Source organism: Marinobacter azerbaijanicus, from assembly GCF_030250645.1.
In the GTDB taxonomy this organism is placed as follows: Bacteria; Pseudomonadota; Gammaproteobacteria; order Pseudomonadales; family Oleiphilaceae; genus Marinobacter; species Marinobacter azerbaijanicus.
The window spans coordinates 519,045-576,086 of record NZ_JASSVS010000003.1 but is presented as its reverse complement, the minus strand read 5'-3'; the positions used below and the strand labels follow the sequence as shown (position 1 = coordinate 576,086).

The following is a 57,042-nucleotide window of genomic DNA, read 5'->3' as shown; positions in this document are numbered from 1 at the left end:
GGGAACTGGTCGGCGCATTCGCCATCCAGTATGCGGTTCCCTGCCGCCACAATGGCATCGCGGGCCTCGTTGTCCAGCAATCCGAGGCTGGCGTTGGCGTCGGCGGCCGCCTGTTTTACCCGCACCACCGCAGCGATGAAGGCCGGCGGCATGGGTAAGCCGCTGACCGGGAAATTCTCAACGGCCCTCTGGGTCTGGGCTCCCCACAAAGCGTCCTGGGGGACGCGCACTTCTCCCAGGCTGTCCTTTTCTGTCCTGAACATAGTCATGACATCCTCCTCGTCAGCCAGCTGCGATCATTTATTAAGTGGCGACTTCAGCCTGACATGGTCGCAAATGCCGGTAACCTGATCAAAATTCAGAATCAGGGTATGAACTGTATTGGTATAGGCATCGTGCAGGTGGAACTTGAACCGGTGCTGCTTTTCCCCCTGCAGGTAGCCATCGTACTCCCTCACCAGTTCACGTACGTCGCCCCCCTCGTCCCTGGACCAGGTCGCGTTATAGGGCCCCAGGATGGCTCCGCCGGACAGGCATACGGTCACTTCGTGATTGGTAAGGGCATTTTCGGGAACGGACATAACTCTCTCCTGACAAAACAGTTATTGACAGTATGAAGTGTAGACGCTCATTCCCGATCAGGGCCAAGGGAGGCCGCAAGACTGGTTACCAGAGCCCTCAGGCGATTAGGCTTTACCGGCTTGTTCAGAATGGGCAGGTACTGGGTACTGATCAGCCGGCGCGTTTCATCGCTGCGGTCGGCGGTAATGACCGCAGCGGGGATATCACGATCGAAGTGACGACGAACGGCATGGATCGCCTCGCACCCTGTCAGGTTCTCATCCAGATGGAAGTCCGCAAGAATTATGTCGACGGCCTGACAGCACTCTATGGCAGTCACTGCGCTGCCTGCCGTCACCACCTGGCAACCCCAACGTTCCAGCACCGCCCGCATGCTCTCCTGCACCGGCTCTTCATTATCAATCACCAGAACGCGAAGACCCTCGAAAGAGGAAGAAACAGGTACCGGCGCCTCCCTGTCCCGATGACCAGCGGATGACTCCCTGACGTTGCTCTGCGGGAGGAAAATACTGAAACAGGAGCCCTTGCCATAAACGGAATCCACCCGAATTTCACAACCCAGCACCCTCGCCATTCGATCAACGATTGCCAGGCCCAGGCCAACCCCCTGCCGACCGCCACCTTTGGGCAGTATCTGATGGAACTCTCTGAAAATATCCTCAAGCTTTGCCTTTTCGATTCCGACACCGGTATCCCAGACTCCGATTTCCAGGTTGGAACCACGCTTGCGGGCAGCAAACAGGACTCCACCCTCGGTGGTGTAACGAAAGGCGTTGCTCAACAGATTCCTGAGGATCCGTGTCAGCATTCGCGGATCGGTGCGGACACTGCCGGCACCGGCACGCAGGCGGAAGTTCAGTTCCGCATTCTCAGCCAGTGGTTCAAATTCCTGAGCCAGCCCCCGCATCAGTTCACCAATGTCGGTATGAACATAGTCAGGCTGCATGGCTTTCTGTTCCAGCTTGGAGATATCCAGCAGATCCGCCAGCAGATCCTCCGCGCTTTCCAGCGAACGTTGCACCCGCTGTACCAGGCGGCTTTCGTTCACCGGCAGGTCGCTGTCGATCAGAGCAGAGACCAGCAGCCGGGCCGCATTCAGAGGCTGAAGCAGGTCATGACTGGCAGCCGCCAGGTATTTGTCCTTGCTTTCATTGGCTTGTCGTGCGGCATCCACAGCCACAACCAGTTCCTGCTCTACTTTCTCCCGCTGCTCTATCTGGTAGCGTAATCCCACATTGGCGTTCTGGAGCTCATCAGTGCGCTCTTCCACCCGGCGCTCCAGATCGGCGTTGAGCTTTCGCAGCTTTTCCCGAGCCAGGTGGCGTTCAGTAATGTCCGCAACAAAGGCTTCCACCACTTCCGGCCCGAGGTCCGGACGCCGAAGCAGCGTAATGGCAACGTGTACGGGGGTATTGTCAGCGCGCCTGAGCCGGGTTTCCCGGGCGCTGAGGCTGCCGTGATCCAGTAATTCCTGACGTATGGCGTCAAACTCTGCGGAACTGCAGAAAAGTTGCTCTCGCAGGCGAATGACACGGGCAATCAGGTCATCGGCATCGTCATAACCGCAGATGCGTGCCATGGCCGGGTTGGCAGCCACGAAACCACCCCTAAGATTGGCCTGGAAGATTCCGTGGAGGGCATTTTCAAACAGCCACTTGTAGCGGTTGCGTTCCTTTTCCAGTTCGTCAATCCGCTCCTGTAACGCCGGATAATAGTTCTTGCGTACCGACTGGCTGCCAAGACCGAGCAGGTCGCCGATGTCGTAGTCGGCATCGCTGGAATCAGAGGGCTTCTTCATAGACGACTTCAACATCACGCCGTGAAGACTTGCGGGGATTGGTGAGGATACAGGGATCCTGCAGCGCAAATCCCGACAGGTAAGGAATGTCGGAGGTGGTCACACCCAGTTTGGCCAGTTTTGCTTCCAGGCCCACTGCGCTCTTGAGCGCAACGATCCGCTCCATCAGGCGCTGCTTGATGACCGGTTTCGACATCCCGCGGGTATCAATATCCATGGCCTCGGCTACCCGCCGGAAACGCTCTTCGGCGGAGGTGTAATTATAGGCTACGACATGCTCCAGCAGCAGCGCATTACAAAGGCCGTGGGGCAGATCGAGGAAGCCCCCCAGGCTGTGGGACATGGCATGGACAGCGCCCAGAATCGCATTGGAAAACGCCAGCCCGGCCTGCATGGACGCCAGCATGATCTGTTCCCGAAGGTGCGCATCGGCGGTATTACGCACCAGCGGTTCCAGGTTGCGGTTGATCAGCCGGATGGCTTCCAGCGCATTGGTGTCGGTGAGCGGCCCGCTGCCGGTGGAAACGAAGGCCTCAATAGCATGCACCAGGGCGTCGACACCGGTACAGGCGGTCAGGTAGGCGTCCATGGTTTCGGTCACTTCCGGATCGATCAGCGCCACATCCGGCACAACCGCCTTGCTGATAATAGAGAATTTGAAACGCCGGTCGGGGTCGGAAATGATCGCAAACTGGGAGACATCCGCGGACGTACCGGCGGTGGTGGGAATCAGGATCATCGGCGGCGACGGCGAGGTGATGGTATCCACCCCCTCAAAATCGAGGATGCTCCGGCCATGGGCGCTGACAATGCCAATGCCCTTGGCGCAGTCCATGGGGCTGCCACCCCCGATGGCAACGATGACATCACACTCGCTGGAGCGATACAGCTCTGCACCGGCCATGACTTCGTCCACTTTGGGATTGGGCGATACGCCGGTAAACACCGTCACTCGAATGCCGGCCGTTACCAGAATGTCCACAATTTCCGTAACCCACCCTGCTTTCTCCACGCCGGGGTCGGACACCAGAAACACATGCCGGGCACCAAAGTTGCTGGCGAAATTGGCCACCGCCTTGCGGGAACCGGCACCAAAGACGATTTCGGGGGAAACAAACTTGCGCAGAGCGGAAATGTCGTAGCTCATGGGCGTTCTCTTCAGCAATACTGTTGTTGTTATATAAAACTCGAGTTTACCTCAAGTGCTGACCACCATCATCGCACTTTTGGCTATGCCGCTGATAGAACGCCAGCAGATTTTCAAGCAGCGCAATCTGATTGTGACGCTGCCGGAAACCGTGCCCTTCCTCTTCAAACCACCATAGTTCAACCTCCTGCCCGTTCTGCTCCAGTACCCGCACCATTGACTCGGTCTGTTCCGGCACTACCACCCGGTCCTGCCCGCCCTGGAAAAAGATCATGGGCCCACGGATACGGTGCGACTGCAGCACCGGCGTTCGTTCCCGCCAGCGCCCGGGAAACTCATCAGGCGGCCCCAGCAGCCAGCCCAGGTAACCGGACTCGAAACGATGCGTCACTTCCCTCAGGCGAGCAGGATCACTGACCCCGAACAGGCTGGCGCCGCCCCGGAACCGCTGGCTTCGAGTCATGGCCAGCAATGCCGTGTAACCACCGGAGCTACGGCCCTGAATAAACAGCCGGCGGGCATCCGCACGGCCGCTGGCCACCAGGTAATCCGCTGCCCGCTCCATGTCTTCCACGTCTGCCTGGCCCCAGTTGCCGGCCAGTACCAGGCGGAAATCCCGGCCAAATCCCGCGCTGCCACGGTAATTGACCTCTGCCACCGCAAACCCGTGATGGCACCAGAACTGGACCTGCGGATTGAACACCGGCCAGGCGGTGGAGGTGGGCCCGCCATGGGCAATCAGGATTAGTGGTGGTGGGGCAGATTCCGGCGAATGTCCTGCTGGCGGATACCAGAAACCGCTTACCTCCTCCGCGACTGTGTCCGATGCAGGAATCCAAAAGGTTTCCGGTGCAACGGTGACCGTATCGAAAGGGGGCTCTCCGCCCGCCAGTGTGATGACATCACCGGTTTTCATGTCCACCTGCACCACCGAGTCCAGGCACGTGGCAGACCGGGCAATGCAATAGAGATGATCTTCGATGACGGCGAGATGACGAATGTCCGCGTGGTCTGTCCGGACTCTGCCGGGCGTGGCACCGGCTGACGGTTTCAGCCACAGCTCTCCTCTTCCGGCAACATAACGCACCCGTGCCCAACCACCGTCTCCCAGAGGCAGATGATGACGCTCTCCCAATTGCCAGGGTGCACTAGCATGGTCCGCAGCCGTGGCATCCAGGCAGGTCCAGCTGGCTCTGCCTTCCGCAAAGGAAACCTGCCAGGGCTGCCACCAGCCCTCATGATCCGACAGTACATGCAGCTGTTCGCCATCAAAAACAGGCTGCTGAACGCTGCCATCTTCAGCCGTAGGCCAACAACGCGCCCGGACCAGCGCTCCGTCTGTATCAACATCCGCCGTCCAGAGAACTGAGGCCACCCAGGGCATGTCTGGCAGGGACCAGGACACCCAGGCAATACGTTTGCCACTGTCGGACAGTGCCGGAGCGCTGTAAAAATCCTCGCTGTCGTGAAGAAACCGGAGGCGGTTCTGGCCCTGGACTGCCACCAGCTGCTGACACCCCCTGCTTTCACGAACCGCCAGGACACGTTGAAGACGATGGTCCCACACCAGCCCGCCAAAGCTGGCGTCCGGGTCTTGCGTTAGCACTTCTAGGCTACCGGTACGGGGGTCAATACGATGAATCTGCTGCCCGGACGCTTCTACTGCAAACAAGTCGTCCGGCGAGGCGCATAGCGCACCACCGCCATACCCATTAACCTGGCTGCGAACCGCAAAATGTGAGGGAGTTACCCATTGAGCGCCATCGGAGGCGGCTCTTCTGAGCCGGTTGTCACCGCTGGCCGGGTCAAACTCCAACCAGAATATGCCCGCCCTGGATGCCGTCAGCGCCCCCCTCTGGATAAACGCAGCGGAGGCCTGCTCCGCAGAAAGCGGCAAGATTGACGACCGAGCTTCTGTCTCAGCCCCTGAAGAACAACCGGGAGTTGTCGGCGTTGCGATAGGTCAGCTCCTCCAGCCCGGCAGTGGCGTGATCCGCTGCCTTGCGGGCGGCAAGGATGCGGTCGTGATGGGGCGACTTGCTGCATACCGGGTCGGCGTTGTCGGCATTTCCGGTCAGCAGGTATGCCTGGCAACGACAACCACCAAAATCCTTGTCTTTTTCATCGCAGGAGCGGCAAGGTTCCGGCATCCAGCTGTCGCCACGGTAATGATTGAAACCGGGGCTGTCGTACCAGATGGAGTGTAGCGAGGATTCCCGCACATTGGGAAATTCGATGGGCAGCAGTCTCGCACTGTGGCAGGGCAAGGCGGTGCCATCCGGCGCCACAGTCAGGAACAGGCTGCCCCAGCCGTTCATACAGGCCTTGGGTCGTTCCTCGTAGTAATCCGGTGTGACGAAGATCAGTTTCATGGCCGAACCGCTGGCCGTCAGGCGTTTGCGGTAACTGTTCACTTCCGCCTCCGCCCTCTCCAGTTGCGACCTGGAGGGCATCAGCCCTTCACGATTCTCGAAGGCCCAGCCGTAATACTGGCAGGTAGCCAGCTCCACGTAATCTGCACCCAGCCGTTCGCAAAGGCTGATGATATCGTCCATCTGGTGGATGTTGTGACGGTGGATCACGAAGTTGAGCACCATGGGGTAGCCCGCTTCCTTCACCGCACGGGCCATCGCCAGTTTCTGGTCGAAGGCCTTGCGTGACCCGGCAACGGCGTTGTTCAGTTCCGGGTCCGAGGCCTGGAAGCTCACCTGGATGTGGTCCAGACCGGCGTCCCGGAAGGCGTTCACCTTGGCTTCGGTGAGTCCCAGCCCTGAGGTAATCAGGTTGGTGTAATACCCCAGTTGTCGGGCCTCGGCAATCAGTTCCGGGAGGTCCTGGCGCACCAGGGGCTCTCCGCCGGAAAAGCCCAGTTGTGCTGCGCCCATCTCGCGGCCCTGGCGAAGTACCTTTACCCACTCCTGCGTGGTCAGTTCCTGCTCGGTCTGGGCAAAATCCAGGGGATTGGAGCAGTAGGGGCACTGCAGCGGGCAGCGGTAGGTCAACTCCGCCAGCAACCATAATGGCGGTCCGATACCGGGGCGATCGCCGCTGGGCATGGCGTGGTAGCCGGTCATGTGAGCATTATCCAGTGTTGTTGTTCGGCATCATTCAGGAACTCGCTGACATCGTTTTCAAGGGAGCCCGCGTCCGGGAACTGTTGCTCCAGGATTGCCACAATATCCGCCACGTTCCTCTGGCCATTCACCTCTTTCAGGACTGCGCCTGCGCTGTCGTTCAGCCGCACCATGCCCTCCGGGTACAGCAGCACATGGGTGTTCTGGGCCGGCTCCCACTGGAAGCGAAAACCCGGGCGGAGACGTGGCACCTGCTTCAGGGACACAGCCATCACAGCCCCCGGTGCCACACCGGCTGATCGGTGACGGTGTGATACGGTGGCGTCCGGTGCTGATAAGCCATAGTCAGGGAATCCAACATCGACCATAAGATATCCAGTTTGAATTGCAGGATTTCCAGGGCACGGGCCTGCTGTGCCGTGGTGGTGAAATGATCCAGTGTGATGCTCAGCCCATGTTCCACATCGCGACGTGCTTCGGACAGCCGCTTGCGAAAATAGGCATACCCATCTGCCTTTATCCAGGGATAGTGCTGGGGCCAGCTGTCGAGCCGGGACTGGTGGATTTCCGGTGCGAACAGCTCGGTCAGCGAAGAGCATGCCGCTTCCTGCCAGGTCGCGCGACGAGCAAAATTCAGATAGGCATCCACGGCAAAGCGGACACCGGGCAGCACATGGCGCTGGTCGATCACTTCCTCGCGGGTTAGCCCCACCGCCTCTGCCAGGCGGAGCCAGGCTTCAATACCACCCTCGTCGTCGCTGTGGCCGTCATGATCCAGCACCCGCTGCAGCCATAACCAGCGCACGGAAGCATCCGGGCAGTTGGCCATGATGGCAGCGTCCTTGCGGGGAATGTTGATCTGATAATAAAAACGGTTGGCCACCCAGCCACGGATCTGTTCCGGCGTGCAGTCGCCGCCGTACATCGCTTTATGGTAGGGGTGGTGAATGTGGTAATACTGACCTTTGGCCCGCAGGGCCTGTTCGAAATCCTTGCGGTTCATGACCGGGGTCGCGATTGCATTCATGAGGGCACTGCCATATCCAGATGCATTCCGTCAAAGGACACTTCAATGTCGTGCCTTGCCAGCAGAGCCCGCTCCGGCGAGTCCTCATTCAGAATGGGGTTGGTGTTATTGATGTGGATAAGAATCTTCCGCTTTGCCGGCATGGTATCGAGCACCTCGATCATGCCACCGGGGCCGCTCTGTGCCAGGTGGCCCATTTCCTGGCCGGTGCGGGTGCCCACTTCACAGCGCAGCATTTCATCGTCGTGCCATACGGTGCCATCCACCAGCAGGGTATCGGCCCTGCGCATCCATTCCAGTATCTGCTCATCGGGCTGACCCAGGCCCGGGGCGTACATCAGGGTTTCGCCGCTGCGGGTGTCTTCGATGAACAGGCCAATATTGTCACCCGGATGCGGGTTGTTACGGCGTGGTGAATACGGCGGCGCGTTGCTCAGCAGCGGTATCGCGGTCAGTCGCAGGGACGGTGCGCAGGGTATGGTGAAGGACTGCTGATCGGTGCAGGGTACTTCGCGCCACTGGGGGCCACCATTCCAGTGTTCCAGCATGCGGAACAGCGGGAAACCACTGCTCAGGTCTTCATGTACCTGAGCGGTACACCACACATCCAGCGGCAACCCTTCACGCAGCATCAGCAGGCCGGTGGTATGGTCCACCTGGCTGTCAATCAGCAATACCGCGCCAATGCCGGTATCCCGCAGGGCCCTGCCCGGCTGCATGGCGTCAAACGACGCCAGTTGGGCACGGATATCCGGCGAGGTGTTGCAGAGAATCCAGCTCACACCGTCTTCGCTGATCGCGATGGATGACTGGGTGCGGGCGACGGCATTCAGTGTGCCTTTACGGAAACCGTCACAATTGGCGCAGTTGCAGTTCCACTGGGGAAAGCCACCGCCGGCTGCGGAACCAAGGATACGAATCTGCATGATGGGAGCTCCGGAAGCAGAATGGCCAGCGCAAAGTGGCTGGCCATCAATTCTCAGCGGTTGGCGAAGTACATGGTGACTTCGAAACCGATCCGCAGGTCTTCATAAGCTGGCTTGGTCCACATGATGCTTACCTCTTGTGATGATTGTTGTGGCATTCAGGATCCGTTAACCGGTTTTCCGGTAACTCACTCTCAATCCTACCCAGTCTCCGGATGGTCAAATATGGTACTTTGGCACTGATTTTTGCCCGATCCGGACGCAGGAAATCATCCTTTCGGACCATCTGTGTGAACTTCGGCAGGAAACAAAAAAAGGCCCTGGGAAGGGCCTGAAAGATGGCAGGAAAACCCCAAAGCCCCGGCCAGTCACCGGGGGAAGAAAATGCACATCCATGTGCTTACTCGCCACGGGACCCGTGTGGATAGGCCCGCGCACAACAGTCACTGCATTTACTGGCTCAGAAGAAGCCCAGCGGATTGATGTCGTAGCTGACCAGCAGGTTCTTGGTCTGCTGGTAGTGGTCCAGCGCCATCTTGTGGTTCTCACGTCCAACGCCGGACTTCTTGTAACCACCAAAGGCTGCATGGGCCGGATACTGGTGGTAGCAGTTAGTCCACACACGGCCCGCCTGGATGGCGCGGCCCATGCGGTAGGCACGGTTGATGTCGCGGGTCCACAGGCCGGCGCCCAGACCGAACTCGGTATCGTTGGCGATGGCCAGGGCTTCTTCCTCGTCCTTGAAGGTGGTTACACCCACCACCGGACCAAAGATTTCTTCCTGGAACACACGCATGTTGTTCTTGCCTTTGAACAGCGTGGGCTGGATATAGAAGCCGTTGTTGTAATCACCTTCCATTTCCTCACGGCCACCGCCGGTCAGCACTTCCGCGCCTTCCTGCTTGCCGATTTCCAGATAGGACATGATCTTGTCGAACTGCTCCTTGCTGGCCTGGGCACCCACCTGCACGTCGGTATCCAGCGGGTTGCCGCGCTTGATGGATTTGGTGCGCTCAATCACCTTGGCCATGAATTCGTCGTACATGTCTTCCTGGATCAGGGCGCGGGACGGACAGGTACAGACTTCACCCTGGTTGAAGAACGCCAGTACCAGGCCTTCCACACACTTGTCGATGAACTCCGGCTCGGCCTTCATCACGTCGGAGAAGTAGATGTTGGGAGACTTGCCACCCAGCTCCACGGTTGACGGAATGATGTTCTCGGCCGCGCACTTGAGGATGTGAGCACCTACCGGGGTGGAGCCGGTAAAGGCAATCTTGGCAATGCGCTTGCTGGTGGCAAGGGCCTGGCCGGCTTCGATGCCATAACCGTTGACGATGTTAACCACGCCCGGCGGCAGCAGGTCACCGATCAGGTCCATCAGAATCAGAATACTGGCAGGGGTCTGCTCAGCCGGCTTCATCACCGTGCAGTTACCTGCGGCGAGGCAGGGCGCCAGCTTCCAGACCGCCATCAGCAGCGGGAAGTTCCAGGGAATGATCTGGCCCACAACGCCCAGAGGCTCATGGTAGTGATAAGCCACGGTGTTGTTGTCAATGGCGCTGGAAGTGTCTTCCTGGGCACGGATACAACCGGCGAAGTAACGGAAGTGGTCCACCGCCAGCGGCAGGTCGGCGTTGATGGTTTCACGCACCGCCTTGCCGTTGTCCCAGGTTTCAGCAACCGCCAGCATCTCGATGTTTTGCTCAATGCGGTCGGCAATTTTCAGCAGAATGTTGGAACGTTCGGTGGTAGAAGTCTTGCCCCAGGCCGGCGCGGCCTTGTGGGCGGCGTCCAGAGCCAGGTCGATATCTTCGGCCGTGGAACGGGGAATCTCACAGATCACATCACCGGTTACCGGGGTGATGTTTTCAAAGTACTGGCCCTTGGCGGGAGCGACCCACTCACCACCAATAAAGTTTTCGTAACGGGGTTTGAAGGAGACGACGGAGCCTTCCTTTCCTGGTTGTGCGTAGATCATGGTCTCGACCTCTTGTTGTGTTTGTCGAAGGGCAACGCGGCCTTTCGCGTTTACCCAATCAATGTAGACCCCCGCGCCGGATAGGTGAATGATTCGATGGAGGTGAAAAACTCGTTCCTTAGTAGTAGATGGCATCAAAGCCGCGCCAGTACTGGTCAAACCTGCCTGAATAAATATTGCACCGTAAAATCCCTCACTGGTGCACAAAAACAGTGCGCATGCCCTGACAGAAAGCAAGCGCGTTTCGCCGTCAAAATAAAAAACCAACAAAACCAGACGGTTAATAATTGGCATAGTCTCTGCAATACCCGTATGACGCAGCGAGAAGTCGGTTACCGAAACCAGCATCAAAGCGCGACAATCTGACAAATAGTTCAACTAGGGTTCCGGCCTGTTCCTTGTAGCGATGCAAAAGCGAGACAAAACAGGCGACTGGTCCGAGAGTTGACGACCTTTTCCAAGGTTACACGGCGGGACAAAAGCCCGGGAGGATCGTTCAGTGACTGACGTCTCTCGTTTCTTTGAACCCCGTACCAGAAGGAAAAGGCGATGCTCGACTCTCTCAATAGCGCAGCCCCCCTATATGACGATCTGATTCCCGGCGGATCCCACTGGTCTTTCATCATGCGCCGCGGCCATGTTCTGCGCCTGATTGACGAAACCGGCGGGGCCAATGTCGGCATGCTGATGTACAACCCCGAGAACCCGCTCGAGCGGTACAACATGCCGGACACCCTGAAAAACCAGCACACCTTCCTGCTGACCAGGGGCCACGTATTGCTTTCGGACATGGGCCGGGTGTTTGCCTCTGTCATCCGCGACGACCTGGGCTGGCATGACACGGTCAGCGGCACCTGCAACGCCGAACTGGTCGAAAAGCGCTGGGGCAAAAAAACGTATCAGCAAGCCCACAACCACTATCACCGCAACGGCTTTACCAGCTTCCTCAACGAGTTGGCCAAATACGGCCTGGGCAAGAAAGACCTGACCGCCAACCTGAACTGGTTCAGCAAGGTGCAGACCGACGACGACGGCAACATGGCCTTCGACGCCAACCACTCGCACGCAGGCGCCACCGTGGACCTGCGTTTCGAGATGGACACCATCGTGGTGCTGCACACCTGCCCGCATCCAATGAATCCGGCCAGCGAGTACCCCAGCCATCCCGTGCGTTACCAGCTGTTCAAGGCGGCCCCCGTGGATGCCGACCCTTGCAAGCTCGCGTCACCGGAGGCCACCCGCGCCTTCGCCAACACTGCCCTTTATCACCTGTTTCAGTAACGGAGGCCGGACATGATCAAGCAAAGCGCATTGAAACCCGACAACGCCGCCTTCCGCGAAACCGTACCGGCAGGCGAGTATTTCCTGAAAGTCGTAAAGGCCGGCCAGACCGTCCGCATCCTGGACCTGGAAGGCAACCAGGCCGCAGACACCCTGTTCTACAACGCCCACAACCCCACCGAGCGTTACAGCGCCGTAGACACCATCCGCGAGCAAGGCAATGTTTACCTGACCGCCGGTTCCAGGCTGATGTCCTCGGAAAACAACGTAATGCTGGAGATCACCGCCGATACCTGTGGCCGTCATGACACCCTGGGTGGCGCCTGCGCGGCGGAGAGCAACACCACCCGTTATGCCCTGGAAAAAAAATGCATGCACGCCTGCCGCGACAGTTGGCTGGTGGCGGTTACCGAGCATGAAGAGCTGGGCATGACCAAACGGGACATTACCCACAACATCAACTTCTTCATGAACGTGCCGGTTACCGCCGACGGCGGCCTGACGTTTGCCGACGGCATTTCCGATGCCGGCAAATACGTGGAGCTGGAAGCGAAGATGGATGTGCTGGTAATGATTTCCAACTGCCCGCAGCTGAACAACCCCTGCAACGGCTGGAACCCCACACCGATCGAGGTGCTGGTATGGAGCTGACCGGTGCCCTCAATAACCCCGACAAAGTCCTGATTGCCAATCGCGGCGCCATTGCCTGCCGGGTGATCCGCACCCTGCGGGAAATGGGCATCACTTCGGTGGTGGTCTACGCCGAGGCGGATGCCGACTCCCTGCATGTGCGACAGGCAGACGAAGCTTACTCGCTGGGTGAAGGCTCGGCCGCAGCCACCTATCTGGACCAGGACAAGCTTTTCGAGATCGTCCGCAAGAGTGGCGCGAGCGCCATCCATCCGGGCTATGGTTTTCTCAGCGAAAACGCCGATTTTGCCCGCCGCTGTGATGCCGAAGGTGTGGTGTTTCTCGGCCCGACGCCGGAACAGATGGAACAGTTCGGCCTCAAGCACACCGCCCGGGCTCTGGCCGAGGAAGCTGGCGTACCACTGCTGCCCGGCACCGGCCTGCTGACGGGTCTGGACGAAGCGATACAGGCAGCTGAGGCAATCGGCTATCCGGTGATGCTGAAAAGCACTGCCGGCGGTGGTGGCATTGGCATGTCCCGCTGTTACAGCGCCGAGGAGCTGGGCAAAACTTTCGAGTCGGTACAGCGCCTGAGCCAGAATAACTTCAGCAACAGCGGCGTGTTCCTGGAAAAATTCGTGGAGCACGCACGCCATATCGAAGTGCAGCTGTTCGGAGACGGCCATGGCCAGGTGGCTGCCCTGGGCGAACGGGACTGTTCCGCCCAGCGCCGTAACCAGAAGGTAATCGAGGAAGCGCCCGCGCCAGGCCTGAGCGACGAGGTCCGCATCCGCATGCACGCCACCGCCCGCCAGCTGGGCGAAAGCATTGCCTACCGCAGTGCCGGCACCGTGGAGTTTATCTACGACCCGGACACCACCGAGTTCTACTTCCTGGAAGTGAATACCCGCTTACAGGTAGAGCACGGTGTGACCGAACAGGTTTACGGTGTGGACCTGGTTCGCTGGATGGTGGAACTTGGGGCCGGCACCCTGCCCGATCTGAAAGGGCTGAGTGGCAACCTCACTGCTTCCGGACATGCCATTCAGGCGCGCATCTATGCCGAGGATCCCAACAAGGATTTCCAGCCCGGAGCCGGCCTGCTCACCAATGTTGCCTGGCCCGAGGACGACGGCCTTCGCATTGACACCTGGATACAGCCGGGCACGGAAGTGTCACCCCTGTATGACCCTATGCTCGCCAAGATCATTGCGCACGAGCCCGATCGGGAGTCGGCCCGGCAGCGGCTGATGCAGGCCCTCGACGACAGCCAGCTGTACGGCATCGAGACCAATCTGAAATACGTGCGCCAAGTGCTGGACGACCCGCGTTTTGTGGAAGGCCGCCTGTTCACCCGCACTCTCAATGAATTTGACTACCAGCCAGCCACTGTGGATGTGCTTAGTGGCGGCACCATGACGACCATCCAGGATTACCCCGGACGGATCGGCTACTGGGAAATTGGTGTGCCGCCATCCGGCCCTTTCGACAGCTACTCGTTCCGGCTCGGTAACCGGCTGCTGGGCAATCCGGAAAAAGCGCCGGGCCTGGAAATCACTCTCAAGGGGCCAGTGCTCAGCTTTAATCGCGCCAGCCAGATTGTGCTCACCGGCGCACCGCTGGACGCCACCCTGAACGATGAGCCGGTGGGCTTCTGGCAGGTGATTGACGTGCCCGCCGGTGCCACCCTGAAGCTCGGCGCCACCACCGGCGACGGCGCACGGGCCTATGTGCTGTTCGGTGGTGGCCTGGACTGCCCGGAATACCTCACCTCCTGCAGCACCTTTACCCTTGGCCAGTTCGGCGGCCACTGTGGCCGCGCTCTGCGAGCCGGAGATGTTCTGGCGCTGAGCGAAGCAAAAACCGTTGCTGCCACTACCCTGCCCAACGAACTGAAACCGACCATTGGCAAAACCTGGAAGCTCCACGTCACCTATGGTCCCCACGGGGCACCGGACTATTTCACCGACCAGGACATCGACACTTTCTTCGCCAGCGAGTGGGAGATTCATTACAACTCCAGCCGCACCGGCGTGCGCCTGATCGGCCCGAAACCGGAATGGGCCCGCAGCAACGGTGGCGAAGCCGGAATGCACCCCTCCAACATTCACGACAATGCCTATGCGGTAGGCACCGTGGATTTCACTGGCGACATGCCGGTAATCCTCGGCCCCGACGGCCCCAGCCTGGGCGGATTCGTCTGCCCGGTCACAGTCATCAGCGCCGACCTCTGGAAACTGGGCCAGCTCAAGGCCGGGGACAAGCTGCAGTTCGTGCCGGTGAGCCAGGATCAGGCGGTTGCCTTGCGGGAAGCCCTGGATGAATCCGTGGCCACCCTGACGGCAGCCACCGCCTACATCACGCCCATCAAACCAGAAACCCCGATTCTCGATTCGCTCAGCAACACCAACCATGAAACCGGCGTGGTGTACCGGGCCGCCGGCGACAACTACGTGCTGGTGGAATACGGTCCCATGGAACTGGATATCCGCCTGCGCTTCCGCGCCCACGCCCTGATGCTCTGGCTGCGTGAGCAAGAGCACCCGGCCATTCTGGAACTGACGCCGGGCATCCGTTCCCTGCAGGTGCATTACGACAGCCAGAAGCTGAACCAGCGGGCCCTGCTGGACCTGCTGATCAGCGCCGAAAAGGAACTGGAAAAGCAGCCGGAATGGGACGTGCCCGCACGCATCGTGCACCTGCCCCTGTCCTGGGATGACGAAGCCTGCCAGACCGCCATTGCCAAATACATGCAGTCGGTGCGCAAGGACGCCCCCTGGTGCCCGAGCAATCTGGAATTCATCCGCCGCATCAACGGGCTGGACAGCATCGACGAGGTGAAAAAGACACTCTTCGAGGCGAGCTACCTGGTGATGGGCCTTGGGGATGTCTATCTGGGCGCTCCGGTGGCCACACCGCTGGACCCTCGTCATCGACTGGTGACCACCAAATACAACCCGGCCCGCACCTGGACTGCGGAAAACTCTGTGGGCATCGGCGGCGCCTACCTGTGCATTTACGGCATGGAAGGGCCCGGCGGCTATCAGTTTGTCGGCCGTACCCTGCAGATGTGGAATCGCTACCGCACCACCGACTTCTTCGAGCCCGGCAAGCCCTGGCTGCTGCGATTCTTCGACCAGGTTCGCTTCTATGAGGTAAGTGCGGACGAACTCAAACAGATCCGCCGGGATTTCCCCAACGGCGACTACCCGATCCGCATCGAGGAGACCCGGTTCAACCTCAAGGACTACGAGCAGTTCCTGGCGGACAACAGCAACGAGATCCAGACGTTCACGTCCAGGCGCAAGCAGGCTTTCGATGAGGAGCTGCAGCGCTGGATCGAGTCCGGCCAGATCAACTTCAGTTCCGAGGCGCCCATAGAGGACACCGGCGAGGATGACATCGCCAACCTGCCCACCGGCCAGCACGCTGTGGAAAGCCATGTGGCAGGTAACCTCTGGGAATGCCTGGTCAAGCCTGGCGACACCATCGAGGCCCAGCGGCCGGTGGCAGTCGTCGAATCCATGAAGATGGAAATCGAACTACTGAGCCCGGTCGCTGGCCGCGTGGTGGACGTGCGACGGGAAGCAGGCCAGGCGGTCTCGCCGGGAACGCCGGTGGTGATCGTGGAAGAGATCAGTCAATGAATGCCAACAACCCCATATCAAAACCGAAATCAAAAACACCAGACCTACCAACACGGGCAACGCCCGAGGAGAGACACCATGAAAACATCTGACCTGAGCAAACATCTGGCGGCCGGCCTGCTGACCGCCTCCCTGTCCATGGGGGCTCTTGCCGAGGAAAAAGATTCCTTCAGCATCGCCTGGACCATCTACGCCGGCTGGGTACCCTGGCAGTATGCCGAAGACTACGGAATCATGAAGAAGTGGGCGGACAAGTACGATATCGAAGTGGATATTGTGCAGGTGAACGACTACATCGAATCCATTAACCAGTACACCGCCGGCCAGTTTGACGGGGTGGTCGCCACCAGCATGGACGGACTGTCGATTCCCGCAGCGTCTGGCGTGGATACCACCGCCCTGATCGTCGGAGACTATTCAAACGCCAACGATGGCCTGGTATCCAAGGATGCGGAATCTATTGCCGATCTGGAAGGCGAGACCGTGCACCTTGTTGAGCTGTCCGTTTCCCATTACCTGCTGGTGCGGGCGCTGGATACCGTTGGCCTGGAAGAGCGTGATATCAGCGTGGTGAACATTTCAGATGCGGATCTGGTATCCGCTTTCCAGACTGACGATGTGCACCACGTCGCTACCTGGAATCCGCTACTGGCGGAAGTGGAAGCCTACCCCGGCGCTACCAAACTGTTCGATTCCAGCCAGATTCCCGGCCACATTAAGGACCTGACCCTGGTGAATTCCGAGACTCTGGAAGACAACCCCAAGCTGGGCAAGGCCCTCGTCGGCGCCTGGTATGAAACCATGAGCATTCTGGCTTCGGACTCTGAGGAGGGCCAGGAAGCCCGGGCTTTTCTGGGTGAGCTGTCCGGTACCGACCAGGCCGGTTATGAGGCTCAGTTGGCGGGCATGAAAATGTTCTGGAAGCCGGAGAACTCAGTTGAGTTCATCCGTAGCGATGAGGCCCGTGAAGCCATGGACAGCGTTCGCCAGTTCTCGTTCGACAAGGGGCTGCTTGGCCAGGGCGCCATGAGCCCGGACTTTGTGGGTATCGAGTTTCCGGATGGTTCGATAATGGGCGACGAGGGCAACGTGAAGCTGCGGTTTAACGACAGCTACATGCAGATGGCGTCGGACGGCGATATCTGAGCCAACGTGACCTATGTCACTGAAAACGTCGGGCACGAACATTCGTGCCCGTTTTCGTTTAGAGTTAGCGGAAGGGTTGGTATGGGGGAGGCTTGCCAAAACTGTGCGGAGCCATGGATGGCGGAGCCCAAGCGTCACATGGACGTGCCGTAAGGAGCGTGTTTTGGAAAGCCTCCCCCATACCAACCCGAAACTCCCAAGCCAGACGGAATAGATGGTCCCTATGCGTCGTACCAAGGAAGATGCTGAGAAGACACGCCAGACGGTTCTGGAAGCTGCGTTAAAGCTGTTTAGCCGGGACGGCTATTCTCTCACCACCCTGAGCCGTATTGCCAAGGAGGCTGGTTGCAGCCGTGGGCCGATTTACTGGCATTTTCAGAACAAAGATGACCTGTACGAAGCGGTGCTCGCCTATTCCCAGGAACCGTTGGAGACACTGGTTACCGAGTGCGCAGGTATGCGGGAGACGCCGATTGAGGCGATGGATCGGTTTATCGAGCAATGGCTGGGACTGCTGGCAAATAACAGGCAATACCGGCAGTCGTTCGAGATTCTGCTGAACAAGACGGAACTGACCGATGCCATGAGCCGCACGCTGAAAAGGGAACGGGCGCTAACGAAGTCTATCATCGAGTTGTTTCAGGATCTGGTTGGGCGGGCTGTGGAGCACGGCTTGATAACGACCAGGGAAGATCCAAACGATCTTGGATTGCTGAGCTATACTTACCTGATGGGTATCACCCAAACATGGTTGTTTGCACCGAAGCTCTTCTCTCTCAAGCAGGAAACGCCGTTTTTCCAGAGGCAATTCTGGGCATTGCTCGGTAAGAACTAACGAAAGAAAGCTCTGCTCGCTTTTTCAGGCAACTCCGAAGTAGCGCTGGCGGGTGGGAGCCCTTTCAGGGGATGTCGAAAACAGGGATGTTTTCGTCAAGCGTACAGGGACGTATTCACAGCGTGCCCCTGAAAGGGCTCCCACCCGCCAGCGCGGTCAGAGTAAAACTGCCAATAACCGATCAGAACATCTTCAGATAGCGATCAACTTCCCACTCAGACACATGGTTCTGGTAGCTTTCCCACTCGCCTTTCTTGTACTCCACAAAGCTGTTGAACATAGCCTCGCCGAACACCTCTTTAGCCAGCGGATCTGCCTCGAAGGCCTCCACCGCCTCGCCCAGGTTACGGGGCAGGTATTCGATGCCACGTTCGGCGATTTCCGCGTCGCTGTAGTTGTACATGTTCTCGTGGTGGGGAGCGCCCGCATCGAGGCCCTCACGGATGCCTTCCAGGCCGGCCGCCAGGATCAGGGCACTGCCGAGGTAGGGGTTGCAGGCGATATCGGCGGCGCGGCACTCAATGCGGCCGCCCATACCGGGGATGCGGATCATATTGGTGCGGTTGTTGGAGCCGTAGCACATGAACACAGGTGCCCAGGTGGAGCCGGACATGCTGCCCTGGCGAACCAGGCGTTTATAGCTGTTGACCGTGGGGGCAATGACGGCGCTGATGGCGGCACCGTGTTTCAGCACACCGGCAGTGAAATGATACGCGATCTTGCTGATACCGCAGTCATGCAGGTCATCGCCGTCAGGCTCGAACAGGTTCTTGCCGGTTTTGATGTCCGCCAAAGACATATTGTAGTGGGCGCCGCTACCGGTGCGGTCACCAAATGGCTTGGGCATGAAGCTGGCAAAGGCGCCATGCTTGCGGGCGATTTCGTTGGCCATCATGCGGAAGAACACCAGGCGGTCGGCCATGGTCAGGCCTTCGGCGTATTTGAAGTCGGTTTCGAACTGCCCGTTGGCATCTTCATGGTCGAACGAGTACACATCCCAGCCCAGTTCATTCATCGCATCCACCAGCTCGTCCACGATGGGCAGGTTGTCCATCAGGGTGCGTGGGTCGTAGCAGGGCTTGCCCAGGCTGTCGCGGTCACTCAGCGGGGCGAAACCGCCATCCTCGGTCTCACGGAACAGGAAGAACTCCGTTTCAATGCCCAGGTTGAAGCGGTAGCCCATGCCCGCAGCCGCATCCAGCTGGCGACGGAAAATATTGCGGGAACAGGCTCCAAATGGTTTTCCGTTGAGGTAAAGGTTTCCAGGAAACCACGCGAGTTTTCGGTTCCAGGGGCAGATGGCGACGCCACCGACATCCGGCATCGCCGCCACTTCGTCGTCGGAGATATCCTGGGGCACGCCGTCCAGGGCAGCCCCCGTGTATAGCTCCGAGCCTTCCATCATCTGGCCGAGGTGGGCAACGGGTACAAACTTGCCTTTGCTGATGCCATGGATATCCACGTAACTGGCGATGGCGTATTTGACACCAGCATCCGCGAGCTTCTGTTTCAGGGCCTGGTTGTCGGTCAGGTCTGTCATTGTGTTTCCCCTCGTTAACCCGGCGAAGCGGGTAATCAATGTAAGTTCTGGCACGTTTCTTTCTACGGCTTTGCCATTCAACTTACATGCCAGCGTGTATATATAATTGATAAAGGGTCGATTCAGAACCTGGACACTACACGGAAAGAGAGGTCAGAAATGACGGTAAAGCAGTGGCTTAAAGATGAGTTCGAGGCAGGCGACCTGCCCCTTTCCAGCGGTGAGACCCTGAATTCGGCCTGCCTGCACTACCACCAGATCGGGGAACTGAACGCACCAAAAGATAACCTGATCCTGTTACCCACGTACTATGGTGGTGCAGCTTCGGGCAACCATCCATGGATTGGCGACGACAGCCCGCTGGACCCTGACAGGTACTGCATCGTCATCCCGTCCCTGCTGGGGGCCGGGGAGTCCTCCTCTCCATCGAATACCCGTGGACACCAGGCCGGCCCCGACTTTCCCGCGGTCAGTCTTTACGACAATGTGATGCTGCAGAAGCGTCTGGTGGATGACGTATTCGGCGGTGCCAGCATTGCCCTGGTAATGGGCTGGTCCATGGGTGGCATGCAGGCGCTGCAATGGGGATGCCTGTTTCCGGACAAGGTTCGCGCGGTTCTCGCTTCATGCTGCACGGCACAATGCTACCCCCACAACCGGGTATTCCTGGAAGGTGTAAAAGCCGCCCTAACCTGCGATCAAAACTTTCAGGGAGGTCATTACCGGAGCCCGCCACAACGAGGGTTAAGGGCGTTTGGTCGGGTATATGCAGGCTGGGCCTATTCCCAGGCGTTCTTCCGCCACGAACTCTGGCGTAGCCTGGGATTTGGTTCCATCGAGGCTCTGTTACGGTACTGGGAAGATGACCACCTGGGCCAGGATGCCAATAACCTGCTGGTGATGCTAAGCACCTGGCAGCGTGGCGACATCAGTGACAACCCGGTGTTCCAGGGCAACTACAATGCCGCACTCGCTTCGCTCACCATGCCGACCCGGATGATGCCTGGCAGTACCGACCTCTACTTCACGGTCGAGGATGCCCTGCAGGATGCCCGCCAAATGCCGGGAGCCACCTTTGACCCTCTCATTTCTGACTGGGGGCATATTGCCGGAGGTGCTGGCAGGGAAACCCGGAGTCACCAGGAGATTCTTGCCGCTGCGCAGTCGCTTCTGGGCAGGAACGAGCCATGACTGTGCACTCACACGCATCATGCACATCAATGGTGCGTCGATTCGCTCCCGATCAGTCCGGATCGCCCCGGTTGTGCCCGTTTTACGAAGCTGGCACGCCATCTGCACTGGTATGGACAGACGGTTTAGAAACCCCGATCCGTTCACGACAACACCGCGAAGCGCGCGGCGAAACAACGAAAAAATGGGTGACTAGGGTTCCGGTCCGGGCGTGACAGCAGCAGCCCGGATGGCTGGTCCGAGAGTTACCGACCTCTGGGAGGTTACACGGCGGGACAAAAGCCCGGGAGACTGAATCGCAAGGGATGCCGTTGCCCGCGATGGACTTGCCGTGTTGTGTGACCAGAGGAGACAACCTATGCGACTGATCAACCGCCACCCCGGGCGCGTATCGGCTACCCTGCTTGGCCTACTGCCCTTCCTGTTGATCATGCTGATCTACAGCCTTGCCTCCCAGGAGCGACTGGCTGAGAATCCCAACGACAAACTGCTTCCCGGCCTCGAACAGATGACCGCCGCGGTCGACCGCATGGCCTTCCAGCAAGACCGGCGCAGCGGCGATTATCTGATGTGGAAGGACACCACCGCCAGCCTGGAACGACTGGGGATCGGGGTTGCTATCGCAGCTTCCCTGGCATTGGTGATCGGTATGCTGAATGGCGCCCTGCCGCTGGTAAGAGCCAACCTTGCACCACTGGTGTCAGCACTTTCCATGGTCCCGCCGCTGGCGATATTACCTATCCTGTTTATCGTATTCGGCCTTGGAGAGCTCTCCAAGGTCATGTTGATCGTCATCGGTACGGCGCCCATCATGATGCGGGATGTGGCTCAGCGGGTGCGGGAGCTTCCAGGCGAACAACTGATCAAGATCCAGACTCTCGGGGCCAATTCCTGGCAGGTCATTACCCGCATGGTGCTGCCCCAGGTAATGCCACGCCTGATCGATTCCGTGCGCCTCAGCCTGGGCCCGGCATGGCTGTTCCTGATCGCCGCGGAAGCCATAGCCTCCACCGAAGGCCTGGGTTACCGGATCTTCCTGGTGCGGCGCTACCTCGCCATGGATGTGATCCTGCCCTATGTCATCTGGATCACCATTCTCGCCATCGTTATCGACCAGTGTCTGCGCCTTGCCAACCGCAGGCTGTTCCCGTGGTACAACGCAGGAGGCCACTGATGAGTTTTATTACGGTTAGTAATCTCTGGAAAGAGTATGGCGACCTGGTGGTACTGGAGAACCTGAACCTTAGCGTGAAACAGGGTGAATTCTGTACTCTCGTTGGCGCTTCAGGTTGCGGTAAGTCCACCTTCCTGAAAATGCTGCTGGGGCAGGAAACCCCCAGTCGTGGTCAGTTACTTCTCGAAGGCGAAGCCTTTCCAGGGGAGCCCGACCGGAACCGGGGCATCGTGTTTCAGCGCTACTCGGTATTCCCACACCTGACCGTGCGCCAGAATGTTCTGATGAGCCTGGAGCTGGAGCAAAAGCCCTGGCTCGGCAAACTGTTTGGCAGTGCCCGGCGCGAAGCTCTGGAGAAGGTAGACACGATGCTGGCTTCGGTTGGCCTGGAAGCGTCCGCCACCAAGTGGCCGCACGAACTTTCTGGCGGCATGCAGCAACGCCTTGCCATTGCCCAGTCCCTGATCATGCGCCCCCGCGTGCTGTTGCTGGACGAACCCTTCGGCGCGCTCGACCCGGGTATCCGCAAGGACATGCACGATCTGCTGCTGAAACTGTGGCAGGAGACGGGAACGACCATTTTCATGGTAACTCACGATTTACAGGAGGGGTTTTATCTGGGCACGCGGCTACTGGTGTTCGACAAGGTTCGTAATGATCCCCATGACCCACAGGCCTTCGGCGCTTCCATCACCTATGATCTGCCCACTGGGCAAAGTGATCGCCAACTGATGGCCCATATCAATGACTCCGTCAGCCAGACGGCTCGCCATCAGGCAGCATGAGCCAATGCTGCTTTACCGGAACGAAAAGGGGCCACCCGAAGGCAGCCCCTTTCAAACCGATGCATTATCGGATATCACCGTGGATCAGTTGCTAGCTACCCGGTCTTTGGGAAGCTTGAACGTCCACACCGTTCCGCCCTGGTTGAAATCACGGACCACTTTTGCCACTTCACCACCCCAGAGAGGCACCGCGCCGCCCCAGCCAGTGGAGATGGACACATACTGCTCACCGTCCATTTCCCAGGTCACCGGCGTACCAACCACACCGGTACCGGTATTGAACTTGTAGAGCTCTTCGCCGGTTTTGGCGTCGAATGCCTTCAGGTAACCTTCCGGCGTGCCGGTAAAGACCAGGTTGCCTGCTGTGGCCAGTACACCCCCCCAAAGCGGAGCCGGGTTGTTGTAACGCCAGACTTCCTCACCGGTCTTCGGGTCCACCGCACGCAGCACACCGATGAACTCATCGTTTGCAGGCTTGATGGTGAAACCGGCACCCAGATACGCAGCGCCTTTCTTGTAGGAAACCGGCTCGTTCCAGATATCCATGGACCACTCATTGGAAGGCACGTAGAACAGGCCGGTGTCTTGGCTGTAAGCCATGGGCATCCAGTTCTTGCCGCCCAGGAACGCCGGGAAGGCAACCACTGTTTCACCCTTTTCACCGTCGGCATCGGCGGGGTTACCCGGGCGACCATTCTCGGTATTGTAGATCGGGCTGCCGTCCTCATTCAGGCCTGTAGCCCAGGTGATCTTGTCAACGAACGGGAAACCGCGGATAAAGTCTCCGTTCTCACGGTTCAGCACATAGAAGAAGCCGTTACGATCGGCAGTGGCAGCGGCCTTGACGGTCTTGCCGTTTTCTTCGTAGTCGAAGGAGATTACCTCGTTGACCCCGTCATAATCCCAGCCATCGTTGGGCGTGGTCTGGAAGTGCCACTTGATGCTGCCATCGTCCGGGTCAATGGCGACGCGTGAGGACGAGAACAGGTTGTCCCCGGGGCGCAGGTGTGAGTTCCACGGGGCCGGGTTGCCAGTGCCGAAGAAGATGGTGTCGGTGTCAGGATCGTAGGTGCCGCCCAACCAGGTTGCCGCGCCACCAGTCTTCCACATATCGCCAGGCCAGGTCTTGCCTGCTTCGCCACCGGAAATGCCGTTTTCGATCTCCTTTCCATCCTTGTAAACGTAACCCATGTGGCCCTCTACCGTCGGACGCATCCACAGCAGGTCGCCCGTGTTCGGGTCGCGGGCTTCGACTTTACCAACAATACCGAATTCGCCACCGGAAACACCGGTGATCAGCTTGCCCTTGACGATCAGCGGGGCTGCAGTCATGGAGTAGCCTGCCTGGTAATCAGCAACTTTTTTGATCCATACCGGCTTGCCAGTGTCCTTGTTCAGGGCCACCAGCTTGGCGTCGAGTGTGCCGAAAATCACCTTGTCGTCGTACAGGGCCGCGCCACGATTAACCACGTCACAGCAGGGCATGATGCCATCCGGCAGGCGGGCGTCGTACTGCCAGATTTCCTCGCCGGTGCGCGCATCAATGGCATAGATACGGGAATAGGAGGCCGTCACATACATGACGCCATCCTTTACCAGTGGCTGGGACTCCTGGCCCCGCTGTTTTTCGCCACCAAAGGAGAACGCCCATGCCGGCTGCAGGTACTGGACATTGCCTGTGTTCAGGGCGTCCATTGGGCTGAAACGCTGGCCTTGGACACCCATGCCGTAGCTTACGATGTCATCAACAGTATCCTGGTCGTTCAGGATGTCTTCATCGGTGACCGCGTGGGCCCCCAGGGATACAGCCAGCGCCAGGGCACTGGCGGTAAACTGTTTACCGAACGGATTCGATCTCATGGTTGCGCTCTCCAAAGTCTCTTGTTGTCAGTGTGTGCAGCGAACCGGGAACTCTTCCCGCCTCTAACCTACATTCTTGGCCTGAGCAGCAATCCCAACAATTAATCGCCAGCACAGGTTTTCTCATCACTTGGTAGTAAGACCCCCCATAAAAAAGCCCGCACATGGCGGGCTCAAAAGGCACTATAGGTTTATTCCCCACTCTCTTCGGGGCCGAGAATTTCGTCGTAGTACCCGGGGCGACTGTAGGAAAGCCCATGGTTGGCATAGAGCTCGACCATCTCTCCGGATCGGACCATGCCATCCACAATCGCTCCGATGGCATAGCCGAGTGCCCGGTGTGTGTGGCGCACGGCCAGGCCCACGTCCCACACCTGCTTTGTCATCCCGGGGAAGCCATTCCCCGCCTTGGTGAAACCATTACCTTCATGGGCCTCCAGTTGGTGCTCGATTTCCGCCCGCATACCCATCACGCCGGCAATCTCATCCTGCTCCATAGCCTGGAATGCCTCTCCGACGTTCCTGTAATGATGCACCTGATTCCTCAGCCGCCCACCAAAGGCGGATGTCAGATAGGTGGCAGGAAGCGTGTCGATCTCCACACCGATCGGGTGATACTGAAACACCGCAACCGTTTCAACGCCGTCCAGTCGGCTCTTGTCAAAGGCAATCTGCCAGCGCTCCTGCTGGTAGGGGCCGAAGAAAACCACCTGCTCGTTGATCATTTCACCGGTGGAATCCCTCATGTACTTGAAGGTGCTGTCGTAAGGCACCCGCATCATGATGTCCGCTATGCGGGTTTTCGCCAGATAATGTCCCTTCCAGATATGATTACGCAGATCGTCACCCAGGTTTTCATCCGGGATAATCCAGTAGGGCCGAAACTCCACGCCCAGCCCTTCAGCAATGCGGCGCCCCAGGTCTGCGTCCACCCCTCTGGCCTCGCCATCCGCCTCATAGGAGTATGGCGGGAAGTCTTTATACATGCCGACATTCAGATAGCCTGAGTCCTGCACGATGTCCAGCGTCCGGTCCGGAATCAGGGTGCGGGATTGCTGGGCCTGGGCCTGGCTGGTAACTGCAACAAGCAGTACGAACATCAAGCCGTGAAAAACTGACTTCATAAAATCACCTCCCGGAAAATCCAGCCGCAAAGAATACGGTTCACGCTTCATTCCGGCTGGGGGACCGATTCAATGTAGGTCTTGATGGCCCAGATGGCGGTCTGATCCAGATTGTCCTTGAACGATGGCATGCCTCGCCCGGTGCCGTTCATGACACGACCAATAAAGTATTCGTCGTCCCACTCGGTCAACTCCCTCAGGTCAGGAGTCAGACCTCCGGACATGGCCTCAATGCCGTGGCAGACCGCGCAGTTGCCGGCGTAACCGCTCTTGCCCACCTTGACGGCCTCGGCATGCTTGTCGCCATGCTCATTGCCTTTTCGGAATGGGTTTTCTGTCAGCGCTTCCTTGCCAAGATCGGGTAGATCGCCGGTATCCACTTCCTGGGGAGTAACGTCTCCATGAGACATGGCGAGACCGGCAGTGGCCAGCAAACCCGCAGCCACAAAAGCCTTTAATGAAAAAGAAACTGACATGTTGTTATACCTCTGTATTGAATCCCCGTGCGCTGGCTGTTTGTTGTAAATGCATTGCCAGCTACCTCATTCAAGTCTAGGAACACGCCATAGCGATCAGAATGCCACTTTGGCGCCTTCGTTCTAGTTCCTTGGTAGTAGGCGTGCAGAAGCGGCGCCAAAGCACGAGGCTATGAAGCGGTCGTGAAAAACTGGCCCCGTTTCAACCACCCGCGTGCCTGGCGGGAACTTTTCCCGGTTTTTATCGGATTTTTCCCGATATTTTCATGATTTTTTCCGTCGCCTTCGTGTTCGCTGCGGGCTAATACTCTGACCGTCAACGCGACTCAGACGCGTGAATGACAACAAAAACCAAGGGGAAATGAACATGAAACCAAGACATCACAAGTCGGCCATTGCCAGAGCGGTTAGCCTGGCAGTGATAGTGGGCACTGCCGGAAGCCTTTCCTTGCAGGCCAACGCCAAAGACGTTACCTGGGAGGACATCAAGAACGACGCCGAAACCACCGGAGATGTTCTCGGCTACGGCATCGGGCCCAAGGCACAGCGGTACAGCCCGATGACAACGGTCAATACCGACAACGTTGAGCGCCTGGTGCCCGCCTACTCCTTCTCATTCGGCGACGAGAAACAAAGGGGCCAGGAGTCCCAGGCGCTGGTTCACGACGGCATGATTTACGTCACCGGCTCCTACTCCCGCCTTTTTGCCCTGGATGCCCGAACGGGCAAGAAAGTGTGGGATTACAGCCACCGACTTCCCGAAGGCATACGGCCCTGTTGCGATGTGGTAAACCGCGGCGCTGCCATTTTCGGTGACAAGGTTTTCTTCGGCACCCTGGATGCCGGCATCGTGGCCCTGAACAAGGACACTGGTGAAGTCGTCTGGCGGGAAAAGTTCGCGGACCACCAGGCAGGCTACACCATGACCGGTGCACCGACGCTGATCAAGGATCAGGAGACCGGCAAGGTACTGTTGATTCACGGGTCTTCCGGCGACGAGTTCGGTGTTGTAGGCAAGCTCTTTGCCCGGGACCCGGACACCGGTGAGGAAGTCTGGATGCGACCCTTCGTGGAAGGGCACTATGGCCGCCTCAACGGCGAGAAAAGTACTCCGACCGGCGACCCTGACGCCCCCAGTTGGCCTGACGATCCCGACACCGAAACCGGGAAGGTGGAAGCCTGGAGCCATGGTGGCGGCGCACCCTGGCAGAGTGCCAGCTTTGACATTGAAACTAACACCATCATTATCGGGGCAGGCAATCCCGCTCCCTGGAACACCTGGAAACGCACCTCACCCGGCGGCAACCCCCGGGATTACGACAACCTCTACACCTCCGGCCAGGTCGGCGTTGACCCTTCCACGGGAGAAGTGAAGTGGTTCTATCAGCACACCCCCAACGACGCCTGGGATTTTTCCGGCAATAACGAGCTGGTGCTTTTTGAATACGAGGATGACGGGGAAACCGTCAAGGCCACCGCCCATGCCGACCGCAATGGCTTCTTCTACCTGGTGAACCGGCAAAACGGTGAGTATATCAACGCCTTTCCGTTCGTAGACAACATCACCTGGGCGGAACGTATTGGCGAGGATGGACGCCCGGTAGAAGCAGAGGGCCAGCGCCCACCACCCCTTGAGCCGGGCGAGACCCAGGGCGAAGCCATTGAGGTTTCACCACCCTTCCTGGGCGGCAAAAACTGGAATCCCATGGCCTACAGCCAGGACACCGGTCTGTTCTACATTCCGGGCAACCACTGGAAAGAAGACTACTGGACGGAAGAGGTTACCTATAAAAAAGGAGCCGCCTATCTCGGACAGGGATTCCGGATCAAACGCATGTACGACGATCACGTTGGTATCCTCAGGGCCATGGACCCGCTTACCGGCGAAGTGCAGTGGGAAAACAAGGAAAAGCTGCCACTCTGGGCAGGCGTTCTGGCCACCAAAGGCGGCCTGGTCTTCACCGGCACCGGTGATGGTTATTTCAAGGCGTTTGACGCAAAGACCGGCGAGGAACTCTGGTCGTTCCAGACAGGGTCGGGGATTATTTCATCGCCGATCACCTGGGAAATGGATGGTGAGCAGTACATTGGCGTGGTCTCCGGCTATGGCGGCGCAGTCCCACTCTGGGGCGGCGACATGGCGGAGCTGACCAAGCCGATTTCCCAGGGCGGCTCCTTCTGGGCCTTCAAACTGCCTTCCTGGTCGCAAGCCTCCCGCTAAAACTGCCCGGTATTGGCCCGGTGCCCTGCGCCGGGCCTTTTTCACCATCCTGAAAATGGGTATTTCGAGGGACTCGATGATGAAAACACAACTGCTTATCAGTTTGATGGCCGTAAGCCTGCCACTGGCGGCCGCCGACTATCTTGCGGATGCCGAAGATGCACCAGTTATCAACGGCTGCAGGTTGCAACCCGAAGCTACCTGTCCGGGTGCTGACCTGCGCGGTGCAGACCTGTCGAACATGGATTTGCATTCCGCTAACTTCAAAGGCGCCAATCTTGAGGGGGCCACACTCAATCACAGCAACCTGCGGGGCGCGCAGCTCGACAGTGCCAATCTGGAGAGGGTAACCGGCCTGAGAGTAAACCTCTATCGTGCCTCCATGCGCGGCGCCAATGTTACCGAGGCGGACCTGCGTGGTGCACAGGCAGAATACCTGTTCGCGCAGGGTTCGGATTTTTCGGGGTCGGATCTCAGTGGCGGCAACTTCGGCTTCTCGCGCTTTTCCGGGGCCGTCATGAAAGGGGCGATTCTGGACTATTCAACCTTCGAGATCGCCTGGCTGCCCAAGGCCAATCTCGAGGGTGCAAGTCTCGTAGGTGCCAACCTTCAGGAGGCCAAATTCGGTAATGCCAACCTGGCGGATGCCGATATGCGAGGCACCCGCATTCACTATGCAACCTTTGTGAACACCTTTATGGAAGGCTGCACCGCCTGCCCCTTTGACTGGTGAACTCAGGCCCGAGGGCGCTCCGCTAACTGGCCGTAGCGGACAAGCCCGGCATCAACCGCCAGGTGGATAAGCTCAACGGAAGAGTTCACCTGCAGCTTGCCCTTCAGCATCGCCAGGTGATTGGAGACGGTTTTGCTGCTGACGCAGAGGCGGCTGGCAATGCCCTGGATATCCTCGCCCCGGGCATACATCAGCAGCACCTCCATTTCCCGCTGGGTCATATCCCTGAGCCGGTGATCCACTGGACGTTCCTGGTTCATTGCCACGCGAGTGGCAATCGGATGTTCAATGTAGGGCTCACCAGCAGCCACCCGTTTTACCGCTTCGGCAAGCTCCTCCGGCGCGCAGTTCTTGGACACAAAGCCCATGCCGCCAACTTCCAGCGCCTGTTTCACCATCGGCAGTTCATCATGCATGGTAAAAAACAGAATACCGGCACCACGCCAGCGCTGACGAATCCGCCGCGCCACTTCCAGCCCGGAGATATCCGGCAGCCCCATATCCAGCAACATCAGGTCCGGGCGGTGTTCGGCCCAGGCGGCGATGGCAGCCTGGCCGGTTTCGACCTCGACTATCTCAAGGCCGGGCATCATGCTCCGCAGCAGAGTGGAGATTCCCTGCCTTACCACTCGGTGGTCGTCAACAATGATCAGCTTCATCGGCGCTTCTCCGGGCTTCGGGTTGTCAGCTCAGGGGAATGGTGAGACACACCCTGGTGCCCTGACCTGAACGGCTGAAGAACTCGGCTTTACCGCCCAGGCTGCGGGCTCTTTCGCACATGGACCGGAGCCCGAGGCCAGCTCTGGCCGAGAGGTTGTTGGCTCCAATGCCGTTGTCACGAATCTCGACCTGCAGCACACGGGGCTTCGCAGTCACACCCAATATGGCTTTGGTTGCGGCCGCATGTCTTGAGACATTATTCAGTGCTTCCTGCACAAACCGGTACAGGTGGGTCTGTTTATCACCGGTGAGTTCCGGCAGGTGTTCATCCACCGTGAGTTCACAGGTCAGGCCACTGAGCTGCTGCCACTGATCCACCAGATGATGAATGGCAGACCCCAGTCCAAGCTGCTCCATGACCAGAGGATGCAGGTCCTGCAACAGGTGACGAAAATGCTGCTGCACGGTCTCACAGTGTTCGGCCAGTTCCTTCGCCTGATCCTTCTGGCGCTCATTCAGTTCCGGGTCATAGAGCCAGCCGCGAGCCTGGGCACGAATGCCGGTAATATACTGGCCAAGATCATCATGAAGCACCCGTGCAATGTGTGCCCGCTCACGATCCTGAAGCTCAAGAAGTTCGTTCAGTAATCTGGCAACGGTTTTCTGCTCGGTCTCCAGCGCTTCTGCCATGGCGTTGAACCGGTGCACCAGTTGATCCAGTTCTGTTATTGGCTGCCGTGGCAGGCGCGGAGAGGGCTCCCCTTCACCGATGTCATCCATGGCCTTGCCGATTCGCCGCAGCGGCTCTGTCAGCCGGCGTATGGCCAGAAATAGCGCTGAAAAACACAGCAGCATACCGATGCCGAAAGCCAGCGACACCAGAACAAAGTTTTCCCAGATTTCCTCTACTTCGTCGTACGGGTCAACCTGCCAGCCTCCGATGACCGGAAGTCCACTTGCCTGGTCGGCCCCCAGGGCGCGAATAAACCAGAGAGGGACGTCGCCACCGCCATCGGCAACGCCCTCATCCGACAATGGGCGCAAGTGCCGGAGGCCTGCAATCAGTTCCGGGCCAACCTCTTCCGGCGCTCCAATCATACCCGCCAGCGTCGATATCCCGTCCAGTTCACGGGCCACATCCAGTCTCGCCTGTTTCAGGTAGAAAAAAGCCCCGGCGCCATAAACCAGGGCAAATACTGCCAGCATCAATAACGCCACCCGGCTGTATGCCCTCATGATTGGAATCCCGTTCTGCCTGAAGAAAGTTGCCTCAACTTCATGCTAACGGTGTAAAAATTCCCGGGAATAGTTCTTTAGTACCGGCAGTTTCCTACTTTCTGAATATTTCAGCGCCTTTCCACCTTCTCTAAGCTGGACTCAACAACAAATATGCAGAGAGGGGACGGCAATATGGATCTTAAAGGCAGGCTACTGATTGCTTCAGTCTTCTGTGGCTGGCTGCTGGCGCCGACTTCTGCAGTGGCTCTCGATGTGACCATCGGCTACATTCACTGGGTACCCGACCAGGGCCCGGTGCTATCCAATGTCACTCCGGAACCGGAAGACGCCGGCCTGCGGGGCGCTGAGCTGGGAATCGCCGACAACAACGCCACCGGCAAGTTCCTCGACCAGAACTATGCCCTTGAGTCCGTCATGGCCAGCGATGAAGAGGGCGCCCTGGCCGCCCTCGACGACATGCTGAAGAACGGCATTGATCTGCTTGTGACCCGCGTTCCGGCAGACACACTGCGGGCGATGGCCAAAAAGGCTGACGGTAAAGCGTTACTGTTCAACGCCGGTGCCTCGGACGATAACCTGCGGATCAGCGAATGCCGGCCCAACGTCCTGCACACCATTCCCTCCTACGCCATGCTGACCGACGCCCTTGCCCAGTGGCTGAGCATGCGCCGCTGGAAGGAAGTGTTCCTGATTACCGGCCCCACCGATCAGGACAAGGCCTGGGCAGATGCCTTCCGCCGCGCCAGCAAGCGGTTCGGCCTGGACATCATTGCCGACAAACCCTGGACCTTCGATTCGGACCTGCGCCGCACGGCGTCCAAAGAATTGCCCGCCTTCACCCAGGCCCGTGATTACGATGCCGTGGTGGTCGCTGATGTGCGTGGTGATTTCGGGGAATACGTGCCGTTCAACACCTGGCTGCCGCGCCCGGTGGTAGGCACCCAGGGCATGGGCCCGGAAGCCTGGCACCGGGTGGTGGAAGCCTGGGGTGCGGCGCAGTTGCAGAACCGCTTCCGGGAACTGGCAGGTCGCGAGATGAACAGCGAGGATTATGCCGCCTGGGCCGCCATCCGCTCCATTGGCACCACTGTGACCGGGATCAGTGAAGCAGGCCATTCCAATATTCGCGAGTACCTGTTTTCCGACGATTTCCAGCTCGCCGCCTTCAAGGGCCGCAAGCTGAATTACCGGCCCTGGAACGGGCAGCTTCGCCAGCCAATCCCTCTGGTTCATCCCCGGGGACTGGTTGCGACGCCACCACTGGAAGGCTTCCTGCATCCCGATTCCGAACTGGACACCCTCGGCTATGACAGGCCGGAGAGTGACTGTCGGATCAATTGACGCCACTAAAGAACAAGAAGGAATACCGACCATGAAAAATGCTTACAAGATCGTCACCCTGGCCGCCGCCATTGGCCTCTCCGGCCCGGCGCTGGCAAGCCTGGCCTACGTGTCCAACGAGAAGGACAACACCCTATCCGTGATCGACACGGAAACCAATGAAGTGGTGGATACCATTGACGTGGGCGCCCGGCCCCGGGGGATTCTGCTGTCCAGGGATTACACCAAGCTCTATATCTGCGCCAGTGATGACGACACCGTCCAGGTACTGGACCTGGCCACCCGCAAGATCACTGACACCCTGCCCTCCGGCGAGGATCCCGAGCAGTTTGCGCTGCACCCCAACAATCGCCACCTGTACATCGCCAATGAAGACGATGCCATCGTGACGGTGGTGGATGTGGAAACCAAGGACGTCCTCGCCCAGATTGACGTTGGTGTGGAGCCGGAAGGCATGGCGGTCAGCCCGGACGGCAAGTGGGCGGTAAACACCAGTGAAACCTCCAGCATGCTGCACTGGATCAACACCGAAACTTTCGAAATCGAGAAGAATACCGTGGTAGGTCAGCGCCCGCGTCACGTGGAGTTCACCAAAGACAGCAAGATTGCCTGGGCCTCGGCAGAAATAGGCGGAACCGTACATATCTTCGACGTGGACACCATAGAGGAGATCAAACAGATCGACTTCAGGATCAAGGGCGTGCCCCAGGATCGGGTGCAGCCGGTTGGCATCGAGCTCACCTCGGATGGCAAGTACGCCTTCGTAGCCCTCGGCCCCTCCAACCACGTTGCGGTGGTTGATGCCCAGACCTACGAAGTGCTGGATTATCTGCTGGTAGGCGCCCGTGTCTGGCAGCTGGATCTGGACAAGGATGAGAAGTTTCTCTACACCACCAACGGCGTTTCCAGCGACGTATCGGTCATTGATGTGGAAGAGCTGAAGGTGATCAAATCCATCAAGGTGGGCCGCTTCCCGTGGGGTGTGGTCATTGATCCCACTTCATGACCATTGAAGCCCGCAACCTCAGCTTTCGCTATGGCGACAAGCCGGTGCTCAGGGAGGTCAGCTTCACGCTGACCTCTGGCGGTTTTCATGCCCTGCTGGGCCCGAACGGCGCTGGCAAGTCCACGCTGTTCGGCCTGCTGACCCGGCTGCTCGCGCTGCAACAGGGCGATATCCTGATGGCCGGTCAATCCCTGAAAAAACAGCCGGCCGAGGCCATGCGTAAAATCGGAGTGGTGTTCCAGCAGAATGCTCTGGACCTGGACCTGACCGTACGTCAGAACCTGCTCTATCACGCTGCGCTTCATGGCCTTTCACGCAAAGAGGCACGGGTGCGGGGTGACCGCGAGCTGACACGTTTCCAACTGCTCGAACGGGCCAACGAACCGGTGCGAAAACTCAACGGCGGCCACCGGCGGCGGGTGGAGATCGCCCGCGCCCTGCTCCACGAACCCTCGCTTTTACTGCTGGATGAACCCACGGTGGGGCTGGATGTGGCCAGCCGCCGGGGGCTGAATGATCACGTACGCATGCTCTGTGACTCCGATGGCCTGACCGTACTCTGGGCCACGCACCTGATCGAGGAGGTTCGCCCGGAAGACCGGGTGCTGATCCTCCATGAAGGCAAGCTGCTGGCAGACGGCGCAGGGCATGACATCTGCGAAGCCGAAGGCACACGTGACCTGGCGGAAACCTTCCACACCCTGACAGGAGCCGGTTGATATGAAAGCTGCCCATTACTGGCACTGTTTCGTGGGCATCCAGACCCGCGAATGGCTGCGCTTCTGGCAGCAGCGTACCCGCTTCGCCAGCGCCCTGGTAAGGCCACTGCTGTGGCTGGTGGTGTTTGCCGCCGGCTTCCGGGCGGTGCTGGGCATTTCCATCATTCCGCCCTACCAGACCTACATCACCTACGAGACCTACATCGCCCCCGGGCTGTGCGGGATGATCATCCTGTTCAACAGCATGCAGGGGGCGCTTTCGATGGTGTATGACCGGGAACTGGGCAGTATGCGGGTGCTGCTGATGAGCCCCTTGCCACGGCCATTTCTATTGGTAACGAAGTTGTTAGCAATGGGTGTGGTGTCTGTTGGACAGGTGTACGTGTTCCTGCTTTTGGCACTGTTGGTGGACGTAGAGCCACCGCCCTGGGGCTATCTGGCCGTGCTGCCCGCGCTGGTATTAACCAGTCTGATGCTCGGAGCCCTTGGGCTGCTGATTGCCACCTGGATCAAACAGCTGGAGAATTTTGCCGGAGTAATGAACTTTGTCATTTTCCCCATGTTCTTCATGTCTTCCGCCCTGTACCCCCTGTGGCGCATGAACGAAGCCAGCCCCTGGCTGTACTGGATCTGCCAGTTCAATCCCTTCACCCACGCGGTGGAGGCCATCCGGTTTTCCCTCTACCTGGAGTGGAGCCCGGTGGCCTATGGCATCACCGCCAGTGTGACGGTCGTCCTGGCATTGCTGGCCACAGCCGGGTTCCGGCCTCAGCGGACGAAGATACTGGGGACCAAACCCGCCTGATTGAGAAGTGGTCGGGAAGCGGAGCACTCATCATCACGCCTGCGGCGACCTACCAACCATCCGTTGGGATTCCGTGTTCTTTTAGGTAGTCGCCGTGCCGTTTTAGGTACTCCTTGGTGCGCTCAGTGAAGTCGGAAGGATCGCCTGGTCCCTCTGACGCCTGCATGCGCATCACCTCAATCTCGTTGCCAATCTGATTCATGATCCAGACCACCACGGTGCCTCCGGGGGCCAGGCCTATAACCATGGAATGCCTTGGACCAGAGCGTACATCGACTTGTGTCTTGTAGGGCGCAGGCGCCCGCATGCGTTCCTGAAGGTCAGGAGGTACTTCAATCAGCTTGGTGTAGTATTCCTGTTCGGCAAAAGAGAACCAATGCAGAAAGATAAGCTCGGGGAAAGGCTCAACACCCGCGCCCTTGCCAGATGGACCACGTTCGCCCCTCCAGCAACACCCTACTGAGCCAATGGGCTGGCGCCAACTGCGCTCGCCAGTCTTTTCCAGGAACATTTCCTCAACCCACACCTCGTAGTGCTTGGGCGCGGCGATTCTGATGCTCCAGGGCACGTCCTCCTTAGGCGATGAAGCGCAGCCGCTGGCCAGGGCGGCAACAAAAATCATACCTATGACTAAAACCTTCTTAATCATTATTCGCCCTTCATCTGTGGATAAACTAGACGTTCCCCGGAGGGTACCGGCGCGTGAGGATATATGCCCTCAAATTTGGATGGATCACCAGCTAAAAGAGTCTCGATACCGTTGTAGTGCGCTGAATAATGGATATAGCGTTGGAGCAACAGTTCCTGATGTTCCCTGACAAGGGAAGGCGAATCAGAGCCCTGGCCAATCTGCCCCAGGATTTGTTGTAGCACAGGCTCCAGCTCATCCGGCACCGATACTGTTTCCTCGGTGGGATCAATTTTACCTAAAGGCACTTGCTGCTCCACTGCCAACCGATGCATCAACCTCAAGGGCACCCGCGAGTAATCACCCCTAACCTGTCGCAGCATTCGCAACACCAACTCTATGCGGCCATCCGGTGCAGGATGCTCATGAGACCGGGTGACTATCTCCAGGCTGGCAGGCCCTTCAGAACCCAGGTCATTCGGCCGCGCCTGCAACTGATCCGACTGCTGCACCGGCAGGTTATAGGGCCCCACCCAACCTTCGGACACCACCTGTTGCCGCTGGACTTCCAGGTTGTCCCACTGTGAAGTTCTCTCTGGCCAGCGCATCCGGTTTCGAGGTATCTGCAGCATCGGGCTCAATAGCACCTCTTCCCTCTGGCTGTCGCCATAACCACCGCCAATATCAGAGTGAGCGCCCGGTAGCGTAATCTCCCTGAAGTTGGCCGGAAGGCTTCCGTCCCGGTTTCTGATGCTGTTCAGGGCAAAATTCTTACGGTGTTCGTGGGCTGCAGTCAGGTGCACGGCCTGGCCTACCTTGCCTGGATCCAGATACAGCTTCACCGGATGGTTGCGGTCGTTGTGGGCTAAAAGGTCACCTGCTAGCGGATTAACGATGGCTGCCACGGAATCGAACACCCCGACAAATCGGATCTCGACATGCTCTGGCCATAGGATGCCGTTCTCCAACAAGATCTTCGCAAGTAGGCCACTCTTCCCCAAATTGATTTCGTGCGCGGCATGGCGGGCCGCCGCCGCGCCCCGGCTGAAACCAAACAAGTCCAGGGTCAGCCGATCAATCGCTCTGCCCTGCAAGTCCTCCCGTAATCGTAAGGCCAGTTGCGCAAAAGCGTGCTTTACCTGTTGGATGACACCGGCCTCACCCATGCCTGTGGCCGCCCCGTACAGCACATCACTATCACCTGTTTTGGTACCTGCCCCAGGGGCATATGCGGTGCGGCGGTAGGTAATGATGCCGTCGGACTCAAGTTCATTTTCCGGATACAGGTCCCACAACTTCGCCACATTGCTGACCGCATTGGCATAACTCCCGCCCATCAACATCGATAGTCGCCACTCGCACTCCTCCCGACTAATCTCATCGTTTTCATAGGGAATCAGACAATCCCGTTCAAGTTGCTCTGCAAAAGACCGTGCATTGGCAGCATTGTTCATGGTGCCGTCGGTAAACACGCCAACCTCCAGATGCACTCTGGGGAAAGGGGCGGCCTGGGTCTCTTCGGTTGCGGACGCTGCTGCGGCATTCAGCGGTGCCGAGGCCCCCAGTGGCAAGGTCAAACGGTGATACTCCGCCCCGCCTTGCGCCTCCCGTTCTGATTGCCGCCACTGCCGATAGTTCGCCGAAAAAAGGCCTACTCCCAGCCCACCGACGCCCTGGGGTCGATACTGGCGAAGTTGTTCCTGAGTGACCCCGCAATCGTTCAGTTCTGCCACCGCCTTTTTAATTCCATAGAGGGAACTCATCCCGCTACCACTTACCCGCCAGCGGGCTCCAGCAAGCAGGCTGCCGTCCGGCTGCCAGGTCACCAGGGGGGACAGGGGCCTGTCCGAGCCCGTATGGACAAGCATCAACCTGCATTCGCTGACTGCCTGGTAGACCGCTTCCGCAAGTTCGTGGCTGTCGCGGGTGCTGGCCCCAAGCGCCGAGGCCAGGTGTGAGGGAACATGGCCATCGTTTTGAACAAGACGCCTGGCCATACTGGCGGCAATAAAGGGGGATTCAATACGGGGAAGGTGGTAGGCCTTCAGGTCCCATACCAGGACCAGGTCCATAAAGCCCATCGTCAGCACTCCTTGTTGACGGTAAAAGACAGGCTGGCCATGTTAGCCGATGTTTCACGAAGGCAACAATTCGAGCGTCACGATTTTGTTATCAAACCAGGTCAAATCCCTCGGAATTTCGCAACCTGCCAAGGAGATCGTTGATCAGGCGAGGTTCGCCAACCACATCATCCCACTGCAACCGCGCCGGCTGACCATTCAGGTACCACAACCGATTCGCCAGTATCTCCGCATCCCCTCCATCATGGGTGACACAAATCATCGCCATCCCGGGATTGGTATCCAGTATCCCCGCAATCAGTGCTTTCAGCTCGCCCGCCATCACCGGATCCAGTGACGCAAAAGGCTCATCCAACAACAGCAGGTCAGGTTTCACCGCCAGGCAACGGGCCAACGCCGCCCGCCGGGCCATTCCCAGAGACAGCTGGTCCGGCAGATAGTGGCCATAGCCCTTCAACCCCACACTGGCCAGGTGCTCTTCCGCTTCCTCATGGTTCGCTCCCGCCAACCGTAGATTGGCATTCAGAGTCCGCCAGGGCAGCAATCGATGCTCCTGAAACAGGTAACCCACCCGGAGTTTCTCGCGACCAATAATGGCTTCCGCCGGAATGGCTTTATCCAGCCCGGCGATGGCGTTCAGCAAGGTGGTTTTACCAATACCGGAGGGGCCCAGCAGACAAATGCGATCGCCCCGCTCTATGGTGGCAAACACTTCCCCCAGCACTGGCTGGCCAAAGCTGCGGCCGGCGATCTGCAGTTCAAGCATGGGCGGTCTCCGGCTGGCGCCAGCGGCTGGAGTGGCGTTCGAGGGGTTGCAGGATGGCCAGTTCGATGAGCTGGACCACGGCGATAAAGGCCAGGCTGTAGGCAAGGATGGCAGCCACGTCGAATACCTGGAAGGCCATGTGCAACTGGAAGCCGATGCCATCCGAACGGCCCAGCAGTTCCACGACCAGGACGATTTTCCAGATCAGGGCCAGCCCGCCCCGGGTGGCGGCCATGAGGTAGGGGAAGAGTTGCGGCACCCAGACCTCACGGAACCGCTGCCAGCGGGTAAAGTCGTATACCGTGGCCATTTCTTCAAGCCGGAAATCCAGGCTGCGTGCGCCTTCGCGGACGGTGACCGCGACATTGGGCACTTTGTTGATGACCACGGCCATGACCGCAGCCACTTCCACCAGGCCGAACCAGACGTACATCAGAATGATGGTGACCAGCGCCGGCAGGTTGAGCAGTAGCACCAGCATGGGGTCAAACAATGCATTGGTGGTTCTTGACCGGCCCATGACGATGCCAATGGCGGTGCCCAGCAACATCGCCAGAACAAAGGCCACGATGACACGGGCAAGGGTGGCACTCAGGTGGTGCCAGAGTTCGCCGGAGGCGGACTCCCGTAACAGGGTGTCGAGCACATTGAGTGGCGTGGGAAGTAAAGGTGATTTGAGAAACCAGGCAACCAGTGCCCAGAACAGGACGAAAGAAGGCAGGACCACCCAGTAGCTCCAGGCCGGCGGGCGACCGGAGTGACTGCTCACGGCTGGCTCCGGTAGAACAGCTCTGCCGACATCAGGTTGTCTGAATCGGCGCCGGTGAGGGTCAGCAACCGATGCAGATCGGCAATCCGCTGGTCGGTCTGGGGTGCAGGCGTGCCCGCTATGAAGCCCTCTTTCAAGGCCTGGAATATTCCATCCTGCGGATTGCCCATCAATGGCCGCAGCCGCTGCCAGTGTGATTCGTCTTGCGCCAATTCGGCTTTGGCCTGGCGCAGGGACGCAGCAAAATCGTCAACCAGGGAGCGATGGTCCTCAGCCCAGTCTGCCGGAAACACATACCCCAAAACCGGAAGGTTCGGGTCCAGGTTCATGGCGGTGAGCAGGTCAGCCATTCCGAACGCGGAGCGCCAGCCGCCCTCCCCCATCAGCCGGGCGGCGAAATGCCAGTAGGTAACAATCACGTCCACCTGGTCCCGCTTCAGGGCCTGGCTCAGCAGTGGCGGCGCAGCGAACTGAACATCGGCGGATTCAGTCAGACTGCCCCCCTGCTGTTCTGCAACCTTCTGGAGCAGTATCCAGCCTTTGCTATCGGGGCCGCCCGCCACGCCAATCCGTTTACCGGCAAGGTCGGCAACGGAACGAATATAGGAATCTTCCGGCACCACGATATCGCCAATCCGCGACGAGAACGGCACATACAGGTAGGGGGTACCTGCCTGAAACCGGGACTGTGCCCACAGGAGATCGGCCACCGCGCCGTTCACGGAGCCACTGGTCACTGCCAGGCGGGAGGCCGGAAGATTGGCCACCAGTTTCAGTTCGAGGTGGTAGCCATTCTTCTGGTCCAGCCCCCGGTGCAGTATGTGGTCCAGCTCCCAGTGGGCGGTGCCGAACTGCAGCACGCTGACGGAAAGCACGGGTAAAGGTGTGGCAGCTTCATCACTGGCGCGGGCGAGTCCCGCCAACAAAAATACGAGCAGAAGAGCCGGCATCGCCAGCCGGAGGGACCGGGCACTGGCTGCAAATTGGTCAGGAACAGGCTTTGTTATTGGTTGTCGGTTCATCCTTACACGATACGAAGCCCGCCGCCGGGCAAGAATAGTACTTTGGTGCCTGTTTTTTGGTGCGATGGTCGCATTCAACCTGAAGCGCAGATAGCGTGTAATGAAATCATCACAATAATAATCAGAGGGTCTGTTCCGATTCCGGAGACCCTTTGCACAGGAGGCCGCCATGCTTAATGAGCTCGATGCCGCACTCTCTTCCGAAAAGCGCTATCATGCATCGGAAACAACCCCACATAATGAAAACAAACAGGTGGAACCATCCATGGAGCCGGCATACAAGATTCTGATCGCCGACGACCACCCTCTTTTCCGTGAAGCCATCAGCAGTGTGATTTCATCGGGATTCAGCGGCAGTGAGATTATTGAAACCGCAGACCTCGACAGTGCACTGGAGATTACCCGCGAAAATGATGACCTGGACCTTATTCTGCTGGACCTGAACATGCCCGGCATGCACGGTCTGAATGGGCTTATTTCCCTGCGCAACGAAGCACCCACGATTCCGGTGGTGATTGTGTCCGCGGAGGAAGACAAACAGGTTGTGCTCCAGGCCATCACTTACGGCGCCTGCGGTTTTATCACCAAATCCTCGCCCCGGGCCCAGATGACTGAAGCCATCCAGCAGATTCTCAACGGTAATGTCTATCTGCCATCGGACATCATCCGCACCGGTAAAGAGAGCACCAGCCGCCGCAGCCGGCATGAGGACAACCCGATTTCACCGGAACTGCTGAACTCCCTCACCCGCCGCCAATTGCTGGTGCTGGAACGCATGTCCAAGGGCGAGTCCAACAAGCAGATCGCCTACAACCTGAATATCGCCGAGACCACGGTGAAAGCCCATGTGTCGGCGATACTGCGCAAGCTTGGGGTTCACAACCGCGTGCAGGCGATTCTTTCGGCGAGTGATGTGGATTTCAGTCAGTATCTGAAACGGTAATTTTTCGGCCTGCGCATGTTTGTCGGATTACGCCTTCGGCTAATCCGACCTACATTTATACGGTCTTACTCTCCGTAGGTCGGATTAGCCAAAGGCGTAATCCGACAAAACCCCGAACATCCTCACCCTCTCAAAAGGTGATTCAACGCACTCCGCAACTTCAACGGCTTCACCGGCTTGTTCATCAACACGTATCCCAACTCGCGGATATGCTGCTTCAGCTCGTTGGTATAGTTGGCGGTGATCATCACCACCGGTGCCGGGCAATGCCGGCGGCCGTTGATATTGGCCACTACGTCTACCCCGTTTTCATCGTTATCCAGGTGGTAGTCCGCCAGAATCAGATCCACCTCGCTTGAGGCCGGGTCCACCTGGCGCTCCAGGTCTTCCAGGGAAACCGCTGAAATCACCTGGCAGTCCCAGCCTTCCAGCAATGTTTGCATGCCCTGGCAGATGGCGTGATCGTTATCAATTACCCAGATCCTGGCGCCGCCCAGGCCACTGTCGTTTGACACGATCCGGTTTTCCTCCTGGGTTTGCCTCTTGGGCTGCAGTCGCCCCACGGGCACCTTCACACTGAAGACTGACCCCCTGCCCTCAATGGACGATACGGTCACCTCGTGGCCCAGAATTCGCGAAATCTTGTCCACGATCGCCAGGCCGAGGCCCAGGCCCTTGTCCGGCTGCGAGCCGGTCGGGCGGATGCGTTTGAACTCCTGAAAAATCTCGGTGAGCTTGTCCTGGGGAATACCCGGTCCGGTATCCCAGACCTGCAGCAGCACATAATCGGCATGGCGGCGACATCCCAGCAGGATTCGTCCCGAGCCGGTGTAACGAATGGCATTGGTCAGGAAATTGCGAAGAATCCGCGCCAGCAGCTGCGAATCTGACTCCACGATCGCCGATGACGGCACAAAATCCAGAGTCAGGCCCTCCGCCATGGCCATCTGACGGAACTCCCGGGCGATATTGTTCAGCAAGTCCCGCAGGTCAAACGCCATGATATCCGGCTTGATAACCCCTGCATCCAGCTTGGAGATATCCACCAGGGTGCCCAGAAGGTTTTCTACATCGTCCAGGGACGTGCTGACCGACCGCACCAGGGCTTCAGCCTTCGGACCAAAGGAGTGCTCAAGCAGGGCACTGGTAAACAGACGCGCCGCGTTCAGGGGTTGCAACAGATCGTGGCTGACCGCCGCCAGGAACTTGGTCTTGGACAGATTGGCACGTTCGGCATCCATCTTGGCATCCCTGAGTCGCGCTTCCACTGCAGCACGCTCATCAATTTCCTGACGCAACTGGTTGTTCAGCCCGGTCAGGGCTGCCGTGCGCTCCTTGACGCGCCGCTCCAGGTCATCGTAGGCCCGTTCCAGCGCCAGGGCGGTTTTTCGGCGGTCAGTGATATCCCGGATCAATACAAAGAAACCCGTCACCTCGCCTTCGGTGTCCACATTGGGTACGTAGGCCCGCAGCATGTAGCGAGTCTCTCCGGTGTCGTTGGTTTCCTCGAACTCGAAGTTAACGCTTTCGCCTTTCAGCACCTTCTGAACATGGGGCATGAGGCGCCGGTACAACTCCGGCTGATGGACCTGCTGCAGATGTTTCCCCAATGGCGATTCGCCATTGCGACCATACCAGGCTTCATAGACCTTGTTGCAGAACTGCACGGTCATGTCCGCGCCGACATAGGCAATCAAGGCAGGCACATGGTCTGTCACCACGCGAATCCAGCGCTCACTTTCCTCCAGCGCCCTGATACGACGGGCCATTTCGCTGTTCTTGACGTCGGTGATATCCGAGTAAAGCACCACCAGCCCCCCTTCACGGGTAGGCCTTTCTGTCATCTGGACCCAGCGGCCATTGGACAACAGAAACACCGTGCCCTCAGAAGAGGCATTGGCATGTTCCTCAACAATCAGTCCGGAATTGACCGCATGCTCCTTCACGTCGCTGATTGCAGTGCCGGCCGGCGGCACCTCAAGGCCGGAGTGTTTCCAGTAACTGCGGAACCGGCTGTTGCACTGGATGAGGCGATGCTGGTGATCGAAAAGCACAAAACCGTCAGCAATACTTTCAATGGCATCCACCAGGCGCTGGCGAGTGGTTTCGGCTTCTTCACGGGCGCGGTTCAGAGCCTTATTGCTGCCCTTGAGCTCGTCCATGGTCTGGTTGAGGGCTTCAGTCCGCTCACGCACCTGTTCCGCCAGCACCACCGAATGCTCAAACACTGCGTAAGGCTCGGGTTTGTGGGCCGAGCCTGACTCTACCCGTACAATCAGGGCGTCCCGGATTTTCCGGAGGCGTTCGTTCTCAGCCTCCAATTCGGCAATACGCTGCTCCCTGCGATTTTCAGGGTCAGCGTCAGTTGTGTCCACAACCGGCATCAGGCTGACCAATCACCACCCCCGTAAATGTCTGGTTAATATGCATCCCGTCAAACTGCTCTCCGTAGGTATTGAAACCGATGACCCGATGATGACGAAGGAAATCCGAAACCTCGTCCGCCACGCCGGTCAATTCCGCCTCCAGGCGTCTCAGGAAACAGTCACAACCAATAGTCACCAGCGGCGGCCCCACAACCCGCTCGGAAGCTTCAATCTGGGTGCGTACACTGTCCAGCAGGGAGCCTGGCTCCATGGCTGTCATCACAATGCCGGTTTCCACAGCGCAGTAGAAAGTCAGACTCATGTCAGCGTTTACCCGCTGCACCGATCGCACGAAATAGTGGCCACCAATTCGGACCCCCATGGGTCGCAGAGCGAAAACCTTGCGGTCCAGTTCTTCCACCGTCACACCCACGGCACGGGCATAGGCTTCTGCCGCCGGCTCCGCATTCAGCTCGTAAACCGTGCGGCTCTTGGCATCGGCATGGGTAACCACCAGCTTCTCGTTACCTGCCTCCATGTGATGGGTGGAAAACACCCGGAAATCCAGGGGTGTGTTCACCAGCATCACCGTGGCCGCACCGGTGTGGAACTTACCGTCGAAGAACACGTGGGTATTGGCCAGGCGTTCATCATCCCCGGCGGAACCGCCGAACTGGGGGATGGTACCGAGAGCAGCATTGAGTGTGGCCAGCACGAGCTCTTCCCGGCTCGACAGGCCGTCCAGCAAGGTAATGGCAAAGGTGTTGCCCTTGATGGGGGCCAGCCGGGCATCCCGACAGGTAGAAAGAAGGCCATCAATCACGTCCTGGGCGTCCTGCAGAGTAAAACTCTCAAGTTCACTGATCAGTGCGCAGTCGATGGAGAAATAGCGAGCATCAAAGCCGATGGCGGTAATACACCCACGGCCATAACCATCCGGTGTAATCTCTCCGGCTGACGTGCAGCCACTGACACGAACTCCATCGAATACATGTTCCAGTGCTATGCCCAGGCGGCCAAGATCGTATTCCGCAGAACAGAAGAACAGCACGCAGCCGAGATGCTCATGGCTTAGCTGACTGGCAAGATTGGTGGCGGCCAGCATGGGATCACGTACATAGGAACTGGCTACCCTGACGGCAGGCAGTGTTGTGGCTGGCTTCATGGATGGGCGCTCCGAAACCGGATGGCTTTGTACCGATTCTACGGCTTTTGCGAATGCAGCCAATGCGACTTCAGTGCTTTTGATAGGCGCGCCAAAATGATCGTAAGCCATTGATTAAACTACCTCCAGAATCAATGCCTGCCGGCGCTGCCGGTTTGCGGGAAAGCAAAGCGGCACTTTAGTCTTAAGAGAGGTCCCCAGCACCGGAATTCCGTGCCGGCATCTGGAGCCCTCTTCATGAAGGTACGGTCAGAACGTGATGACGGCACCCAGCGCCAGCGTGTCGAACTCCGCAGCATCCGCTCCGGTCGACTTTGTGGTCTGCTCGAACATGTTGTATTCGCCAACCAGCTTGAAGTTGCTGTTTACATCATGGAAAACCGCAAAGGAGGTGTTCTCGGTCTCAAAATCACCCTGATCAGAGTCGGTTTCACCATAGGAAACCACAAAGCGATTGGCGCCCAGGGTGTAGGAACCCTGAACCAGATAGCCGTCCGCATCCTCTTCCGAGGCAAGAGCTGCGTCCGAGATCAACACTGGCACATCACCCTCTGAGGTAAAGCCGGATGCGGTCAGTGAAAAACCCGCCACCGCTGCTTTGAGGCCGTAGCCAAGGCCCTGGCTGTCTATTTCAGTGGTCGCATTCTCGGAACTCTGGTGACGACCATTTACCCAGCCGGTCAGCGATACCCCGTTGAGGTCTGCACCATAAGTCACTTCTGCTTCAAAACGCGGTGCTGACTGCTCGGACTGGGCGCCAGGTGTGGTATTGGCAGGCTCAAAGATACCAGCGGCCACCTTGAGGCCGCCCATATCCGGAGTCCGGTAGGTAATCTGGGCCGACGGATTCGGATACGGATAACCAGTGCGGATGTTGCCAAAGGAAACGCCGGTTGCCGCACCCGGGGAGCCGAAGCCCATCAGAACCTCATCGAGGAATATGTTGGAGCGGGCGTACAGACCAAAATCCTTACCAATAAGGACCTGGCCGAAAGACCCGTCAACGGTGGCATAAAGCTGGCGCACGTCAATGGCGGTATCGGTGGGTGACTGCAGGCTGTCGTTGATGGTGGACCAGAATGACGAGCGTCCCCCCAGTGTCAGATCACCCATCTCTTTACTGAAGTTGAATCCGATCGTGTTGGGCAGGAATCCCATCTTGACGTCCGAATTGCGAGTGTCATTCAGCTTGTCGTCGCGATTTACATAGAACGCGTTGAAATAGCCATCCACCGAAAAGCTGGTGCCATCTTCGCTGTACACTTCAATGGCTGCATTGGCGCCGGCGCTTGCTCCCATGGCTGCAGCCATAGCAACTGCCAACCCTGACTTTCTGAAATTGTTGTTGTTCATAACTCCCCCGGTTTTTATTGAATCTGGGTGTTGAGCAACGGGTGATTACCCGTGTCTCAGGCGCACTCTCTCGCCTGAATTCCATGGTCGGCGAAGCGGAGGGAGTGGAAAATGCGCCAAGGGGGCAGGTTTTCTGATCTTTTAGGAGGCTCTGGAAACAGAACTTTGGGATTACTACCAGTCAGGAGGGTAAGAGCTCAAGCTCTTGCAGGCAGTCGTCCAGGAAGCTTTCCGGGTCAGCCATAACGGCCTCGTCAGCGACAACACCGAACTGTACCTGGCCGGCATAGCTGACAATACTGACCCCAAGCCCGATATCACCTGCCTGGGGCACCCAGAACATCTGCTCCAGGATACGGCAACCGGCCAGGTAGCGCTCATCCCGGGTACCCGGTACATTCGACACCACCGCACTGCCCTTGCGATAGAACAGATCCGCAACAGGCTGACGCCAGGCTTCCGGGATAAGGGAAGCGCTGCCAGCCAATGCCCAGGACAGTCCCGGTTGCCAGCTCTTCTTGAGTTTGCGGGTTTCATGCTTGATGCGGAAAAGCCGTTCCAGCGAACTTTCGCCATCCACCGGCAAAGAAACAAAAACGGTACCGAAGTAATTGCCCAGGGTCCCTGGTTCGGGTTTTATCTCCTCCGGCAGACGACTGCGTATATCCACGGGCACCGCAGCATGGAGCACTGCCTCGTCGATGTCGGTGTCGTCTGCCACAAGCCGCTTGCGAACCGCCGAGGCCACACAGCTGAGCAGTACATCGTTGATGGTTACGCCGGTGGTCGTGGCGATGCAGCGGAAGCGCTCAAGCGCCACCGGCTGTGACCATCGACATTGCCGCCGCCCCAGCAGTGGTCGCTTCAGGCATGAAACCGTATCTTCCGGTTCCACCAGAAACTGACTGAGTTCATTCACCAGTCTGAGACTTTTCCAGGTCGCCCGCTCCAGGGCATTGCGGCCAGCAGAACCACCGTTACGGGAATTGGTCCCGCTCTCTGCAATGTCGGTCTGCGGTAGCTCGCTCGCCGTCAGCTCACGCAGCCAGGCGTTTGCAGCTCGTGACCAGCGACCGGTGTCTGCTTCCTCCCGCGCACCATAGAGCACTGGGGCCTGTTGGGGAGAAGGCGGGCACAGGCGCTCGAATATGCCCAGCAGTGACAGCCCATCGGCATAGCAGTGATGCATTCGCAAGAGCAGTGCGGCGCCGCCCTCGGCATCGGGAACCAGCCAGAACTTCCACAGGGGACGGTAAGTGGGCAAGGGCTGGTTCAGTCGGGCGGACGCCCAGCCCTGTAATGCCTGCCGGCCCAACTCACCCGGAACCACTTCAAGATGATGATTGAGGGAGAACACCGGATCTTCTTCCCACCACCAGCCCGTGGTGTGGCGCACCGGCATAAAACGGAAACGCTCCCAGGCCAGCCAATAGATACGCAGAAACTCCCTTAGCCGGGCTTCCGTCAACCCTTCAACCCGCAGCATGACTGTGATGGTCATGGTGTTTTCGGGGCGTTCCAGGGCCAGCCAGGCTGAATCCACAGGCAACAGGAGATGCGATTCCTTTTGACTCAAACCTGTCTGTCCCCGGGTAAATGCTGCAAGAAATGGAAAGTTGACCCCGCATTGTGCCAGACAAGCCCGGATGGCTCCATATAAGGACTCGCATCACGCACTTACAAAAAGTTACACGGGCGTAACCTATCCCCTCTATACTGGGAATAAGGATTAATGAAATGGTTATTAGGCACCAGATGTGCCTTTTACGTCCTGTGCGCCAAAAGTCTATTGGCCGTAACTGAACGTAAAAACGGTAACCAGTGCCAATATATGTAGCGACATATGGCGGTACAACTGGCATTACCAGCACCAACAAAGACCAATAAAAGGTAAACACCGGGTGCTGGAGGAGAGCAGTTATGAAAGCGAGCCATGTACGTAAACTGATAAAACCGATTGAGAGCGCCTATTCCGAGATGTTTTCGGGGCGCGTTTACCGTGTAGGCACCGGCGCCGTCTCTGTGCGCAACCATAGCGGCAAGGCGGAGCAGACTGTTGTCGGTGTTCACGGCTTTCTGGAAAATCACTGCTATTTTACCCAGGCATACGAAGCACCCACCACTGAACTGATTCTGCTGACCTGCAGCAATTATCACATTCCGGTCAATGGTGTCACGCCCGAGTCTCCGGACTGGGAAGTGCCCATCAGGCACCTGGAAGGCACCATTGAATACGACGCCTGTATTCTGAACCAGGCTCTGGCAAACCTGCCGAGCACTGAAAATATCCGAGTACACGGTCATTCACGTGGTGGCGCAGTGATTCTGGAAGCCATCCATCAATGGCCCGAGCTGTACGAAAACATCGAGGTGGTGCTGGAAGCCCCCGTGCTGCCCAATGGTCGGCTCTCTGCTCTGGTAACAGCGGTACTGGAACCGGTGAGCCACGGCATGTGGCCCTGGCTGATCCGCCTGATCAACAGCGCCCCTTCTTCCGCCTATGGCCAGACCTTCTTCGGTAAAATGAATCCGCGCAAGAAGCAATTGCTGGGCAAGCTGTTTTCCGCCACCAAGGACCATCTGACCATTGTCCGCAACATCGAGAATCTGATGGCCTGGATGGAGCGAACCGACGCCAGCGTCTACAGCAGGGTCCGCTATGGCACTTTTCTGATCCCCGCGGTGGATCGTATCCTTGACCGGCAGGCCATGCTGGCCAGTGCGCGACAGAGCCCGACTACCATGCGCATTATCGAAACCGAGGCCCCCAGCCACTTTATTACCCTCGACAGCAAGGAATGGGTACCCGGCTTTGAGAGCCTGCCGACCGCCGCGCATGGTTAACAGGGCTGCACAAACAGTCCAGCTCCGCTAAACTGGCCCGCTTCCATTGCAGGTTTAGCGGAGCCAGATTCCCATGTATCGTGAGCGCCTTGTCGCCACCAACGTCCATTCCGACAGCGCTCGCCGCCTGCAGCAACTGCTACTGGACTACCATGATTTCCGCCAGCACAAGGCAACCCACCCTCTGCTGGAACATACCTTCCTGATCGCCGACTGGCAGGCGGAACGGCTGAAAGCCACTCATGCAGATCTCTACCGGCACCCCGGATACCACACTGGCCTGGAATTCCTGCTGACAGATCTTTACGCTCCTGCCGGCATGACCCGGCGTGACGACAACATCGACCGGGTATTCCCGAAAATGGTGAAGTGGCTACCGGACAATCTCCTGGACACCTTTGCCGGTCTGGTGGAACTCAACCTGATTACCCAGCAACTGGACCTGGAACTGGCCGAATTGTGCCATCATCTGGGGCTCTCGCCCGCGTCTCTTACCCAGGACGACTATTGCCAGGTCTTCCGCCGCAGCCAGCGCATGGAGCACCGCGAGAGGCAGATCACACTGGTAGCGGAAGTCGGGCAGCAACTGGATCGCTACGTACGTAACCGCACTCTCGGCTGGCTGCTGACAATGAGCCGCGCGCCCGCGGAAATGGCCGACCTGAGTGACCTCCACAGCTTCCTGCACCGGGGCTATTCCGCATTCCGTAAAATGGATGATGTGGAACTGCTGATCGACCGCCTGATCACGCGGGAAAAAAAGGTGATGGACAACATTCTGAAAGGCCACCCGAAGCCATTTGACCTGCCGGATGACCTTTAAACGGGACAACCCGGCTCAGGCAGTGAGAATCTGATCCAGCTGGGAATGAATCTCCTGTTCGATCCGGGATTTGAACGGCCGGAGCATCAACCCCAGCTCCAGATGAATGTGGAGATCGCTATCAGTAAGATTCAGGTGCCCCTTCACCCCACTGCGTTTGAACTTCAGATGATCGCCCTCCCACTGATAATTCACATCGAACTGCTTCGACAGGTCCTGGGCCAGGGTCTCCGCCGCCTTGCGAGCATGATCTTTATCAAGGGAATGGGCGCGATGGACATCAATAACGGACATGGATCGGGTTTCTCCGGGAAATAGGGGACGTTTTATAGTGTAAGGTGCCATTAAACTTGTAGCCACCCCTGCAGGCGTTAGAATACGGGGTTCAGATTCTGACAGGACCCAGCCATGAGTGAACACCAGGAAAAAGTCATGAGCGAGCAACAACCGTCTGCCGACCAGCCCCGATCAGAGGCCCCGAAGGACGACGTCACGCACTTTGGCTTTCGCAATGTGCCAAAAAGCCAGAAAGCGGGCCAGGTGGCAGAAGTGTTCCACTCAGTGGCCGGCAAATACGATCTGATGAACGACCTGATGTCCATGGGGATCCATCGCCTCTGGAAACGATTTACCATCGAGCTGTCCGGTGTACGCAAAGGCCACCAGGTACTGGACATTGCAGGCGGCACCGGCGACCTGACCATGAAGTTTTCCGATCTGGTCGGCCCTACCGGCAAGGTCGTGCTTGCCGACATCAATGCCTCGATGCTGCAGGTTGGTCGGGGCCGGCTAATGGACCGCGGTTACGCCGGTAACATTGAGTACGTGCAGGCCGACGCTGAACACCTGCCATTCCCGGACAACAGCTTCAACGCCGTTAGCATTGCTTTCGGCCTGCGCAATGTCACCGACAAGGACCAGGCACTGAGGGACATGACCCGGGTACTGAAGCCTGGCGGCAAGGTAATGGTACTGGAGTTTTCCAAACCCAAGAATCCACTGCTCAGCAAAGCCTACGACGTCTATTCCTTCAACGCCCTGCCGCTGATGGGCCAACTGATAGCCGGCGACTCCAACAGCTATCAATATCTGGCCGAGTCTATCCGCATGCATCCCGATCAGGACACCCTGAAAGCGATGATGGAAGAGGCCGGCCTGGTAAACTGCAAGTACTACAACATGACCGGGGGCGTGGTCGCCCTGCATGTGGGAATCAAGCCCTGATGTTTCCTGGCCCCACCCTGATGTCCGCCGTAACCGCCATCGTCGAGAGCGCCCTCAACCGCGCCCTGGAACTGGATCCGGCGGGAAAGCAGGCAATGACGTCGGCGCTGACAGGGCCCGTGCAGTTTTCCTTCGAATCAGTCAACCTCACACTGGTGCTGCAACAGGCTGGGGGCCGGGTTCAGGTCGCCGGCCAGCCCGCGGAATCTCCGGCGCTGGTGCTGTCCGGGCGGCCCATGGCCTTTGCCGCCCTGGCTACCGGTGATGGCCGGGTGTTCAGCGAAGGACGCATCCGTGTCACCGGTGATACGGCTATGGCGCACCAGTTCCAGCGCGCCATCGATCAGCTCGACCCGGACTGGGAAGCGGCCATGGCCGCCTATGTTGGCGACGTGCCGGCCCATTTCATCGGCCAGCGTATTCGCGGCGCCCTGGGGTGGAGCCGGCAGGCTTTCACATCCCTGAACGCCAATGTCGAAGAGTATATCCACGAAGAAAGCCAAAGCCTTCCCGGGCGCCGGGAACTGGAAGCCACCTTCACGGATATTGATCGGCTTGCGCTGCGGACCGAGCGCCTGGAAGCCAGGATTGAGCAGCTGGAAAAACCCAACAGATCAGACCAACCGGAGACGCCGTGACGCGCCTGCAACGCCTGTTCCGCATTGCCTGGGTATTCTGCCGTTACCGGCTGGATATCTTTCTGCCACTGGCGGAACTGCCCGTCCCGTTGAAGCTGTTTTTCCTCCTGGCACCCTGGCATCTGTTCCCGCAACCAAAGCTTGATCGTGGGGACCGGTTACGCCTGGCCTTCGAGGAGTTGGGGCCGGTGTTCGTCAAATTCGGCCAGATTCTTTCCACCCGCCGGGACCTGCTGCCGGACGACATGGCGCTGTCCCTCAAGAACCTGCAGGACCGGGTACCCCCTTTCCCCGGGGAGGTCGCCCAGGGCATCATCGAGAAATCCCTCGGCGCACCGGTGGCAGAGCTGTTTGCGGAGTTTTCCAAAGAGCCCATGGCTTCCGCTTCGGTGGCTCAGGTCCACGCCGCCACATTGCGGGATGGACGGGAAGTCGTTGTCAAAGTCATACGCCCGGACATCGAGCGGGTTATCCGCCAGGACCTGGCACTGCTGTACATGATGGCCGGCCTGCTGGAACGGTACTGGTCCGAGGGGCGGCGACTGCATCCGGTAGAGGTGGTGGCGGATTACGACTCCACTATCCACGACGAACTGGATCAGCAGCGGGAAGCCGCCAATGCCAGCCAGCTCCGTCGCAATTTCGAGAATTCATCGCTGATCTATATTCCCTCCATTGACTGGGATTATACCCGCAAGTCGGTGCTGGTCATGGAGCGTATCCATGGCATCCCCATAGCGGATGTTGCGGCACTGCGGGAAGCCGGCGTGGACCTGAAGGTACTGGCTGAAAAAGGTGTTGAGATCTTTTTTACCCAGGTTTTCCGGGACAGTTTTTTCCACGCCGACATGCATCCAGGCAATATCTTCGTGGATGTCAGCAACCCTGCGGACCCGAGATACATCGCCGTTGATTTCGGTATCGTCGGCACCCTGGCTCCGGATGACCAGAGCTACCTGGCCCGCAACCTGCTGGCGTTTTTCCGCCGTGACTACCGCCAGGTGGCGGAGCTTCACATTCAGTCCGGATGGGTGCCTCCGGATACCCGGGTGAATGAATTCGAGGCTGCCATCCGCACCGTGTGCGAGCCCATTTTTGAGAAACCGCTCAAGGACATTTCCTTTGGCCACTTCCTGTTGCGGCTGTTCCAGACCGCACGACGCTTCAATATGGAAGTACAGCCGCAACTGGTCCTGCTGCAGAAAACCCTGCTGAATGTGGAAGGCCTTGGACGGCAGCTCTATCCGGACCTGGATCTGTGGAGCACCGCGCAACCCTTCCTGGAAACCTGGATGCGAAAGCGCATCGGACCTTCCGGCCTGATCAAGTCCCTGCAATCCCACCTGCCGGCCTGGCTGGAGCAATCACCGGAAATGCCGCAACTGGTCCACGATGCGCTGGTACAACTTCGCAATTCGGGCTCCAATGACCAGCCCAGCCGCGCTACACTGGAACTTATTCGTGAAAACCGCGCCCGTGCCGACCGGCGCTGGCGCAGGGGGCTGGCGGCAGCGGCACTGGTGACAGTGGCCTGGCTGAGTATCGACCATGACCTTGCCACCCTGGCCCAGACCATGCCGGCCCACGGCTGGGCGTTGCTGGCGGCGGCTGCCTGGCTGATTGCCGGCAGCAGCCGAAACAACTGACGGACGTCATACAAATGCAAGATTCAAAAGCTACAGTCGCTTCACCTGACTGGTTGGAGGAAATCCGCTGGAACGCAGACGGGCTGGTGCCCGCCATCGCCCAGGACGCCAGCACCGGTGATATCCTGATGATGGCCTGGATGAATGCCGAGTCGCTGAGACTGACCGCCGAAGAAGGCCAGGCGGTGTACTGGTCCCGCTCGCGGGGTAAGCTATGGCGCAAGGGTGAAACCTCGGGACACCAGCAGGTAATTTCGGAAATCCGGCTGGACTGTGATGACGACGTGATTCTTCTCAAGGTCGAACAGAAAGGCGGTATCGCCTGCCACACTGGTCGCCGCAGCTGTTTCTACCGCAGGCTGGAAAACGGAGAGTGGACCGGCGTGGATCCGGTACTCCGGGACCCGGAATCAATCTACGGCAACAAGCAGGAAGGTAGCGGCAATGAGTGACATTCTGGAACAATTGGCCCAGGTTCTGGAGGCCCGTAAAGAAGCCGATCCGGAAACCTCCTACGTGGCCAGCCTTCACCAGAAGGGGCTTAACAAGATTCTGGAAAAGGTCGGCGAAGAATGTACCGAGACTTTGCTTGCCGCCAAGGACGCGGAGCACTCCGGAGAGACCCGGGACGTGATCTATGAAACGGCCGACCTCTGGTTCCACAGCATGGTCATGCTGTCGCGCCTGGGCCTGGGGCCCAAAGAAGTTCTTGATGAACTGGCCAGCCGCTTCGACCTGTCAGGCATTGAAGAAAAGGCCTCCAGGGGCCAGTGACCGGAGTACCCCTGAAGAGGGTTTCCGGATGCCCCCCGATGTGGCGTACAATCAACCGTAACAGAAACAGTGAAACGAGGGTCCCGGCATGGGCATCAGTATCTGGCAACTCCTAATCGTACTTGGCATTGTTATTCTCCTGTTCGGAACAAAGAAGCTCCGCAACATCGGCAGCGACCTGGGCGGCGCCATTCGTGGCTTCAAAAAGTCAATGAGTGACGAAGACAAGAAGGACTCAGACCCGGACGCTATTGAGGAAAATGCCGAGGCCAAGCCCTATGAGGCCGGCACCGAAGAAAAACCACGGGACAAGTCCCACAGCTGAGACTGGCTGAATGTTTGATATCGGCTTTGTCGAGCTGCTGATCTGCGGCGTCATCGCACTACTGGTTCTCGGCCCCGAGAGGCTGCCAACAGCGGCCCGGGCAGCCGGGCGCTGGATCGGTGGTGCCCGGCGTATGGTCAGCCAGTTTTCCTCGGAGCTTGATCGCCAGTTAAAGGCAGAAGAGCTCCGTGAAGAGCTGCGCAAGGCTGGTGACGTGGGCCTTGATGATGTCCAGAAGTCAGTCCGTGGCGCTCTGGACGAGGCCAAGAAATACGAGCACATGGTCCTTTCTGACGAAGACAAGCCAAAGCATCGGCCCGCACCCGCTACCCGGCGCGTCGCTGAGTCGACGGAACCGGAAAAACCCGAGACAGATCAGAACGAAGAGACCCCGAAACAACAGGACAGCACGCCGGAACACCGTTCATGACCACCCAGCCAGACGGCAAAAACACCCAGGGCCCAGACGACACGCAACCGGAAATGCCACTGGTCGAGCATTTGCTGGAACTGCGGGACCGCCTGCTGAAAATGGTGCTGGCAGTCATCATCTGCTTTGCCGCTATCTACCCGTTTGCCAATGAACTCTACCTGCTGGTATCACAGCCGCTGCGGGACCTGCTTCCAGTCGGCCAGACCATGATCGCCACGGACATTACATCGCCGTTCTTCGCGCCGTTAAAACTCGCCCTGGTACTGGCGGTCTTTGCGGCAATTCCGGTCATTCTCTATCAGCTCTGGAGTTTTATCGCGCCAGGCCTGTATGCCCATGAGAAGAAACTGGCGTTTCCGCTGCTGTTCACTTCCGTGATCCTGTTCTACCTGGGCGCCGCCTTCGCCTACTTCGTGGTGTTCCCCCTGGTATTCGGCTTTTTCACCGCCATCGGTCCGGAAGGGATTGTGGAACTGCCCGATATCAGCAGTTACCTGAACTTTGTCCTGAAGATGTTCTTCGCCTTCGGCGTTGCCTTCGAGATACCCATTGCCACCATCCTGCTGATTCTTAGCGGCGCCACCACCCCGGAAGACCTTGCCGCCAAGCGGCCATACATTGTGGTGGGCTGCTTCGTGATCGGTATGCTGCTGACTCCGCCGGACATTATCTCCCAGACTCTGCTGGCGCTGCCCATGTGGCTGCTTTTCGAGCTGGGCATTCTGTTCGGCCGGCTGGCCAGACGCGAAGTGAAAGACGAGAACACCACGGAAGCCTCCGGCGAATGAACCTGGCGTTACTGTTCGCGGAGGATTTTGTCTCCGCTGACCGGGCGGTACTGACCGGGCGCCGGCTGGCCCATCTGAATTCTGTATTGAAGGCTGCCGAGGGAGACCTGTTACCGGTGGGCCTGGTAAACGGCGATATCGGCACCGGCCGCGTGTTGCACCTCACCGACACGGGGGCAACTCTTCAGGTGGAACTGACCGAACCACCGCCCTCGCCGCTCCCCCTTACCCTGATTCTGGCCATGCCAAGGCCGAAAATGTTCCGCCGGGTGCTGCAGACCTGCGCCACGCTCGGCGCCAAGGACATCTGGCTGATCAACAGCTACAAGGTGGAGAAAAGCTTCTGGCAGACGCCCTGGCTGTCAGCGGAAAACCTGCGGGAGAACATGGTACTTGGTCTGGAGCAGGCACGGGATACCGTCTTGCCCCGGGTCCACATCCGCAAGCTTTTCAAGCCGTTCGTGGAAGACGAATTGCCGGCGTTGCTGAAAAACACCCGTGCATTGGTCGCCCACCCGGGCACCAATACCCCCTGCCCTGTTCACATCAATCAGCCCGTCACCTTATGTATCGGGCCGGAGGGCGGGTTTATTCCCTATGAGGTGGATAAGCTGGTTGAGGCCGGCTGCGAAGCGGTACACCTCGGCCGGCGTATTCTGAGAGTGGAAACGGCGGTACCGGTGCTGCTCAGCCGCCTGTTCGATGCCTGTGGATAATTCAGGCTGAACGCCCTTTCCAGGGTTTCACAAGGGGCGTGATCACTGCCACCAGGAGCGCACCCGCCACCACCCCGAACAGGCCATCAGCTACCACCGGGACGATGGCCTCAGCAAATTCGCCCATGCCCTCGGCAAAGTGATGAATGGCGTCATACAGGGGGGGCAGCCCGTGGGTGAGGATGCCACCCCCCACCAGAAACATGGCAACGGTGCCCAGTACAGACAGGGTTTTCATCATCCATGGCGCCAACCGGAGGATTCCGTGCCCCATCCGTTGAGCGAACCGGCTGTCTTTTCGACTCAGGTAAAGGCCTCCATCATCCAGTTTCACGATGGCAGCCACCAGACCATAGACACCGATGGTTATCATTACGGCCACCACGGTCAGCACCAGAAACTGCATACCAATGGACTGGCTGCTGACCGTACCCAGGGTGATCGCAATGATTTCGGCGGAAAGGATAAAGTCTGTGCGAATGGCCCCCTTGATCTTGTCCTTCTCAACGGACTTCAGGTCTGCGTCGGGGTTTTTCAGGGCTTCATGCAATTCTGCGTTGTGTTCCTCGACCTGCTGCCGGTGAAGGAACCGGTGGGCCAGTTTCTCGAAGCCCTCAAAGCACAGGAACGCGCCGCCCAGCATCAACAGGGGTATGACCAGCCAGGGCACAAAGAAACTGACAGCAAGCGCCCCGGGAACCAGAATCGCCTTGTTGATCAGGGAGCCCTTGGCCACTGCCCACACGACGGGCAGCTCCCGGGAAGGTTTCACACCGGTCACCTGCTGGGC

54 protein-coding genes, 1 pseudogene and 2 riboswitches (2 of these 57 running past the window's edge) are annotated in these 57,042 nt (G+C 58.5%); of the genes and pseudogenes, 26 read left to right on the top strand and 29 right to left on the bottom strand.

Features of this window, described 5'->3' with window-relative positions:
- The 11 genes from QPM17_RS09065 to exaC all read right to left on the bottom strand — a co-directional run.
- A protein-coding gene (locus QPM17_RS09065) for a class II fumarate hydratase (RefSeq protein ID WP_285390326.1) crosses the window boundary here: on the bottom strand, positions 1-269 show its 5' end (the start). It extends 1,108 nt beyond the left edge of the window; the window shows 269 of its 1,377 coding nt (coding positions 1-269); it begins with the start codon at positions 267-269; its stop codon lies off the left edge, out of view.
- Positions 270-296: 27 nt separating this feature from the next.
- A complete protein-coding gene (locus QPM17_RS09060) occupies positions 297-581 on the bottom strand; it encodes a hypothetical protein (protein ID WP_285390325.1) in 285 nt (94 codons plus the stop codon).
- 47 nt (positions 582-628) lie between these two features.
- The gene (locus QPM17_RS09055; RefSeq protein ID WP_285390324.1) at positions 629-2,380 is read right to left on the bottom strand and encodes a PAS domain-containing hybrid sensor histidine kinase/response regulator; all 1,752 of its coding nucleotides are present in this window, start codon (positions 2,378-2,380) and stop codon (positions 629-631) included.
- A complete protein-coding gene (gene ercA / locus QPM17_RS09050; protein WP_285390323.1) occupies positions 2,364-3,527 on the bottom strand; it encodes an alcohol dehydrogenase-like regulatory protein ErcA in 1,164 nt (387 codons plus the stop codon). The genes QPM17_RS09055 and ercA overlap by 17 nt, the downstream gene beginning before the upstream one ends.
- Positions 3,528-3,573: 46 nt before the next feature.
- Positions 3,574-5,424, bottom strand: a complete 1,851-nt coding sequence (locus QPM17_RS09045; protein ID WP_285390322.1) for an alpha/beta hydrolase family protein — start codon at positions 5,422-5,424, stop codon at positions 3,574-3,576.
- Positions 5,425-5,446: 22 nt separating this feature from the next.
- Entirely contained in the window at positions 5,447-6,601 is a 1,155-nt protein-coding gene (gene pqqE, locus QPM17_RS09040) for a pyrroloquinoline quinone biosynthesis protein PqqE (RefSeq protein ID WP_285390321.1), read from the bottom strand.
- Positions 6,598-6,876: a pyrroloquinoline quinone biosynthesis peptide chaperone PqqD gene (gene pqqD, locus QPM17_RS09035; RefSeq protein WP_285390370.1), complete on the bottom strand. Its 279-nt coding sequence runs from the start codon at positions 6,874-6,876 to the stop codon at positions 6,598-6,600. Before pqqD ends, pqqE begins: the two co-directional genes overlap by 4 nt.
- Positions 6,873-7,628 (bottom strand): pyrroloquinoline-quinone synthase PqqC, encoded by a 756-nt coding sequence (pqqC, locus tag QPM17_RS09030; RefSeq protein WP_285390320.1) that lies wholly within the window; start codon positions 7,626-7,628, stop codon positions 6,873-6,875. Before pqqC ends, pqqD begins: the two co-directional genes overlap by 4 nt.
- Entirely contained in the window at positions 7,625-8,554 is a 930-nt protein-coding gene (gene pqqB, locus QPM17_RS09025) for a pyrroloquinoline quinone biosynthesis protein PqqB (protein WP_285390319.1), read from the bottom strand. The genes pqqC and pqqB overlap by 4 nt, the downstream gene beginning before the upstream one ends.
- Before the next feature lie 53 nt (positions 8,555-8,607).
- A complete protein-coding gene (gene pqqA, locus QPM17_RS09020) occupies positions 8,608-8,679 on the bottom strand; it encodes a pyrroloquinoline quinone precursor peptide PqqA (protein WP_007153157.1) in 72 nt (23 codons plus the stop codon).
- A 335-nt stretch (positions 8,680-9,014) separates the two neighbouring features.
- Positions 9,015-10,535: an acetaldehyde dehydrogenase ExaC gene (exaC, locus tag QPM17_RS09015; protein ID WP_285390318.1), complete on the bottom strand. Its 1,521-nt coding sequence runs from the start codon at positions 10,533-10,535 to the stop codon at positions 9,015-9,017.
- 367 nt (positions 10,536-10,902) lie between these two features.
- Positions 10,903-11,027: riboswitch (guanidine-I (ykkC/yxkD leader) on the top strand.
- Positions 11,028-11,084: 57 nt separating this feature from the next.
- Between exaC and QPM17_RS09010 the strand changes: the two genes are divergently transcribed.
- From QPM17_RS09010 to QPM17_RS08990, 5 genes are all read left to right on the top strand, one after another.
- Positions 11,085-11,816 (top strand): urea amidolyase associated protein UAAP1, encoded by a 732-nt coding sequence (locus QPM17_RS09010; protein WP_285390317.1) that lies wholly within the window; start codon positions 11,085-11,087, stop codon positions 11,814-11,816.
- A gap of 12 nt (positions 11,817-11,828) precedes the next feature.
- Positions 11,829-12,467: an urea amidolyase associated protein UAAP2 gene (locus tag QPM17_RS09005; RefSeq protein ID WP_285390316.1), complete on the top strand. Its 639-nt coding sequence runs from the start codon at positions 11,829-11,831 to the stop codon at positions 12,465-12,467.
- Positions 12,458-16,093: an urea carboxylase gene (gene uca / locus QPM17_RS09000; protein ID WP_285390315.1), complete on the top strand. Its 3,636-nt coding sequence runs from the start codon at positions 12,458-12,460 to the stop codon at positions 16,091-16,093. The genes QPM17_RS09005 and uca overlap by 10 nt, the downstream gene beginning before the upstream one ends.
- A 78-nt stretch (positions 16,094-16,171) precedes the next feature.
- Positions 16,172-17,239: a putative urea ABC transporter substrate-binding protein gene (locus QPM17_RS08995; protein ID WP_285390314.1), complete on the top strand. Its 1,068-nt coding sequence runs from the start codon at positions 16,172-16,174 to the stop codon at positions 17,237-17,239.
- A gap of 223 nt (positions 17,240-17,462) precedes the next feature.
- Positions 17,463-18,074 (top strand): TetR family transcriptional regulator, encoded by a 612-nt coding sequence (locus QPM17_RS08990; RefSeq protein WP_285390313.1) that lies wholly within the window; start codon positions 17,463-17,465, stop codon positions 18,072-18,074.
- A 181-nt stretch (positions 18,075-18,255) separates the two neighbouring features.
- On the opposite strand, the gene glnT is transcribed toward QPM17_RS08990, so the two are convergent.
- On the bottom strand, positions 18,256-19,614 hold the full coding sequence (gene glnT / locus QPM17_RS08985; protein ID WP_285390312.1) for a type III glutamate--ammonia ligase: 1,359 nt from the start codon (positions 19,612-19,614) through the stop codon (positions 18,256-18,258).
- Positions 19,615-19,773: 159 nt separating this feature from the next.
- Here glnT and QPM17_RS08980 point away from each other — a divergent pair, with 159 nt between their 5' ends.
- The 3 genes from QPM17_RS08980 to QPM17_RS08970 all read left to right on the top strand — a co-directional run bounded on the left by QPM17_RS08980 (position 19,774) and on the right by QPM17_RS08970 (position 22,764).
- Positions 19,774-20,805 (top strand): alpha/beta fold hydrolase, encoded by a 1,032-nt coding sequence (locus QPM17_RS08980; protein WP_285390311.1) that lies wholly within the window; start codon positions 19,774-19,776, stop codon positions 20,803-20,805.
- A 181-nt stretch (positions 20,806-20,986) separates the two neighbouring features.
- Positions 20,987-21,097: riboswitch (guanidine-I (ykkC/yxkD leader) on the top strand.
- A gap of 66 nt (positions 21,098-21,163) precedes the next feature.
- Positions 21,164-21,979, top strand: coding sequence for an ABC transporter permease (locus QPM17_RS08975; RefSeq protein WP_285390310.1), 816 nt, complete (start codon positions 21,164-21,166; stop codon positions 21,977-21,979).
- Positions 21,979-22,764, top strand: coding sequence for an ABC transporter ATP-binding protein (locus QPM17_RS08970; protein ID WP_285390309.1), 786 nt, complete (start codon positions 21,979-21,981; stop codon positions 22,762-22,764). The genes QPM17_RS08975 and QPM17_RS08970 overlap by 1 nt, the downstream gene beginning before the upstream one ends.
- Before the next feature lie 84 nt (positions 22,765-22,848).
- Here the strand turns inward: QPM17_RS08970 and QPM17_RS08965 are convergent, their stop codons facing one another.
- From QPM17_RS08965 to pedF, 3 genes are all read right to left on the bottom strand, one after another.
- Positions 22,849-24,624, bottom strand: a complete 1,776-nt coding sequence (locus QPM17_RS08965) for a PQQ-dependent methanol/ethanol family dehydrogenase (RefSeq protein ID WP_285390308.1) — start codon at positions 24,622-24,624, stop codon at positions 22,849-22,851.
- 191 nt (positions 24,625-24,815) lie between these two features.
- Entirely contained in the window at positions 24,816-25,748 is a 933-nt protein-coding gene (locus QPM17_RS08960) for a substrate-binding periplasmic protein (RefSeq protein ID WP_285390307.1), read from the bottom strand.
- 47 nt (positions 25,749-25,795) lie between these two features.
- Positions 25,796-26,224, bottom strand: a complete 429-nt coding sequence (gene pedF, locus QPM17_RS08955) for a cytochrome c-550 PedF (RefSeq protein WP_285390306.1) — start codon at positions 26,222-26,224, stop codon at positions 25,796-25,798.
- A 361-nt stretch (positions 26,225-26,585) separates the two neighbouring features.
- Here pedF and QPM17_RS08950 point away from each other — a divergent pair, with 361 nt between their 5' ends.
- The gene (locus QPM17_RS08950) at positions 26,586-28,445 is read left to right on the top strand and encodes a methanol/ethanol family PQQ-dependent dehydrogenase (RefSeq protein WP_422732741.1); all 1,860 of its coding nucleotides are present in this window, start codon (positions 26,586-26,588) and stop codon (positions 28,443-28,445) included.
- Positions 28,446-28,524: 79 nt separating this feature from the next.
- The gene (locus QPM17_RS08945; RefSeq protein WP_285390369.1) at positions 28,525-29,178 is read left to right on the top strand and encodes a pentapeptide repeat-containing protein; all 654 of its coding nucleotides are present in this window, start codon (positions 28,525-28,527) and stop codon (positions 29,176-29,178) included.
- A gap of 2 nt (positions 29,179-29,180) precedes the next feature.
- Here QPM17_RS08945 and QPM17_RS08940 read toward each other — a convergent pair whose 3' ends face one another.
- Together QPM17_RS08940 and QPM17_RS08935 are read right to left on the bottom strand one after the other, a co-directional pair.
- Positions 29,181-29,837 (bottom strand): response regulator transcription factor, encoded by a 657-nt coding sequence (locus tag QPM17_RS08940; protein ID WP_285390304.1) that lies wholly within the window; start codon positions 29,835-29,837, stop codon positions 29,181-29,183.
- A gap of 25 nt (positions 29,838-29,862) precedes the next feature.
- The gene (locus tag QPM17_RS08935) at positions 29,863-31,074 is read right to left on the bottom strand and encodes a sensor histidine kinase (RefSeq protein WP_285390303.1); all 1,212 of its coding nucleotides are present in this window, start codon (positions 31,072-31,074) and stop codon (positions 29,863-29,865) included.
- A gap of 174 nt (positions 31,075-31,248) precedes the next feature.
- Here QPM17_RS08935 and QPM17_RS08930 point away from each other — a divergent pair, with 174 nt between their 5' ends.
- The 4 genes from QPM17_RS08930 to QPM17_RS08915 are packed head-to-tail and all read left to right on the top strand — an operon-like array spanning position 31,249 to position 34,948.
- Entirely contained in the window at positions 31,249-32,418 is a 1,170-nt protein-coding gene (locus QPM17_RS08930) for an ABC transporter substrate-binding protein (protein WP_285390302.1), read from the top strand.
- Between the two features lie 31 nt (positions 32,419-32,449).
- Positions 32,450-33,424, top strand: a complete 975-nt coding sequence (locus QPM17_RS08925) for a YVTN family beta-propeller repeat protein (protein ID WP_285390301.1) — start codon at positions 32,450-32,452, stop codon at positions 33,422-33,424.
- The gene (locus QPM17_RS08920) at positions 33,421-34,143 is read left to right on the top strand and encodes an ABC transporter ATP-binding protein (protein WP_285390300.1); all 723 of its coding nucleotides are present in this window, start codon (positions 33,421-33,423) and stop codon (positions 34,141-34,143) included. The genes QPM17_RS08925 and QPM17_RS08920 overlap by 4 nt, the downstream gene beginning before the upstream one ends.
- A gap of 1 nt (position 34,144) precedes the next feature.
- Complete coding sequence (locus tag QPM17_RS08915; RefSeq protein WP_285390299.1) at positions 34,145-34,948, top strand: ABC transporter permease; 804 nt, start codon at positions 34,145-34,147, stop codon at positions 34,946-34,948.
- Between the two features lie 49 nt (positions 34,949-34,997).
- Here QPM17_RS08915 and QPM17_RS08910 read toward each other — a convergent pair whose 3' ends face one another.
- From QPM17_RS08910 to QPM17_RS23755, 6 genes and pseudogenes are all read right to left on the bottom strand, one after another.
- Positions 34,998-35,597, bottom strand: a complete 600-nt coding sequence (locus QPM17_RS08910; RefSeq protein ID WP_285390298.1) for a DUF2931 family protein — start codon at positions 35,595-35,597, stop codon at positions 34,998-35,000.
- Positions 35,597-37,657, bottom strand: coding sequence for a phospholipase effector Tle1 domain-containing protein (locus QPM17_RS08905; protein WP_285390297.1), 2,061 nt, complete (start codon positions 37,655-37,657; stop codon positions 35,597-35,599). Before QPM17_RS08905 ends, QPM17_RS08910 begins: the two co-directional genes overlap by 1 nt.
- 91 nt (positions 37,658-37,748) lie before the next feature.
- Entirely contained in the window at positions 37,749-38,423 is a 675-nt protein-coding gene (locus QPM17_RS08900) for an ABC transporter ATP-binding protein (RefSeq protein WP_285390296.1), read from the bottom strand.
- On the bottom strand, positions 38,416-39,192 hold the full coding sequence (locus QPM17_RS08895) for an ABC transporter permease (RefSeq protein WP_285390295.1): 777 nt from the start codon (positions 39,190-39,192) through the stop codon (positions 38,416-38,418). The genes QPM17_RS08900 and QPM17_RS08895 overlap by 8 nt, the downstream gene beginning before the upstream one ends.
- Entirely contained in the window at positions 39,189-39,812 is a 624-nt protein-coding gene (locus tag QPM17_RS23760) for an ABC transporter substrate-binding protein (RefSeq protein ID WP_422732746.1), read from the bottom strand. Before QPM17_RS23760 ends, QPM17_RS08895 begins: the two co-directional genes overlap by 4 nt.
- A gap of 198 nt (positions 39,813-40,010) precedes the next feature.
- Positions 40,011-40,133, bottom strand: a pseudogene (locus QPM17_RS23755) (ABC transporter substrate-binding protein); the annotation flags it as partial.
- Positions 40,134-40,479: 346 nt separating this feature from the next.
- On the opposite strand from QPM17_RS23755, the gene QPM17_RS08885 reads away from it, so the two are divergent.
- On the top strand, positions 40,480-41,157 hold the full coding sequence (locus QPM17_RS08885) for a response regulator transcription factor (RefSeq protein WP_285390368.1): 678 nt from the start codon (positions 40,480-40,482) through the stop codon (positions 41,155-41,157).
- A gap of 122 nt (positions 41,158-41,279) precedes the next feature.
- On the opposite strand, the gene QPM17_RS08880 is transcribed toward QPM17_RS08885, so the two are convergent.
- The 4 genes from QPM17_RS08880 to QPM17_RS08865 all read right to left on the bottom strand — a co-directional run bounded on the left by QPM17_RS08880 (position 41,280) and on the right by QPM17_RS08865 (position 47,617).
- On the bottom strand, positions 41,280-43,541 hold the full coding sequence (locus tag QPM17_RS08880; RefSeq protein ID WP_285390367.1) for a hybrid sensor histidine kinase/response regulator: 2,262 nt from the start codon (positions 43,539-43,541) through the stop codon (positions 41,280-41,282).
- Complete coding sequence (gene nosP, locus QPM17_RS08875; protein WP_422732740.1) at positions 43,519-44,688, bottom strand: nitric oxide-sensing protein NosP; 1,170 nt, start codon at positions 44,686-44,688, stop codon at positions 43,519-43,521. Before nosP ends, QPM17_RS08880 begins: the two co-directional genes overlap by 23 nt.
- Positions 44,689-44,937: 249 nt before the next feature.
- On the bottom strand, positions 44,938-46,041 hold the full coding sequence (locus QPM17_RS08870; protein WP_285390293.1) for a porin: 1,104 nt from the start codon (positions 46,039-46,041) through the stop codon (positions 44,938-44,940).
- A 181-nt stretch (positions 46,042-46,222) separates the two neighbouring features.
- Positions 46,223-47,617: a WS/DGAT domain-containing protein gene (locus tag QPM17_RS08865; RefSeq protein WP_285390292.1), complete on the bottom strand. Its 1,395-nt coding sequence runs from the start codon at positions 47,615-47,617 to the stop codon at positions 46,223-46,225.
- Between the two features lie 344 nt (positions 47,618-47,961).
- Between QPM17_RS08865 and QPM17_RS08860 the strand changes: the two genes are divergently transcribed.
- Together QPM17_RS08860 and QPM17_RS08855 are read left to right on the top strand one after the other, a co-directional pair.
- Positions 47,962-48,885 (top strand): alpha/beta hydrolase, encoded by a 924-nt coding sequence (locus tag QPM17_RS08860; RefSeq protein WP_285390291.1) that lies wholly within the window; start codon positions 47,962-47,964, stop codon positions 48,883-48,885.
- 73 nt (positions 48,886-48,958) lie between these two features.
- A complete protein-coding gene (locus tag QPM17_RS08855) occupies positions 48,959-49,708 on the top strand; it encodes a DUF8198 family protein (RefSeq protein WP_285390290.1) in 750 nt (249 codons plus the stop codon).
- 15 nt (positions 49,709-49,723) lie between these two features.
- On the opposite strand, the gene QPM17_RS08850 is transcribed toward QPM17_RS08855, so the two are convergent.
- Positions 49,724-50,002 carry a polyhydroxyalkanoic acid system family protein gene (locus QPM17_RS08850; RefSeq protein ID WP_285390289.1) on the bottom strand — a complete coding sequence of 93 codons (279 nt, stop codon included), beginning with the start codon at positions 50,000-50,002 and terminating at the stop codon, positions 49,724-49,726.
- Positions 50,003-50,140: 138 nt separating this feature from the next.
- On the opposite strand from QPM17_RS08850, the gene ubiE reads away from it, so the two are divergent.
- From ubiE to QPM17_RS08805, 9 genes are all read left to right on the top strand, one after another.
- A complete protein-coding gene (gene ubiE / locus QPM17_RS08845) occupies positions 50,141-50,932 on the top strand; it encodes a bifunctional demethylmenaquinone methyltransferase/2-methoxy-6-polyprenyl-1,4-benzoquinol methylase UbiE (protein WP_285390365.1) in 792 nt (263 codons plus the stop codon).
- Entirely contained in the window at positions 50,932-51,570 is a 639-nt protein-coding gene (locus tag QPM17_RS08840) for a ubiquinone biosynthesis accessory factor UbiJ (protein WP_285390288.1), read from the top strand. Before ubiE ends, QPM17_RS08840 begins: the two co-directional genes overlap by 1 nt.
- Positions 51,567-53,216: a ubiquinone biosynthesis regulatory protein kinase UbiB gene (ubiB, locus tag QPM17_RS08835; RefSeq protein WP_285390287.1), complete on the top strand. Its 1,650-nt coding sequence runs from the start codon at positions 51,567-51,569 to the stop codon at positions 53,214-53,216. The genes QPM17_RS08840 and ubiB overlap by 4 nt, the downstream gene beginning before the upstream one ends.
- A gap of 14 nt (positions 53,217-53,230) precedes the next feature.
- A complete protein-coding gene (hisI, locus tag QPM17_RS08830) occupies positions 53,231-53,668 on the top strand; it encodes a phosphoribosyl-AMP cyclohydrolase (RefSeq protein WP_285390286.1) in 438 nt (145 codons plus the stop codon).
- Positions 53,661-53,990 (top strand): phosphoribosyl-ATP diphosphatase, encoded by a 330-nt coding sequence (locus QPM17_RS08825; protein ID WP_285390285.1) that lies wholly within the window; start codon positions 53,661-53,663, stop codon positions 53,988-53,990. Before hisI ends, QPM17_RS08825 begins: the two co-directional genes overlap by 8 nt.
- An 88-nt stretch (positions 53,991-54,078) precedes the next feature.
- Positions 54,079-54,315, top strand: coding sequence for a twin-arginine translocase TatA/TatE family subunit (gene tatA, locus QPM17_RS08820; RefSeq protein ID WP_285390284.1), 237 nt, complete (start codon positions 54,079-54,081; stop codon positions 54,313-54,315).
- Between the two features lie 10 nt (positions 54,316-54,325).
- Complete coding sequence (gene tatB, locus QPM17_RS08815) at positions 54,326-54,745, top strand: Sec-independent protein translocase protein TatB (protein ID WP_285390283.1); 420 nt, start codon at positions 54,326-54,328, stop codon at positions 54,743-54,745.
- Positions 54,742-55,536, top strand: coding sequence for a twin-arginine translocase subunit TatC (gene tatC, locus QPM17_RS08810; protein WP_285390282.1), 795 nt, complete (start codon positions 54,742-54,744; stop codon positions 55,534-55,536). Before tatB ends, tatC begins: the two co-directional genes overlap by 4 nt.
- Positions 55,533-56,252: a 16S rRNA (uracil(1498)-N(3))-methyltransferase gene (locus QPM17_RS08805; protein WP_285390281.1), complete on the top strand. Its 720-nt coding sequence runs from the start codon at positions 55,533-55,535 to the stop codon at positions 56,250-56,252. The genes tatC and QPM17_RS08805 overlap by 4 nt, the downstream gene beginning before the upstream one ends.
- Position 56,253: 1 nt before the next feature.
- Here the strand turns inward: QPM17_RS08805 and QPM17_RS08800 are convergent, their stop codons facing one another.
- Positions 56,254-57,042, bottom strand: the 3' portion of a protein-coding gene (locus tag QPM17_RS08800) for a DUF808 domain-containing protein (protein WP_285390280.1). 126 nt of this gene lie beyond the right edge of the window; 789 of the gene's 915 nt are visible here — the last part of the coding sequence; its start codon lies off the right edge, out of view; its stop codon occupies positions 56,254-56,256.

Excerpts from the sequence above, each read along its gene's own strand:
- QPM17_RS08925 (WP_285390301.1), top strand. The coding sequence starts at position 32,450 with ATGAAAAATGCTTACAAGATCGTCACCCTGGCCGCCGCCATTGGCCTC.
- QPM17_RS08960 (WP_285390307.1), bottom strand. The coding sequence starts at position 25,748 with ATGAAGTCAGTTTTTCACGGCTTGATGTTCGTACTGCTTGTTGCAGTT.
- QPM17_RS08910 (WP_285390298.1), bottom strand. The coding sequence starts at position 35,597 with ATGATTAAGAAGGTTTTAGTCATAGGTATGATTTTTGTTGCCGCCCTG.
- QPM17_RS09005 (WP_285390316.1), top strand. The coding sequence starts at position 11,829 with ATGATCAAGCAAAGCGCATTGAAACCCGACAACGCCGCCTTCCGCGAA.
- QPM17_RS08970 (WP_285390309.1), top strand. The coding sequence starts at position 21,979 with ATGAGTTTTATTACGGTTAGTAATCTCTGGAAAGAGTATGGCGACCTG.
- pqqC (WP_285390320.1), bottom strand. The coding sequence starts at position 7,628 with ATGAATGCAATCGCGACCCCGGTCATGAACCGCAAGGATTTCGAACAG.
- QPM17_RS08990 (WP_285390313.1), top strand. The coding sequence starts at position 17,463 with ATGCGTCGTACCAAGGAAGATGCTGAGAAGACACGCCAGACGGTTCTG.
- QPM17_RS09060 (WP_285390325.1), bottom strand. The coding sequence starts at position 581 with ATGTCCGTTCCCGAAAATGCCCTTACCAATCACGAAGTGACCGTATGC.
- QPM17_RS08825 (WP_285390285.1), top strand. The coding sequence starts at position 53,661 with ATGAGTGACATTCTGGAACAATTGGCCCAGGTTCTGGAGGCCCGTAAA.
- QPM17_RS08915 (WP_285390299.1), top strand. The coding sequence starts at position 34,145 with ATGAAAGCTGCCCATTACTGGCACTGTTTCGTGGGCATCCAGACCCGC.
- ubiE (WP_285390365.1), top strand. The coding sequence starts at position 50,141 with ATGAGCGAGCAACAACCGTCTGCCGACCAGCCCCGATCAGAGGCCCCG.
- tatB (WP_285390283.1), top strand. The coding sequence starts at position 54,326 with ATGTTTGATATCGGCTTTGTCGAGCTGCTGATCTGCGGCGTCATCGCA.
- QPM17_RS08920 (WP_285390300.1), top strand. The coding sequence starts at position 33,421 with ATGACCATTGAAGCCCGCAACCTCAGCTTTCGCTATGGCGACAAGCCG.
- QPM17_RS08995 (WP_285390314.1), top strand. The coding sequence starts at position 16,172 with ATGAAAACATCTGACCTGAGCAAACATCTGGCGGCCGGCCTGCTGACC.
- QPM17_RS08860 (WP_285390291.1), top strand. The coding sequence starts at position 47,962 with ATGAAAGCGAGCCATGTACGTAAACTGATAAAACCGATTGAGAGCGCC.
- tatC (WP_285390282.1), top strand. The coding sequence starts at position 54,742 with ATGACCACCCAGCCAGACGGCAAAAACACCCAGGGCCCAGACGACACG.
- QPM17_RS08965 (WP_285390308.1), bottom strand. The coding sequence starts at position 24,624 with ATGAGATCGAATCCGTTCGGTAAACAGTTTACCGCCAGTGCCCTGGCG.
- QPM17_RS08850 (WP_285390289.1), bottom strand. The coding sequence starts at position 50,002 with ATGTCCGTTATTGATGTCCATCGCGCCCATTCCCTTGATAAAGATCAT.
- QPM17_RS08880 (WP_285390367.1), bottom strand. The coding sequence starts at position 43,541 with ATGCCGGTTGTGGACACAACTGACGCTGACCCTGAAAATCGCAGGGAG.
- QPM17_RS08945 (WP_285390369.1), top strand. The coding sequence starts at position 28,525 with ATGAAAACACAACTGCTTATCAGTTTGATGGCCGTAAGCCTGCCACTG.
- QPM17_RS08950 (WP_422732741.1), top strand. The coding sequence starts at position 26,586 with ATGAACATGAAACCAAGACATCACAAGTCGGCCATTGCCAGAGCGGTT.
- QPM17_RS08885 (WP_285390368.1), top strand. The coding sequence starts at position 40,480 with ATGGAGCCGGCATACAAGATTCTGATCGCCGACGACCACCCTCTTTTC.
- QPM17_RS08855 (WP_285390290.1), top strand. The coding sequence starts at position 48,959 with ATGTATCGTGAGCGCCTTGTCGCCACCAACGTCCATTCCGACAGCGCT.
- QPM17_RS09055 (WP_285390324.1), bottom strand. The coding sequence starts at position 2,380 with ATGAAGAAGCCCTCTGATTCCAGCGATGCCGACTACGACATCGGCGAC.
- pedF (WP_285390306.1), bottom strand. The coding sequence starts at position 26,224 with ATGTCAGTTTCTTTTTCATTAAAGGCTTTTGTGGCTGCGGGTTTGCTG.
- pqqB (WP_285390319.1), bottom strand. The coding sequence starts at position 8,554 with ATGCAGATTCGTATCCTTGGTTCCGCAGCCGGCGGTGGCTTTCCCCAG.
- uca (WP_285390315.1), top strand. The coding sequence starts at position 12,458 with ATGGAGCTGACCGGTGCCCTCAATAACCCCGACAAAGTCCTGATTGCC.
- QPM17_RS08980 (WP_285390311.1), top strand. The coding sequence starts at position 19,774 with ATGACGGTAAAGCAGTGGCTTAAAGATGAGTTCGAGGCAGGCGACCTG.
- QPM17_RS08900 (WP_285390296.1), bottom strand. The coding sequence starts at position 38,423 with ATGCTTGAACTGCAGATCGCCGGCCGCAGCTTTGGCCAGCCAGTGCTG.
- QPM17_RS09010 (WP_285390317.1), top strand. The coding sequence starts at position 11,085 with ATGCTCGACTCTCTCAATAGCGCAGCCCCCCTATATGACGATCTGATT.
- ercA (WP_285390323.1), bottom strand. The coding sequence starts at position 3,527 with ATGAGCTACGACATTTCCGCTCTGCGCAAGTTTGTTTCCCCCGAAATC.
- exaC (WP_285390318.1), bottom strand. The coding sequence starts at position 10,535 with ATGATCTACGCACAACCAGGAAAGGAAGGCTCCGTCGTCTCCTTCAAA.
- glnT (WP_285390312.1), bottom strand. The coding sequence starts at position 19,614 with ATGACAGACCTGACCGACAACCAGGCCCTGAAACAGAAGCTCGCGGAT.
- QPM17_RS08870 (WP_285390293.1), bottom strand. The coding sequence starts at position 46,041 with ATGAACAACAACAATTTCAGAAAGTCAGGGTTGGCAGTTGCTATGGCT.
- QPM17_RS08840 (WP_285390288.1), top strand. The coding sequence starts at position 50,932 with ATGTTTCCTGGCCCCACCCTGATGTCCGCCGTAACCGCCATCGTCGAG.
- pqqE (WP_285390321.1), bottom strand. The coding sequence starts at position 6,601 with ATGACCGGCTACCACGCCATGCCCAGCGGCGATCGCCCCGGTATCGGA.
- QPM17_RS08975 (WP_285390310.1), top strand. The coding sequence starts at position 21,164 with ATGCGACTGATCAACCGCCACCCCGGGCGCGTATCGGCTACCCTGCTT.
- nosP (WP_422732740.1), bottom strand. The coding sequence starts at position 44,688 with ATGAAGCCAGCCACAACACTGCCTGCCGTCAGGGTAGCCAGTTCCTAT.
- QPM17_RS08905 (WP_285390297.1), bottom strand. The coding sequence starts at position 37,657 with ATGGGCTTTATGGACCTGGTCCTGGTATGGGACCTGAAGGCCTACCAC.
- tatA (WP_285390284.1), top strand. The coding sequence starts at position 54,079 with ATGGGCATCAGTATCTGGCAACTCCTAATCGTACTTGGCATTGTTATT.
- hisI (WP_285390286.1), top strand. The coding sequence starts at position 53,231 with ATGCAAGATTCAAAAGCTACAGTCGCTTCACCTGACTGGTTGGAGGAA.
- QPM17_RS08935 (WP_285390303.1), bottom strand. The coding sequence starts at position 31,074 with ATGAGGGCATACAGCCGGGTGGCGTTATTGATGCTGGCAGTATTTGCC.
- QPM17_RS08930 (WP_285390302.1), top strand. The coding sequence starts at position 31,249 with ATGGATCTTAAAGGCAGGCTACTGATTGCTTCAGTCTTCTGTGGCTGG.
- QPM17_RS08805 (WP_285390281.1), top strand. The coding sequence starts at position 55,533 with ATGAACCTGGCGTTACTGTTCGCGGAGGATTTTGTCTCCGCTGACCGG.
- QPM17_RS08940 (WP_285390304.1), bottom strand. The coding sequence starts at position 29,837 with ATGAAGCTGATCATTGTTGACGACCACCGAGTGGTAAGGCAGGGAATC.